We start from the raw sequence: 57,671 nt of genomic DNA on the forward strand, positions 1-57,671 counted from the left end.
GTTTAATAAAACACCATCTAGGCGCTTATATTGATCTTCTATTGTTGAAGCAAGTCCTTCGTAATCTGATGCTTTTGCACCCAGTAAATCTAAAGGAACAATGCTTGGTGCAGGATACCCTTTGGCTACAATATCGTCATAAACGGCTTCTAACTTAGCCACAGTGCGCCCCAACAAAATAACGGTAGCACCCGCCTTCGCAAATGTAAGAGCGGCTACTTTACCTATGCCGTCGCCGGCTCCCGTAACTAATATTACTTTATCAATTAAACTACGTTCAGTGATTTGGAAATCTAAGTGAGGATATTGTTCAATCATTGATCATATTCCATATGGTAAAAAACGCGGTGATAGTATCGTACTATCTTGTTTTGACAAAGCAATGAGCTAGGGAAACATAAAAAATACACTTTTTATTACATTACGTTTACAAACACTTTGCAAATTGCACATAAAGTCAATAATATAGTCCCCTAGATAAACTGGTCATATGAGTTATTTAGTAAATAGCTAGGCGGTATGTTTTGAGCAAAGCGTTCTCATATTGTTATTCGCACTAGTTTCTAACAGGTATGCAAAACAAATAACTTATTATATATCTACAATAGAAGTAGGGAGATAGAATGAAGAAACTCTTAGTGAGCACATGTATCTTAGCAGCATTAGGTTTAGCAGGATGCGGTGGTGACACAATTAAAGATATACAAGCAGATACAACCGTTGATACACCATTCACTCGAGTGGTCTTTGACCCTGCAGCTGGTGTATTAAGTATTCCAAATGACTTGTTAATGATACCTGGTGAAGGTCAAGTTTTTGATTACACCTTGAATATTCCTGTTGCTGATACTAGCGACTTCTCTGACCCTCAAAACGCGCTGAATTCGCAAGATGGCTGGTCTACCAATTATCCCTTTCAGGTAGCAATTGATACGCCTACTAACGTGACTTTAGACGAAAGCACACTTGCTGCAGGCGTAAGAATTTTTGAAGCCACCCTTGGACTCGACATTGCAGACGCTGAATGTCAGGCAATTGCCATTCCCAGTGCCGGCTGCAAAATGGGTACTGAATTACAGTTAGGGGTAGATTTTGCCTTAACAGTAAGTGACGGAAACACGATTAACGTGATTCCGCTTAAACCTTTTACCGCAGCAAAAGGGCACATGCTAGTAATTACAAATGCTTTGAAGGATTCTTCGGGTAAAGGTGTTCAAGGTTCCACTACGTGGGATTTAGTGAAACAAGATATTGCTACTGCTCCTTTAGCAACAGAATCACAGTTGTCACTACAAACTCTAGTTAATACCTATGTTGATGCACTTGATTCTGTGTCAATTTCGCGCGACGAAATTAGCTATGTACAAGTTTTTACAACACAATCGGTTGATACCGCGTTATCTACCGTTAAGCAATTGCAAGTGGCTGAGTTTGCAGTGACATCAGCAGCCCAGCAGCCGTCTATTGTGGTTACTAATCCTAATGTTAACGGTTCTGCGCATGAGAATGTAGTGGCAACCTTTGATATTAACGGTAATTCATTAGCTGCTTCTATTGGCCTTCCAGCGGCGCTTGAGTATTCAAGTATAGAATCATGTGCGGGCGTTTTACCCGCTGCTGCCGGACAGTTTTTAGCCGCAACGGGGCAAACAACAGGAGATGCTGCTACCGACACGTTAATCAATGACACGCTACAACTTGTTGCATCTGCATTCGCTGTAAATTGTGCCGCAACCGTATATGATGCGAATATTTCATTAAGCTACTATTCAGGTGTGCCAACGGCAACTAACCCAATGGCTCCTGTTAACGAGTTTTGGGATGCAGCCTGCGATTCTGGTATTGCATTACGTAGTGCGCTAGGTACAGGCATTTTAGACGCTGCTACACCAGGCCCTAATGCGGCTCTTTGTCAGCAAGTGGGCTTAAACGACGTCCGCCTTGGTGACGCTATGTTTGACAGTTCACGTTTCATTACTAAATTCTCACCGGTTCCGCAAGCGAAGGGCAGTGAAAATGGTAAAGAAACTTTAGATGTACAAATTACTGTTCCAAATGTAGCGGTAGCTGCTGCACTAGGGCAAACCATTGAAATGCCTGATGGCGGCTGGCCAGTAGTTATGCTGGTACACGGTATTACGTCTCAAAAAGAGGCCATGTTGAATATATCAGGTGCATTGTCGTTAGCAGGTTTTGCGACCGTTTCAATTGACCAACCTATTCACGGTTCACGTGGGTTTGATTTAACTGGCAATGGTGTTGATGATATAAACGCAACAACAGTTAGTGCTACGCATTATCTTAATTTAGCCAGTTTGCCAACAGCGCGTGACAATTCAAAGCAAGCGGTTGCTGATTTGCTAGGTGTACGTTTAGGTTTAAATGCACTCTTTGATGCAACAGGTGGAAATGTTCAAGTTAATCCTAGCAATGTGTCTGTAATGGGGGTCTCATTAGGTGCTATTACAGGTGGTATGTTTGCCTCAATTGCTAATAATCCATTGCCAGGTGAAGCGGCGCCTTTTTCTAGCCTTTATGCGGTAAAAGCGGCATCGCTAGAATCTCCAGGTGGCGGTATCGCTAACTTCCTATTGGAATCGAATGCGTTTGGTCCGTTAGTTAAAGGTTCATTATTGCAACAAGGTTCACCAGATTTCCAAGCCGCTTTAGTGGCTCAGTTTGGAACAGTTGAAGTTACTCAAGAGCAGCTTGTTGCGGCAACTCTTGGCTTCTTGGCTGCCCTTAATACTGAACAGTTAGCTGCGGTGAATAGCCTGTTTACGCAATTTGCATTTGCCGCTCAAACTCTAACCGATTCATCTGACCCGATTAATTATTTTGCTAATTTAGCAAGTAACACACCGGTGCATATGATGACAGTAGTGGGTGATGGTAGTGAAGAAAACCTTCCTGATCAGGTAATTCCTGTTACCACCAGTTTGCCACTTTCTGGTCAGTTACCATTAGCGCAAATTATGGAGCTTGATACCATTGCATCTACTCAAATGGGTGATCCAATTAGTGGTTTAGTCCTATTTAACTCAGGGGCACACGCTAGCAGCTTGTCATTTGAGCGCAGTGCGGCGGTATATGCTGAGATGCAAAGTCAAGTTGCCGCTTACATGGCATCAGAAGCTACCGTGATTCAGGTAACAAATGAATCTGTTGTTCAACAAAACTAGTTAAGTTTTAAAACAAATAAAACCCGCCTTACTAGGCGGGTTTTTTATTGGTATTATGTCCCCATATAGTAAGTGGTTTAACTAGCATTGGAGTAAGGTGTTTGGAATTTTTATTTGAATATGGATTGTTTTTAGCTAAGGCGGTAACAATAGTGGTAACGATTATTGCAATCGTTTTAAGTATTTTGGTTCTTGCGAATAAGCAAAAGTCACATGAAGGTACAGGCAATTTAGAATTAGATTCGCTGTCTGACACCTTTGATGACCTAGCTAAAATGGGTAAACAAGCTTTACTGTCAAAAGAAGAGCTGAAACAACAAGCGAAAGCTAAGAAAAAATCGAAGAAAAAAGAAAGCGATAGTGCGTCTGAAAAATCAAAACATTTATTTATTGTTGATTTTAATGGTTCGTCGATGGCGAAAGAAGTTGAAACCTTGAGAAAAGAAATCACGGCTATTTTGTGTATTGCTAACCCTGATGACGAAGTACTTGTTAAAGTAGAAAGTGGGGGCGGTGTAGTACATGGATATGGTTTAGCGGCTTCTCAACTGAAAAGAATTAAAGACAAAGGCCTAAAGCTAACCGTTAGCATTGATAAGGTTGCTGCGAGTGGCGGCTATATGATGGCTTGTGTTGCTGATAAAGTGATATCGGCACCATTTGCTATAGTGGGTTCTATTGGTGTGGTAGCTCAATTGCCTAACTTCAATAAGCTATTAAAGAAAAATGATATAGACCTAGAATTACATACTGCTGGTGAATTTAAACGCACCTTGACGGTGTTTGGTGAAAATACGCAAGAAGGTCGTGATAAGTTTCAAGCAGAGCTTGAGGAAGTACATGGCATGTTTAAGACGTTTGTGTCGGATAATAGGCCGCAACTTGATATTGAAAAAGTGGCTACTGGTGAATATTGGTACGGCACAAAAGCTAAAGAACTAGCCTTGGTTGATGAAGTACAAACATCTGATGACTTCTTAATGAAACAAAATGAACACTATAAATTGTTTAAACTTAAATATGCAGCAAAGAAGACCCTCGCACAAAAATTAGGTTTGGCAGTTTCACAAGGCATTGAGAGCGGCTTAAGCAATGTGTTAACGAAAGTAAACACGTGGCGCGTTTAAATTAAAATAGCTGATTTGATGTCACTTATTTTAATAAACTAAAAAAAGACCTAAGCGGTCTTTTTTTAGTTTACGCCTTGCGAATTATCTAGGAGCCTTGGCGCCAGGGTTGGCATCTTGAATTTGCTGAGTATAAAAATCTTTTACCGAAAAACTAGGGGTTTTAGATTTTTTAGGACTAGCTTTCTTCTTAGTCTCTTTTTTGGCTGCTGTTTTTTTACTCGGCTTTTCATCACTTACTTTAGTTTGACCACTTAACTCTTCAGTAAGCTCCTCTAATTGGGCTAAGCGAATATTCTTGCCACCATCTACACTATACCAGCCACCCTTTGCTTCAACAGAAGGCGCTTTGCCATTTGCTTTCGTATAGGCTTGGGTAAAATTTTCTAAAACGGTTTCTTTATCTAATTTGCTCATTGGTTAAAATACACCTTTACATGGTTAAATAATGTTATTATTGAACAGTTTATACACATTTAACTGAAAATGTCTAATTTCTTAATAAAAGGATAATAAAATGTTAAGAAATGAATTATTAAGTGCTTTAAATAATTTGTTGTCTGCCAGCAGCATTTCTGACTTTTGCCCCAATGGACTTCAAATTGAGGGCCGAAATAATATTAGCAAATTGGTCACTGGTGTAACGGCCAGTGAAGCGCTAATTGATCAAGCTATATTAGAAAATGCGGATGCAATTTTAGTGCATCATGGTTATTTTTGGAAAGGTGAAAGCGCCCAAATAACAGGTATGAAGAAACGCCGAATTGGTAAATTGCTTGCTCATGATATTAATTTATTGGCTTACCATTTACCCATAGATGTTCACGCAAGTTTAGGCAACAACGCCCAACTAGGTAAAATGTTACAGTGTTCTGAAATCACTTCCATTGAATCAATACAACCATTAGGGATTGTAATGCGTGGTAATTTGCCTAAGCCTATGAGCCATATTGAGCTGAAAACATTTTTAGATAAATCGCTAGCGCCAAATAGCACTGTAAGTGTAGGCCAAAAACAAAGTATTCGTAATATCGCATGGTGTACGGGGGGAGGCCAATCATACATTGACCAAGTATTCTTAGCATCGCAAAATACAAATTCACCTATTGATGCATTTATATCGGGCGAAATTTCAGAGCAAACTACGCACAGCGCAAACGAACAAGGCATTGATTTTTTTGCTGCAGGTCATCATGCTACAGAGCGTTATGGTGTTAAAGCGGTAGGTGAATGGGTTCAAAATCAATACGCAATAGATGTAAAATTTATTGATATTCCTAATCCAGCTTAATTCATTTAGGACAATATGAGTAAAACAAAAAAGGCGCGTGTGCCTAGAGTGGAAACGACTTCCTTTAACGGCATAGCTAATAAATTTGACGAAAATATTTATGGAACCAGCAAAGGTCAACTGCGTCACCAATTGTTGGTTCACTATTTGCAACCTTACCTTTTAGGTGAGCCACTTAAAGTGCTAGATGCAGGTGGTGGTACAGGAATGATGGCTTGCGAATTTGCTAAGAATGGACATAAAGTTACCTTAAATGATGTGTCTCAAGATACACTAGACATAGCATATGGAAGGTTAGCTAGTTTCCACGATACAAAGGTGATTTTAGGCGAAATAAATGAACTAGATGGTGCTTACGATCTTGTTATATGCCACGCAGTTTTAGAGTGGTTGACCAAGCCCCTTGAATGTATTGAAAAACTCGTGCAATTATTAAAACCAGGTGGAGTGCTTTCGTTATCATTTTTTAATTATGATGCTAAAGTATTTAATAATTTACTGTACGGCAATTTTAAGTACGTTGAAGAGGGGATGCCCTCAAAGAATACGGTTCGATTAAATCCGCACAATGCCCAAAAACCCCAACAAGTTATAGATAAACTTGAGGCGATGACTGGCGTCAAAATTTTGGCGACAGCCGGTATTCGATGCATACATGATTATATGTTTGATAAACAACACATTGATGATAATTACCAAAAATTATTTGAAATGGAATGTGAATATGGCGCGAAAGCGCCGTATAAGTGGATGGGAAAGTATTTTTATGTACAAATACAGAAGCGTCAAGAATTAGGCGCTTTGTAGTGCTTTTTCAATATCTGCGCTTAATGCGGCTGGTTTAGTTGCAGTAGCGAAGCGTTTTATGACGCGCCCATCTTTTCCTACCAGAAATTTAGTGAAGTTCCATTTAATTCGCTTTGTTCCCAATATGCCGGGTGCGTCATTTTTTAAAATTTCAAAAATAGGGTGGGTATTATTACCATTCACATCCACTTTTGTTGAAAGTGGAAAGCTGACGCCGAAATTAAGTTGGCAGAATTCTTCTATCTCAACGTCACTTCCTGGTTCTTGACCAGCAAACTGGTCACAAGGAAATCCAATTATTTCAAAACCTTGGCTGTTATATTTTTGATATAAGCTTTCTAAGCCTTCATATTGAGGGGTATAGCCACATTTACTGGCGGTGTTAACAAACAATACCACTTTACCAGTGAAGTCTGACAAAGCGACTTCTACACCTTTGTTACTTGTGAACGCCAACGAATGTAAGTTTGAAGACATATTGTTAGTTTCCTTTAAAACATTGGTGCATAGAATAGCACTTTTCATTTAGCGCAGAATAAAAATATATAATATTAAAATATAGGCATGATGTATGCATCTGTTTAAAAAGTGTACACTAGACAATGGTCGTATTTGAACAAGTCAATTTGAAATTATATTCACGCTAACACACAATAACTACATTGATTAATCGAATGTTTTTAAAATAAGTTCAATAACTGTCATCAACTGAGCGATGACAAGGGGTACTATTATATGGAAGGACCATTGGGTGAATTTTTTAGCTCAGATTACATGCCACACGGTCATTGCTATTTGTGGCAGCCGGGTATTTTATGGACACATGTAATTTCAGATTTATTAATCGCGTTTTCTTATTTTTCTATACCATTCATACTTTTATATCTACTTAAAAAACGCGAAGACCAACCTTTCAGTGGAATCTTTGTTTTATTTGCTCTGTTTATTTTATCTTGCGGTGTCACCCACCTATTTTCTGTGTACACCATATGGAATGGATCTTATGGCTTGCATGGATTATTGAAGGCTATTACTGCTCTATTTTCGATTACTACAGCCTTCGTTCTATATTTTTATATAGACAAATTTATTGCTTTGCCTAGCTCATCTGAACTTACCTCAGCCTTAGAAAAAGCCTCAGAAGAGCGGCTAAAGCGCGTGAAGCTTGAAATTGAAACTAAAGCGAATTCAATATTTCAGTTCTCTGTAGAGCTATTCCCTACAGGCGTGTTAGTAATAGACAAGCAGCAAAACATACAAATTGCGAACAAAAAACTTGAGGAAACTTTCGGTTATAGTCCCGGCGAACTAAAAGACAAAAATATCAGTTTATTGCTTGAACCTGAGCATGCTCAAAACCATAGCGTATTGGTAAATGATTTCATGAAAGTTAATACGGCTAGTAAGCATATGGCCAATAATAGAATTGTTTGGGGGCGAACAAAATTAGGCGAACAGGTACCTATAGAAGTGACCTTATCAGTGCATGAATTTGAAAATGATAAATACACTTTCGCTTCGGTGATGAACGTTACTGATGTAGGGGTACACAAAAAACGCTTTATGGAAACGTCTCGTCGTCTACAGCGAGCCGTAGACGTAGCTGATGTGGGTATTTGGGAATGGAACTTATTAACTAACAAGGTCTGGTTTAGCTCAAAACTACTCTCTTTTATAGGTTTAGAGAACATAGCTGGAGATGTTACTTTTGAAGATTGGTTTAATCATATTCATCCTGACGAACGCGAGTCAGTGAAATTGCGATTAGATAGGCATTTAAAAGGTGAAGATACCTACGATATTGTGTACCGAGGTACCAATTACAGTGGTGTATATAGGTGGTTTAGAACCACCGGTGACACTATATTTGATGCTTCAGGTAAACCACTTTTGATGTCAGGTACATTAATGAGTGTTGATGAGCTTAAAAACCTACAAACCGAAGTTGAAAATAAAAATCAATTTTTGGATGCGGTTTTAGCGCAATCAAATGCGGCTATCTTTATTGTTGATATTGTAACGAACAAGGTCATTTTTACCAATTCTCAAGTTTTTACTATGTGGGGTTACTCACTTGACGAATTACAAAACATTATCCAAAACGATGGCTTGTTCAGCGTTATTCACCCAGATGATAGTGAAATCCTTAAAAAGCACTTACTAGATTTAAGACATGCGAAGGTTCACGAGCGATTTACTATTGAGTATAGAATGCTGCATAAAGAGGGGCACTGGGTATGGACCTTATCTAAAAATTCACTTTACTCTACTGATAACAGCGGTGAGCATATCGAAGTCATGGGCTCATCTATTGATGTGAGCGATATGAAAGCTCGCGAAGAGAGTATAAAACACCTGGCGAAAGAATTTCTAGACACATTTGAACAAGCGGCAGTTGGAATTGCACACGTTAACTTTGAAGGCCGCTGGCAACGAGTAAATGGCAAGATTTGCGAGATACTTGGCTACGATCGCGAAGAGTTAATGTCAAAAATCTTTATGGAAATTACTCACCCTGATGATTTAAACGAAGATGTGGAATTAGTTAAAAAAGTATATAACCGCGAAATAGACCACTACATTATTGAAAAACGATATATTAATAAAAAGGGCGAGATCATTTGGGCGCGATTAACAGTGTCTATGGTACTAGATGAACACGACTGTCCCAGCCATTATATTTCAGTTATTGAAGATATTGGTCAACAAAAAAAGCTTGAATATGAGCTATTACAGTCAAATGAAGAATTGGAACAATTTGCCTATGTAGCATCGCATGATTTAAAAGAGCCATTGAGAACGCTGCAAACCTATACTTCATATTTAATTTCTGACTTAGCTTCTGGAAAAGCCGAAAGAGTAGAACAAGATAAAGAATTTATTGATAGTGCATCAAAACGTATGACATCGCTAATTGATGACCTTCTAAAATTCTCACGAGTGGGGCATTCAGAAGTCTATTTGACGCAATGCGATCTAAATGAATTGGTTAGTAACGTAATTCAAGATCTCAATGTGAAAATTAATGAAACACAGGCTGTTATGAATGTAGCTAATGACTTACCTACCATAGAGACTGATCCTGACCAACTGCGTTTAGCGCTGCAAAATTTAATACAAAATGCCTTAAAATTTACAAAGGACGATACCCCTCCCGTTATTACTATAGAGGTTGACTTTACCCCTGATGGCAAGCATCTATTGCATATTAAAGATAATGGAATAGGTATAGAAAAAGCCCATCAACAACAAATTTTCGGACTTTTCAAAAAATTACATAATGCCAGCCGATACAATGGAACAGGCTTAGGCTTAGCTATTGTCAAAAAGATTGTAGTGAGATTGGGCGGCGAAATTTATTTGCAATCAACTGTAAACGAAGGCTCTACATTTACTATTGAGCTTCCAAAAGATAATAGTAAGGAACAATGATGAAAAAGACAGTGCATTTGATGTTAGTAGATGACAATAAATCAGATCAGGTGGCTATTGAAAGGGCCTTGGAAGATGGCAAAATTGCTTGTAGATTGTCAGTGCACAGTGATGGCCGTTCAGCGTTAAACAAACTTAGAATATTTGCAGAAAATAAAGATTTACCCGATTTAGTGTTAATGGATATAAATATGCCAATACTGGATGGTAAGCAAACCTTAGAAGCCATCAGAAATGACAGCGCTTTAAAACACTTACCCGTGGTCATGCTAACTACATCCAATAGAGATAAAGACGTCATAGAAAGTTACCGCTTGGGCGTAAATGCTTACTTAACCAAACCAGTAGCTGATATTGATTTCATGAACACCATAAGGCAATTAGAAAACTTTTGGTTCGAGCTAGTTGTTTTACCCAAATGACAAATGATTGTATGAAAATCAAACAAATACGTTGCGTCTAAATTTTAAAATAAGTAAAGTGCGAGCTAAATGTGATTGAGAATACCACGTTGAAAAATAAATCGATTATTAGCGCATATAATGAATAGCCAAATATGTTAAGGGCAAAATATGAGTGAAGAGATGACGTCGTTGCTAATTGTAGAGGATAACCCTGCGGATATGACTCTGTATCTAAGGTTACTCGAGGATGTGGAGCACGGCTTTGAACACGTTGAGTGTTTATCTACCATTAAAAGCGCTAAAAAGAGTTTAATTGGCAAGCCGCCACCGACGTGCTGTTTACTTGACTACAATCTACCCGATGGCAGCGCCTTATCACTACTAGAATCATTACAGTCTGACAAGGGATTTTCAGCTTGCCCGATTATTATTATTACCGGGCAGGAAGATACAAAAAGCGCGGTGCGCTTATTAAAACTTGGCGCCCAAGACTATATAGTGAAAGACGAGCTTACCCCAACCACTTTGCTGCGAACCATTAGAAATGCAGTTAATCAATGGAAGCTAAATAAGCAATTAGAGCAAATGGCCTTATATGATTCGCTAACGGGGCTAACAAATAGAGGCTTGTTTTTAGAAAAGCTTGATCAAACATTTAATGAATCCGCACGCTATAAACATCACTTCGGATTAATGGTAGTTGACTTAGATAAGTTTAAATCAATAAATGACATTTATGGTCATCAAGCGGGTGATTATGTGCTGCAAATGGTAGCTAAAAAGCTACTTGGAGCACTGCGAAGTTCAGACGTAGCTGGGCGCTTAGGAGGTGATGAGTTTGCTATTTTGCTACCAGAAACGTGCGAAAAGTCTGCTCATATAGTGGCTAAGAAGCTAGTTGCAACATTAAGCTTTGATATTACGTGGAAAAACTCAATTATTCCTGTGAGCCCATCAATCGGCGTGGCAATGTACCCCAGTAAAGCGCAAAGTTATAAGAAGCTAATGCGTGAGGCCGATATGGCTTTATACCGAGCAAAACATAAAGGTCGCTGCCAGTATGTAGCGTATAACGAATGTGGGCTTGACGAAGAAGATGAAAGTGAACGTCTTAAAGACCTAATTCCCAAGGCATTGCAAAACGGCAAACTACAAATTGCATTTCAAGCGATTGTTGATGTGGATAATACCGATTTCTATGCGGTTGAAGCCTTAACTCGATGGCAGCATGAAGGCCGATGGGTGAATCCCATTGAAGTAATAAATATTGTAATGGAACTAGGCTTAGATATGGAGTTTCATTCTTGGCTGCTCACGCAAAGTTTATTAAAATTAAAAACGTTTCAGAAAGACAAACCAGGTTTAAAGCTATGTTTAAATTTACCGGCAAATGTATGTCATAACTTTAATTTTACTAACCTGATTGAAAAAGCATGTGAACAATACAATGTGGATTCACATGACGTTATTCTTGAGGTAACTGAGACCCACTTAATGCCGCAACCTGAAAAAGCAAGAGAGTGTTTAGAGTTACTAGTGAATGCAGGTTTTAATGTAGCAATTGATGACTTTGGAACCGGATTTAGTTCAATGGAGTACATAGCAGATTTGCCATGCAATATATTAAAAATTGATAAAAAGTTCTTTTTGGAGTTAGAACAAAATCCCCGTAATTATAAAATTATTGACGCGATTTCATCACTTGCTCATAGCTTAGGAATGAAGGTAATAGCAGAGGGTATTGAGACTAAAAGCTTGAGTTTAGCTGCGCGTGATTTGAAGTGTGATTATTTACAAGGTTATCATTTAGGTTTTCCTGTAATAGATTGTGAAGATTGGCAGGATTTTATATCACGTTCAAACACTAACCCAAATACTGACGCTTAGTAAATGCGGTTATGCATTTACTAAGTTGATCAAGCTGAATAGATACTGTTAAATGAAGGTCTTAATTGATACCAAGGTTTACTTTAATATGGGCAAGTCTGATTTCGTTTTTGTCTGACAAACTAATGGTAGCCAAGTCTTTGTATAAGCTTTCAGCTTCAATTCCTTGGTATTCAAACTGCTGCATATCAGCCATACATTGTAATAAGTTAAGTGCAAAAGCAGGGACACCAGGCAGAGTTTTATAAGCCTTATGAAAACACACTAGCGCATCAGCATACTGCTTGTTTATATAGAGCTTAGTGCCTCTGTCATTACTTTGTAGGGCTCTTTCTTTTTGTAAGTCATTGTCTTGCTCAATATCATTGACCAATTCTGTGCATATTAACCTTTCAATATGGCTATCTTGTGAGAGTAATGCATCATCACATTCCATTAATATTTCAGTGGCTTTTTCTGAATTACCCACGCCAAACCATATTTTTACAGCATCCAAAAGGGTAGTTGTCTTTATATTTGAAACAGTTTGAAATGGACTCGCTTGTTCAATCATTTTTTCTGCTTTCTCAATATTACCTTCAAGCATATAAGCAAGTGCAAGCATATAATTTTTTTGTAATTCAGCCTGCCTGTCACTACTTCCTCTATTAGCCTTTCCAATCAATCGTCGTGCGGCTGATAAATTTGCATCTTTTTCAGCTTGTGCTTTCCCATGATCATTCGGCTCAGCTTTTTCATTTGCTGACTCAGCAAGATGTATATGAAACCTCGCTAACTCCATGGCGTAATCAATCATTCTGTCTTTTACGGTTAAGTTACTTTGGATTTTTTTCTCTAGTAAGCTTTGAGCTTGGTCATTTTTGTCTAACATTTTGTAGCAAAGGACCTTCAAGCGCGTAGCTTGAATTGATAATTCACTATCTTTGATATTACTCAGTAAAGCTTCGGCCTCTTTGTACTCTTCTTTACCTAGCGCAACACTCGCTAACCATTCATATGCTTTATCTTTTGTTAGGCTTTCAGACACCAAGTGATTGAGTAACTTTTGGCAGTGATGCCATTTGCCAGTAAAGAACTCGCTTTTAATTAGTCCCCAATGTGCCCACAATACGTTTGAAGACTTTTTCAAAATGCCTGAGTAGAGTTCAACGGCCTCATTGTATTGCTTTTCGCGCATAAGCAAACGACCTTTAAGCTTTAGAAAATCATTTTTAAAGCGCTTGTTCGTTAATGTCTGAATTTTTTTATTAATTAAGCTTAAGGCCAAGTCATCATTTTGCTGAGCCATGTAGTCTAATACCGGCATAGTTTCAGCACGTAAGCGAAGATAATGACTCAAATTCAAACGCAAACTTTTTATTGTGTAAGGTTTAATTAAAATAAAATCAGGATACAAATCAAGGATTTGACCAATAGTTTGCGGCATACCATCAGATGTAATGAACACCAATCCCATATTGGCTTTAAATAACTTACTTTCTTGAAGCTGTTGAATCCATTCGACCCCATTTTTGCTTTGGCCTAAATGAAAATCCATTAGTATTAAGTCAACGTTATTGAGTCGCAAACCATTGCGCAGCTCTTTGCCGTTGCTGTAACTGGCAATATCATAGTTGTCGATAGCCATTAAATGGCTTCGCAAGTTTGTACGAGCGGTGGCGTTATCTTCAACAATAGCAATACGTAAGGGGCGAACGTATTGCTCTTGCAAATTTGCGTTTGGAAACATGAGATCCCTGTGATGTTATGGATTAAAAATCACACTAAATAGCTATTCTTTAGTCTAAAAATACTCAATATTAAACCTATCGTAATTTATATCGACAAGGTGGGAGTTGTCATTAGTAATCAATAATAACAAATGCGTTTTTACACATTCAACCATTGGTGATAACAATTTGTTTACAAGGTAAAGGCATTTCATTTATAGTTGACGTTAACGTAAAGGTAAACCCTTGGCTAAACCAACCAAAAACGGTGACATATATTCATGAACAAAGTGCCTCAACTTATAAATGGACAATTCTTGGTTTCCAGCAATAATCAAGTTATTAGCGTGTCAAACCCCGCTAATAATGAAGAAATAGTGCAACTGCCGGTATCAAGTAATAGCGAACTTCAGCAAGCAATTAACAGCGCAACGAATGCATTTCATACTTGGAAAAAAGTCCCCGTATCAGAGCGCGCAAGGTTAATGCTACGTTACCAACATTTGCTTAAAGAAAATCATGATGACATAGCTAAAATTCTTTCCCAAGAAACGGGGAAAACTTTTGACGACGCTAAAGGCGATGTTTGGCGAGGAATTGAAGTAGTAGAGCAAGCCGCGAATGTTGCTTCAATGATGATGGGGGAAACCGTTGAGAATGTGGCCAGTGATATTGATACCTACAGCATGATTCAGCCTTTAGGCGTATGTTTAGGCATTACGCCGTTTAATTTCCCGGCAATGATCCCTTTATGGATGTTCCCTCTGGCTATTGCTTGCGGAAACACCTTTGTACTCAAACCGTCAGAACAAGACCCTCAAACCCCCATGAAACTTGCCGAATTATTCATGCAAGCAGGCGCGCCTGCTGGGGTGCTTAACGTAGTGCACGGCGGTAAAGATGAAGTAAATTACTTGCTTGAACATAGTGATATAAGAGCGGTGTCATTTGTGGGGAGTGTGCCAGTAGGCCAACACATTTATAAAACGGCCACCAATAACATGAAACGTGCACAGTGCTTTGCAGGGGCAAAAAACCACTGCGTAATAATGCCTGACGCTAACAAACAACAAGTATTGAACAACTTGGTAGGAGCAAGTGTAGGCGCGGCTGGGCAGCGTTGTATGGCTATTTCTGTAGCCGTTTTTGTGGGCAATAGCCAAGAATGGATAGAGGAACTGGCAAACAAGATCGGAGAAGTGAAACCTGGACTATGGGATGACAAACAAGCAGGCTTTGGCCCGCTTATTTCCCCGCAAGCCAAAGCGCGCGTTTTATCACTCATTCAACAGGGTAAAGATGAAGGTGCAACTTGTTTAGTTGATGGCTCGCAAATTACCGTGGATGGTTATGAAAATGGGAACTGGATAGGCCCTACGGTTTTCAAAGATGTGACGCCTAGTATGGCTATATATCAGCAAGAAATATTTGGCCCAGTGCTGTGCTGTATATGCGTAGATACCCTTGATGAAGCAATACAATTAGTCAATGCTAATCCATATGGTAACGGCACCTCAATTTTTACAGCCAGTGGTGGTGTAGCTCGAAAATACCAAAGCAATGTAGAGGTGGGGCAAGTCGGTATTAATGTGCCTATTCCAGTACCGCTTCCGTTTTTCTCATTTACTGGGTGGAAAAACTCTTTTTACGGTGACTTACACGCCTACGGTAAACAAGCTGTTCGCTTTTATACCGAAACAAAAACCATCACCGCAAGATGGTTTGAAGATGATGCGGTGTCAGATGTCAATATGACGATTCATTTAAAATAGCGGGGCAGTATTATGAATTTTGAATTAAGTGAAGAACAAATTGCTTACGCAGCTACAGCTAAACAATTCTCTGATAAGGAACTCGCGCCGAATGCGGCTAAATGGGATAAAGACCACTATTTTCCGGTAGAGGCAATTCGCAAAGCAGGTGAACTTGGCTTTTGTGCGTTATATACGCCAGAGGATGCGGGTGGGCTTGGTTTATCAAGGCTCGATTCATCTATTATATTTGAGCAGCTTTCTATGGGGTGTACTACCACTACCGCCATGCTGACCATTCACAACATGGCAACGTGGATGATAGCCAATTGGGGAAGCAGTGAAGTTAAAGATGCGTGGATGGATAAGTTGGTAACAGGGAATGCTATTGCGAGCTATTGTTTGACTGAGCCCGGAAATGGTTCAGACGCCGCTAATTTAACGACCAGCGCTAAACGCGAGGGGGACCAATACATATTAAATGGTGCCAAAGTGTTTATTTCTGGCGCGGGGGCAACTCAAGTGTTGGTGGTGATGGCTAGAACGTCAAACGAAGGTGCAGGTGGTGTATCAGCCTTTGTTGTGCCTGCTAATGCAAAGGGCGTTACCTACGGTAAAGCAGAAGAAAAAATGGGTTGGAATGCACAGCCCACGCGAATGATTAATTTTGATGACGTAAGCATACCGGCTTCCAACTTGTTAGGCGATGTAGGCCAAGGTTTTAAGTTTGCTATGCAAGGCCTTGATGGAGGGCGCATCAATATTGCGAGTTGTTCATTGGGCACAGCACAACAAGCACTAAATACTGCACGCGAATACTTACTTGACCGCCAACAGTTTTCCAAACCTCTTGCGAGCTTTCAGGCTCTGCAGTTTAAACTGGCTGACATGGCAACAGAATTAGTGGCCGCTAGGCAACTGGTGCGTTTAGCTGCAAGTAAAATAGATAACCAGCACAATGATAAAAGCACATATTGTGCAATGGCTAAGCGCTTTGCCACCGATGTGGGTTTTCAAGTATGCAATGAAGCCTTACAAATTCATGGGGGCTATGGCTATATTAAAGAGTATCCCCTAGAGCGCCATGTAAGAGACGTACGAGTGCATCAAATACTTGAAGGTACTAACGAGATAATGCGCGTAATTATTGCAAGGCGTTTATTGTCAGAAGCAACTGAGGTGTTATAGCAAGATGGATAATAAAGTTATCGTGAAAGTTATAGCAAACGAACATGGCAATATAGGTCATTTGCAGCTAAACAAACCTGAGGCACTTAATGCTTTAGATCTTGATATGATAAAAACAATGTTTACGCAATTAATGGCGTGGCGCAATGACAGCCGCATTGGTGCTGTATTTATAGATAGCAGCATTGATAAAGCCTTTAGTGCCGGCGGAGATATTGTTTCATTGTATAAGGCTATGGATACCAACGATGAAGGAAAATTACCTGACTTCCTTGCCGATTTTTTTACCCAAGAATATCGCTTTGATTATTGTTTGCATGCTTACCCTAAACCCGTAATTTGTTGGGGAAATGGCATAATTATGGGGGGCGGGCTGGGCGTATTTTTGGGCGCAAGTATAAAAGTGATGACAGAAACCGCGCGTGTAGCAATGCCTGAGGTATCTATTGGTTTGTTTCCAGATGTAGGGGCTAGCTACTTCTTTAATAAAATGCCTAAGGGCGTTGGCACATTTTTAGGATTATGTGCGGCTAATGTTAACGCGCTCGACTGCGTAGAAATAGGCCTTGCTGATTATGCAATTATGAATAGCAAGAAAGAGCAAGTGTTACAGGCTTTGGCATCAAGTAAATCGTTCGAACAAGAATATCTGCAAAACCTATTTGCTCAATTGCATGCCACGAGTAAGACTGACATGCCACAAGGTAAGTTACATGGTTTATACAATGAACTTGCTAGATTTGACGAATGCGACAACCTAGGGCAAGTCGAAACCTTGCTGCTTGCATTAAACGAGCAGTTGCCAAACAATAAAGTATTTAAAAGTGCCCTATCTAGTTTTTTAGCTGCCAGTCCAATTTCTTTACATTTGGTGGTGCAGCAATTAGCACGCGCTAAACACTTAAATTTGGCTCAATGTTTTGAAATGGAATTGAGTATGGCAAGGCGTTGTTGTTTAGGAGGTGAGTTTAAAGAGGGGATTCGCGCCCTAGTTATTGATAAAGACAAACAAGCCGCTTGGCAGTTTTCGCATTATTTAGATGTGACATCACGCGTGGTTGAATCTCATTTTACGCAATTTAATTTAAGTCCCCATCCGCTAGCGACCTTAATTCAAGAATTTGGAGATTATCATGGCTAACATCACTTTTTATGGTTTAGGTAATATGGGGCAAGGTATGGCCTTAAACCTATTAAAGAACAAACATTGCTTAAGCGTGTTTGATTTGGTGCCAAATAACATGGCGCCGCTAATAGAGGCCGGCGCTAAGGGGGCGAACTCAGCAAAAGAGGCCGCCCAACAGGCAGATGTGATTATTAGTATGTTACCTGCAGGGCACCATGTAGCTGCGCTTTATGATGAAATAATAGGCTCGGTAAATAGCAATACTTTATTCATTGACTGCAGCACCATAGAAGCCAGCACGGCAAGAGCACTTAAAGATAAAGTATGCAGCCAAGGCCACAGATTTGTAGATGCGCCTGTGTCAGGAGGGGTAGCTGGTGCAAAAGCAGGTACATTAACATTTATAATGGGCGGCGATGATACCGACGTACAAAAGGCAAAGCACATTTTAGAAGGCATGGGGAAGCATTGCTTTCATGCAGGTAAAGCGGGTGCCGGGCAAGTAGCTAAAATTTGTAATAATATGTTGTTGGCCGTACTCATGACAGGTACCTGCGAAGCATTGCAAATGGGCATAGACAACGGATTAGATCCTAAAGTGATGTCAGACATTATGCAGCAAAGCTCAGGTAATAACTGGGTACTACAAGTATACAATCCTGTGCCCAATATTATGCCCAATGCGCCATCATCAAATAATTATAAAGGAGGCTTTATGGTTGATTTAATGAACAAAGACTTGCGTTTGGCTATGCAAACTGCGCTTGAGCATCAATCCACCACGCCTATGGGGGCTTTAGCTAAATCGTTATTTGAATTACACGCAAAAGGCGGAAATGGGGGGAAAGACTTTTCGTCAATATTTGAGAGCTTTAAATAAGCTCTCAAATATAGTTATTGACTATCGGTCACTAAAATCTTTTAAATGCTTGATTGAACGGCTTAATAAGTTAGTGTCAATTTCCAGTAACTTTTTAGTATTGTCATTTAAGTCTAATACTTCAAAACTACCGTCTTTCCCTACTGAGGTAAGTAAAGGATATTTCACTATAATTAAGTTATTTTTTTCGGTGCTAACTAACCAGTTTTTACTAGGCGAAAGCAAAGATTGACCTGTTGAGTACCGGTTCACGTCAGCCAAGCAACCAAACTTACTAAGTATAGTAGGCGTTATGTCTTCATTACTTGAAATTTGATTAAAGTCTACAAAACGAGAGTAAAGCTTATAGAAGTTTTCGCTTTCATTTTGCTGAATTATCATCAATTCAGTATTCTCATCAAGTAAGGTTTGGTCAAGTGCGGCTAATGTATCTGCGCTTAATATACCTATAAACAATCCATTTTCACTGCTTTGAATCGCGTTTAAAAACTCGGCGGTGTCTTCACTGGTATTGGTTTCAATAAACGTGGTGGTAGTTACGTCAAAGGCTTCTAGAAGCTCAACTACTACCGGTGGTGACTTAGTTAAGCTAAGCAGATTATTAGGAATGCCATATAAGAGCTGGTCTAATAATTTACTGGGTTTTTGCTGTAAGTTTAAATGAAACTGATTGGCCTTTAAGCCATTATACGATGTGCGTGCTACAGGCTCTAAACTGCTTAGTACCACTACCTTTACTTTGTTATCAACACTGCAATATACCGGGCGAGGCGGATAGTTAAAGCGGTTGTTTTCGCTGTTGTATTGCAGTTCTTCACGCTGTTGCCTAACTTCTAAATCTAGTAAGCCGTAACGAGCCATTAAGGTTTTTGCCGTAGCAGGGTATGACAGCGGGAACATGTTATCTTGCTTTAACACGGGTGTGTAAAGCTTTGCGTCGGCCCATACATGAATTGCGTGGCTTACCACGAAGCATAATACTAATGACACCATAATATATGGGCTAACTTTAAACTTTTGTAAGCGAGCAATGCGTTTGAAAATAGCATTTGCGACGACTAGTTGAAACATCAACCATATTACAAATAGCAGAACAAGGTAAAACCATTGCAGCCAACCAAAAGCGTTTACTTGCCCGCGGGTTTCACTTTTTAATAATTCAGCTGAACTAAACGACAGGTGAAAACCTGTTTTATTGTACAATAGCGCGTCAAAGGCGAGCAGAGCCAAACATAGAGCGGCAATAACCGAGGCGGTTGCTTTTAGTGTATTTAAATGGGTAATTTTGTAGCACAAAGGCAATATTAATATAATGAAACCTAAGAACGTTAAAAAGCTGGTATGACCCAACCAAGTTGTTACCATGTAAATAACGCTAATGGGGGTTTCGGCGCTTGGGCCGGAAAACAAATAAACAGACGATATTACAACAGCCATTAAAATATTGGCTAATGCAAACCAGTGTCCCCAACTCACTTGTTTTGTTATTTGTTGGCGATGGGGTGATTCAGTATATATCATCAGTAATTTACGCCGATGTACTTTTTTTCAGCGCATTGCAAAATTGTTCTACCATATCTTGGCGTTTGTCTTTGTTTACTTGATTATTAAATATGTTGGCAAGCACATTGCCAAGCACCATTATAGATAAATCTCGGTTAGATTGATTTTGCTCTAGGGCAACAAAAACGTCTTGCATAACAGCTTCAAACTCTTCATTACTGTACCGTGATTGTATGGGCATTCATTTGTCCTATGATTTTTTGAGAAAAACTCGTTACAATTGCATTATTGGGTTTTGTATCAGTATACGGCCTGTGGTTTTTTTTCACCAACTTTTGTTCGTTAGTTTGTTTAAGTGAACAACGAATAACCAATATTCTATTTTAAAGGTAATCATAACTTTATGAGTGCAAACGTAAACCAGTTTGTTGTCCACCAAATTAATTTAAACGAAGAGGGTAAACTTGTATTTATCCCTCGTCCTAGTTGTTTTGAGATTTCCGAACCTATTAGTGACTTAGCCGCACAGCTACACAGTAATTTTAGTGGCAAACCAAGCAAAGGCGTTGGCGGCTTTGGCGAACTGCTAGATCCAACGGTTAAAAACTTGCTTGATTCATATTTCGCTGAAAGCTTATCGTTTTATGATTTTAGCGTTCAAGCCAGTGAAAAGCTGTTGAGTGCCATTACTGAAGAGGCCATGATTGAAACTGGCTATGTGATTTTTAGTCAGTATGAATACTTAGCAACCGATTACTTAATGATAGCCATGCTAGATACTAAAGAGCTTGTGACGGTAAGCCAAGATTTGGATTTATCGCAAAATCGCTTCCTTGAACTGAGCAAAATGCAAATTGCCGTAAGGATAGATTTGACCGCCCTTGAAACGTCACCACAGGATTTTCGCTACATAAGTTTTATAAAAGGCAGAATGGGTAGAAAAGTATCTGATTTCTTTATGAACTTTATAGGCTGCGAAGAAAAAGTAGACACCAAAGTGCAAAATAAGCAATTTGTACAGCAACTTGATACTTATTTAGCCTCGCAGCCGTTAGATGCCAATGAAAAACACCAGCATCGAGACTCAGTGGCGCAGTACTACAAAGAAAGAGCAGGCATGGGCGAAGATGTTAATGTAAGCGATATTGATGAAATATTGCCCAAAATGACGGAAAGTAACCATAGCTTTTCCGATTACAACGCTGGATTGGAAAATCCATTGGAGCCAAAGTTTCAGGCCGACAAAAGCATGTTAAATTCCATGAACAAATACTCGGGCGCCGGTGGCGGATTAAGTATAAGTTTTGACCGTAAGCATTTAGGCCAAAAAGTGCATTACAACCCGCATACTGATACTTTAACAATAGTGGGTTTACCGCCTAATTTAAAAGATCAGTTAAGTAAAAGCAGTTCGCAAGATAATAGTTATGCTAGCGAACAAGAGGGCGATACTGAGTAATGAAATTATTTGTAAATGATTTAACCGTAATGGATTTCTCTTACCTTTGCCCAGTGCGTGGAATGGTGGGTGAAAGCTGGATTGTTGATGTAGTGCTAGATGGTGGCTTGAACGATGAAAGCATGGTGCAAGATTTCGGTATAGTGAAAAAGCAGTTAAAACGCATCATTGATGACTACGTTGATCACAAGTTGGTGATACCTGCAGAACATCGTAGCACTAATATTCATCCCCGTGCTGACGATGGGCGAGTGCAAGTGGATTTCGTATTTGCTGAGCAAAAATCAATTGCGTTAAATTGCCCGCCAGAAGCTTATGCTTTTGTTTATGACAGCGAAATAAACAAGCAAAGTGTAACGGTTTATTTAAAAGATGTAATTACCACACACCTGCCTGAAAACGTGCATGACATTGAAATTTCCTTACGTGAGGAAGTAATTAATACACCATTTTACCATTACACCCACGGCTTAAAAAAGCATGAAGGAAATTGTCAGCGTATTGCGCATGGTCACAGGTCAAAAATTATTATTAAAGAAGAGGGCGTTGATTCACTTCAGTGGCAATCATATTGGGCCCAGCGCTGGAGTGATATTTACATAGGTAGTGATTTTGATTTGGTTGAGGTAAGTGATTTAAGTTTTGCCATTGAGCCAAATGCTGAGGTGTATTGCTTTAAATACGAAGCATCACAAGGTGAATTTGAAATGGCGATTGATAAGTCAGTGTGCGAAATAATTGCTTATGATTCTACCGTAGAGTGTTTAGCGCAGTACGTGCTTGAACAAACACAAATGAAAACAAGCAAGCAACTTGAGGTACGCGCATTTGAAGGCGTTGGTAAGGGCGCAATTGTGACTAGTGGGCATAATTGTGACTAGTGGGCATAATTAATATGCGATTTATTCACCTTGTTTTTGTGAGTGTATGTTTGTTTAGTGCCAGTGTAATGGCCAGCCAGCCAATGTTATTGGGCGAATTAACACAAGGTTCGTTGATTCGTGGCAAAACCAGCCCTGGTACTGAATTATTCTTAAATGGTAAAAATGTATTAGTGTCGAAAAATGGTGAGTTTGCATTTGGGTTTGGCCGTGATGCGGCCTTAAGACAAACGCTTTCTTGGCGCGGTGAAAATGATACTGATTTACAAAACATGACGCTTTCGCTAGCTAAACGCCAATACAACATTGATAAAATAGAAGGTGTTGAACAAAAATACGTAAGCCCACCCGAAGCGGTGCTAGCCCGTATAAGGCAAGACAACAAAGCCGTTGCCAATGCCCGTGCCTATAATACTGATGCGCTAGATTTTTTAGCTGATTTCATTTTACCTGCACAGGGCCGAATAAGCGGGGTATATGGCTCGCAGCGCATATTTAACGGGCAAGCAAAACGGCCGCATTATGGCTTAGATGTAGCGAATAAAACCGGTACGCCTATAATTGCGCCAGCCGGTGGCACTATTCGCATGGCACATAAGGATTTGTATTATTCTGGCGGCACAATAATTCTTGATCATGGCTTTGGCGTGAGCTCTACCTTTATTCACATGAGTAAATTGCATGTAGAAGAAGGGCAGCGAGTGGAGCAAGGTGAACTAATAGGTGAAATAGGGGCAACAGGGCGCGTAACTGGCCCCCATTTAGATTGGCGAATAAATTGGTTTAAAGAACGCTTAGACCCAGCTTTACTAGTCGATTTACCTAAGGCTAAATAAAGCTGCTTTATTGCAGCCCTAGCCAGGTATGAAACAGCGTTTCATCTTCAACGGTAATTGCGCAGGTATCTGCTGGGGCTTCACTCACTGTAAATTCTAATTCAATTAATTTAGCATCACGTAATACATGTATAGGCAGTGTTTCGCCAACATGTTTTTGATTAAGTATTGTTATAAGCTTTGCTTCGTCACACTGCCAACTATCAACAGCAACAATTGTATCTCCGTGCATTAAACCCGCTTTACTGGCACCGCGCCCATCATAAACAGCGTTTACTCGTAACATTTTATCAACTGAAGATACAACCGCGCCCCAGTCAGTTTTGTTATTTAAGGGTTTCTCTCCGCCTTTATCAAGGGCATTTTGTGAAGGTCTGAGTTTTAGTTGTAAACCTATTTGCTGCAAAATACTGTGTAAAGGTAGGTCGACCGTAGTGCTGGTGACCATGTTCAGAAAGTGGCTAATATCTAAATTTAACTCCTTTTCACATAATTGGGTAATCACATCATCAGGGGTGCCAATACACGGCTTTCCGTATTGTTTCCAAAGCAATTGCATAATTGTATCTAGGCTATGCTTTCCTTGTGAATGCTGCCTAATAGTTATATCTAAGCATAAAGCCACTACGGCTCCTTTATTGTAATAACTTACAATATGATTCACCGAGCCTGCGTCTTGTTTATAAAATTTTGACCATGCTTCAAAGCTAGATTGGCTCACGCTTTGTTTATGACGCCCTTGGTTTTTCAATAAACGGGTAAGCGTTTCGTTTAATACCTGCACATAATCTTTTGGTGAAATAAGGCCGGTGCGCGCCAAGCTTAAATCATCATATAGTGAAGTGAAACCTTCATAAATCCATAGCTGCGGGGTATACACTTCTTTAGATAAGTCTACCTGATGCATTACTTGCGGTTTAATTTGTTTAACGTGCCAAGTATGAAATAGTTCGTGGCTACATAAACTTAAAAACTGTTGGTAGCCCGGTGTGATGTTTTTGTTATCACCAACAAAAGGGATATCAAAACGGTTGTATTGCAGCACGGTGCTAGCAATGTGTTCGAGCCCACCAAAACCACCATCACAAATTAAGGTCATAAACCAATATTCTTCGCACGGAATTTCACCAAACAGAGCCATATGGTGCTTAATGATGGGTGTAAGATCATCAGCAATTCGATGAAGATCGTAAGGGTGCTGACCAGTAAATGCTAAGTGAAACACCGTGTTGTTTACGCTAAAACTGTGGTAATTCAAACACCCAATCAGAAAAGGGTGGTCAATTAAGTCATAATAATTATTACATGTGTAAGCCGCTTTGCCAGGTGTATGCACATTGCTCTTAGGCATAGCCGTGGCAATTCGCGACAATGCATTTGGGGTAAGTGAAGCAAAGCTAGCTTCATCTATTGTTACGCTATGTTTAATATTATGAACGTTGTTTATATATAAAAATACACTGGTGCCATTAAAAAATGCGTAGTCTTGATTAATAAAAGCGCTTCTTACTGATAGGTCATAAGCATATATTTGGTAAGTGACTAACAGTTCATCCAGCGCTTCGCCTTTTGTACAGCTTATTTTCCACGATTGCTTATTAAGCTGAGTAACTTCCAATTTGGCGCTTTCGTTGTTTGGGCATGCAGCCTGCAATGCGTGTAAGTTTCTAGCGAAATCACGCACCATATAACTCCCCGGTATCCATGCCGGTAAACTAAGCTCAATTTCATTGCTAGATAAGTGATTGATATACATGTTTACTTGTAGCAGATGTTCAGTGCTACTAAGTAAGCTAAGGTCATAACGAATGGTGCTTGTGGTCATATTGTATAAATTCATATAGTTGCGTGCTTAATTTTGTACATAGCATAAGCTAAGCGCACTGTATTTTATAGTGCATTTGGTGCCCGCTCTTGTATTTATGCAGATCAAATGTAAACTAAACGTTAACAATAAAAATATGCAAGCAGTTAAGTACACAATACACAGGGGTGTAGAAATGCGCGAAATTGATAGATTATTAAATCGATACAGTGAAAGCCATACAAACAGAACCAATATTTTAATTCATGCTATAGCGGTACCCAGTATCTTCTTCGTTACCATTGGCCTTATTTGGTCTATTCCCGTACCGGCATTTATTGCGCAATATAATATTAATTGGGCACATATATTTGCGGTTCCCACGTTGTATTATTACTTTAAGCTTTCCGGGCCCATTGGCGCAGCAATGACACTACTTATGATTGCAACCTTTTATGGTATCAAGTTTTTAGAGGCCGCCAATATAAACGTGCTTCACTTTAGTTTGGCACTGTTTGTAATAATGTGGATACTGCAGTTTGTAGGGCACAAAATTGAAGGTAAAAAGCCATCTTTCTTTGAAGATTTACGCTATTTGCTTGTAGGCCCTGCATGGTGGTGGGGGCATTGGCTAAAGCGCTTTAATATTCAGTATTAATTTAGCAAGCAGCTTTATGCGTACTACATCACATTACTTAGCCAAGTAATGTGATGCTTTCTAACATTTTCATACTATATGGGTTGAGTGTTTTCTTTGCGTTCTCAATTTCGCTAAATTTAACCGCCACTGGGATAGCACTTCTTACTCCAGCCATAACCCCCTTACTTCCTCTCATTAATTCTTCAACTGCAAAGTCACCTAATTTACTGGCTAGTAGGCGGTCTTGCCATACTGGCGAACCACCGCGCTGCACATGGCCTAAAGTGAGTATTCGAACAGCTACGCCGGTTTCGGCATGCAAGGAGTCTTTTAAAATTTCCAAACCGCCTGGCCATATGTTCTCTGTTACCACTATAATGTGCGAAGAGTTCGCCCTATGATGACGGCGTTTATCCAGTTTATCTAAAATCTTAACCAGCTCTTCGGCTGCCGAAGTAAACGTTTCAGGCAGTAACACGTGGTCAGCACCGCTAGATATAGCAGAATTTAAGGCAATAAAACCGGCTTCTCTGCCCATTACATCGACTAAAAATATTCTTTCGAATGCCTCTGCTGTGTCACGAACTTTATCGAGTGACTCAACCGCAGTTTGAATAGCCGTGTGGTATCCAATTGTGTAGTCAGTTCCAGCTATGTCGTTGTCAATTGTACCGGGTACACCAATAACGGGTTTATCCCACATGCTTTGAAGTTTTTCAGCGCCTTTGAATGAGCCATTACCACCAATTATAATTAGGCCATCAATATCAGCATCATTTAGGTTTTTGGCCGCTTGCTTAATGTATTCATCTTGCTTAAATTTTTCGCATCGAGCACTATGTAAAAGTGTACCGCCACGCTGAATTAAATTGTGTACCATGCTTGGGTGTAAAATCATGTTGTCTTGATTAATCAAACCTATGTAGCCCGATTTATAGCCAAGCACTTCAACATTGTGGTGTTCACAGCGTAAACATATTGCCCGAATACAAGCGTTCATGCCAGGTGCATCGCCACCAGAAGTAAGTACTGCAACTTTTTTTATGGTCATTTGAATCCTTTTTAAAAGGTAGAGTCGTAATTAGGATATACAAAATAAAAATAAAGGAGAACCAGCGTATGAAAAAAATCGTTATATTATTATGCGTGTTGATGATTAGCGCTTGCTCTACTCGGTTTGCATACAATAACATTGATTGGCTTGTGTATTGGTATTTAGATGATTATGTAGAACTTAGCAGTAAGCAAGAAGATCAATTTGATGAAATGCTGGCAAAATGGATGCAGTGGCACAAGGCGCAAGAACTGCCTAAATATAAGCAACAGTTACAAGATATTATTAAAGAAGTAGAGCAAGACCAGCTTGACCCGTCAAAATTTGTAGCACACCGTGAAAGAGCAAGGTCACACTGGGAGCGGGCGCGAAGCTACGTAGCCCCAGATATAGTAACCCTAGCTAAAACCTTAGATGAAGAACAAATTGAATACTTCTTTAATGCTTTAGAAAAGCAAAATAAGGAAGATGAAGAAGAGATATTTGAAAATAAGGAGCGCTCTGATGAGAAGCGCAAAGAACGCTGGATTAAGCGCAATCAAAAAAATGTGAAAGGATGGATAGGTAAGTTACAGCCTGAGCAAAAAGAATTCATTGAAACGTATACAGAGCGGTTTGAATCTACCAGCGTATTGTGGCTTGAATACCGCCGTGAGTATCAAAGAGCATTAAAAGCCGTATTTGATAACCCTGAACGTGGCGCTAAGTTTGAAGCCGCATTGCTTGAACTAATTATCAATCCAGAACAGTATAGAAGCGAAGCGTTTAATCAAATTACCCAAAGCAACATTGAAGCAAGCAGCGAATATTTTTTAGGCTTGCTCGCATTAAGCTCTAACAAGCAAAAAGAAAAACTAGTGGATGAAATTAATGACCTTATTGAAGATGTTGAATACTTAGCCAAATAAAAAGTGAGTAGGGCATAATTCTAAGACAGCAGAAAGCCCATTTATTTTAATCATTGTCAAAAGGGCTGACAGCACCTGATGCATGTTGACCCAATACGTGTGTATAAATTTGTGTGGTGCTCGCGCCCTTATTACATCTGGCAATAAGGTGAGTTCCCTCTCAAAAATATGCTTATACATAAACACAATAGCGCATAAAACTAAGTTCTGAGTAGATGACGTTACTTGCCGGTTTACCGCAAGATGCGTTAAAAACGCTGTTACCTATTGCTCACCAAGTTCTTTAGGGTGCCGCTTTCCACTAAATAAAATGAACCGTTTTATCCACAATAAATACGTTTTTTCAGTTTGTATTGAATAATGTTTGGTTCTCATAACATGTTGAATACTTTCTAAATATGGTGAATTGGCCGATACTGACTCCTTTATTAATAAGCTTGGAAACTGAGCATGCTCAGTAAACAACATTTAAAAAAAGAGATAATTGACCTACAGGCCAGTTATTTGAAAGAAATAAGCAAATTATGTTCTTACTATGAATTCATAGTAAGAACATAAAAATAACAGTAGAAAAAGCTACAAATAACAGTGTAAAGTATTGATAAAAATAAAATATGTAGAGCTTATTTGATGAAAAATTTTCGCAATTATTATGGAGTATTCATAATAAGTTGTTAGGCACTTATTAGTTAGATATCAAAATAAAGGATTTATCCATGTATAAAGGTTCTTGTTTGTGTGGTGCAATTAACGTGGAAATCACTGGCCCTATAAGCGATATTATTCACTGCCATTGCTCTTTATGTAGGAAAAATAGTGGAACTGCTTTCGCTACTAATGGCTTTATTGATACGAATAAATGTAAAGTCATAGACTATGGCAGTAAGCTTGGCTTTTATGAGTTCAAACTAGGTAAAAAGAGGCATTTTTGCACTGTTTGTGCGTCACCAATATTCAGTTCTAACTCGGATAACCCAAGTAAACTTAGGATTCGTTTGGGCTTATTAGATTCACCCATTGCTGAGCGTCCCATATCCCATAACTTTATATCGTCAAAAGCTAGCTGGGAAGATTTGGATGCAGAGTTACCAAGATATGATAGATTCGAACCATCAAGAACGAGGTCTTAGCATGCACGTGCCTAACAAATGCATCAAGCGGATTTTGACAAGACCAATCAAAACCGCTTATGCAAAGTGTTATGTGAACTCACTAAGGAAGGTTTTATGAACTACAAAAATTTACTTTTCGTCACCTATTTTCTGTCTACTGGTGTACTTGCTGCTGGTAATTATGCCTCTGTAGAATTAACTCATTTGAATCCAACAAATGCCGAAAGTACTTGGCTTAGAGAGAAGCAATTCATGCCACGCTATCCCGTAGAGTTGGCAATGAAGGGAATTGCTGGCTGTGGAATATTTAAGGTAATAGTCGACGAAAGTGGTTCAACCGAAAGCATCGATCTTATTAGCTCAGTTCCTAAAAAGGTTATTTCTGAGCCAGGAACAAAAGTTATTAAAGATTGGGATTGGACGCTGGCTGACGCCAATACCCCAATCCGCGAAGAAAAGCTATTGAGGCTAGATTTCTGTATGGGGGGTAGTACAGCGGAAGAATCTATTTCAAAGTGTAAGCAACAGGCAAATATGGCGTGCGAATAGCGTTCACATAACAAAAAAATTATGTCACTCGCTATCGCTCGTTGGGACGCAAACACGTGCGCGGCTTCGCCATTATCGCACACATGTTTGCGCCCCATATTTGGAAGTTAAGTTTCCTAGAGGAATATATGGGCTACAAGATTAAGCACTACGCGCAACCAGTGTCGACAAATACAGGTCCATTATGGGAATCTGCTTTAATTGAGCTATCAGTAGGTTTAATTTGCGCAGGTATGGCTTTTTGGGCGAGAGATATCGTTATTCAATTATTTTTCGGATGCCTTATAATTGCTGGGATTTGCTTCTTCTTGACACTACAAAATATTATTGAAATTTTTCGTATTCGAGCAAAAAATAAGAAGTTATCTCAGAATCAAAGTGAAGATTACAAATAACCCTTTTACATTAGAAACTTAACAGAACTATTGAAGTCGGACAATTTACAAGAGCAGTAAATCGCCTCTTAATGAGGTGTTAGCCGTCAGGAGAGTCATGGACTGTAGCGAATTCAAAAAATGTTGGATTGAAGGTGATATTAACTCCCTCGATGGTAATCTCCAAGAAATGGTGATGGATCATTTTCGTTCTTGTTCGGAATGCAAATATGCAGTACTTGTAGACACCCTTGAGAAAAGAGGAGTGGCCGTAGCTGATTATCCTTGTGCTCATATGGCCCAATATGCAGAGTTCTATTGTGAACAGCATCCGAACCCAAAAGATTGCAATGATGCCACTATACATTATGATGAAGTGTTCGATGAATATTCCATTCAGCATGGAGACGGTAACAGCCAGCTTACTATAAATAATTGCCCATGGTGCGGCGCAAAGTTGCCAGAAAGTAAGCGGGATTTATGGTTTGATACTCTGGAATCAATTGGCTACGATGATCCTTGGGATCAAGAAATACCTGAAAAATATAAATCGAAGTCATGGAGGCAACACTGCTAACAAACGCTTCCAGTGTGACGCCAAAACCTCCGCGTTTTTGTGTAAAATGGAGCTACGCGACATGTACAAAAACGAGTGTATCAATATTTGTCAGGTGAGCTTGGCGGTATGTATGCGAGCGTACCTAAAGTGAGCTAACTAGGGAGGGAGAGTCTAAATGTTTAGTCTAAAAATTCATGACGAATTATGTCTAGAGTTAATTAACTATCATCGAGCACCAGAAGTATTCAGCATAATTGAAGAACAGAATGCATATTTATCGGAGTGGATGGCGTGGCCACCACATACGAAAGAAATTGAACATTACAAGAATTTCATAAAAGACTCATTGCATAAGTATGCTGATGGAAAATCTCTAGTTTGTTTCATACTCTACAAATCGAATGTTGTAGGCTGCATAGGTTTTAACTATATCGATTTGAGCCTAAAAAAAGTAGAAATCGGTTATTGGCTATCGCAACATGCTCAAGGAAAAGGAATTATGACATCAAGTTGTAAGTTCTTAATTGATTGGGCATTTGAATATTTTGATATTGATAAGGTAGAAATACCAGTAAGTGAGGGTAATATGCCTAGCCGTGGTGTTTGTGAGCGCTTGGGCTTTGTTCAAGAGGGTGTAATCACAAACGCAGAAAACTTAAACGGACGCATAGCAAATCATATTTATTACGCTATGTTACGCGAAAATTGGAAGCAAATATGACAAAGCCTTCAAGTCTAACTCGTGAACGCGTGCCGAAGTCGCTATCGCTCAAACATGGCACACGTGCACTCACATTAAGGCGGCGTTAGATTTACTCATGCAAAGCCCGTTCAGACGCTTAAGTAAAGCACTTCGCAATAACCACAGAGTAAAGTCAGGGCATGGTGGATATGCGGATTATTACGAACTGCTAGCCTTTATATTAGTAATTCCGAGTATGCTGGTGCTGCAAGTCGGCTTTGTTCTGGTAGCAAGTAATATTTGGATAGCCACACAAATTCATCAGAATAGATTTGTAGTTTCCTTTTTAAGTATTATTTTGTGTAATATAGTTTTGATGCCATGGGTTTTTTTCGGTCTTTTGGACTCACCACTTGAAGCAAATGTTTCGTTGTTTTCAGCATTATTTATAATGATAAGTCTAACGTTTGTTGGTTTAAAGTCACTTGTTCGTCATAAAAGGGATGTGTAGTTGACCCGTTTTAGGAAGAGCGTCCAAAAACGGCTTAGGTAAAGCATTATGTACTTAAAGGAATAAAATGAAAAATTGGGAAGATTTAACTCTACTTCAAAAAGCCCTTTGTGGCCTAGCCATTGTTTGTGTTGCAGCATTTGCGCCAGAGATTGCTATTCTTGCCCAGTTTGGCGGTATAGAAGTTGCTTTCGCATTTTTCGCTATGTACCTCATGCCTTTAGTTAGGCATGTTCAAAATATCTACAACAAGTTAAACCAGAAAATTCAGCTTGCTATTGTAGCAATACAAACAAGCGCATCAGCAAAGCCAAAGGTATTTTTCGTGCAAGCTACTTTCTGCTGTTTTGCCTTTGGCTTAAGTGGTTCAGTGGCATTTGCTGGCTTTTTCTTTATGCCAAGCCTAGTAATGAATGGCACTTTAGTTTGAACGCTTATAACTAAAACATGGAAAGAAATGTATAAATGAGTGATTACCTAACGAAAATAGAGAATAATTACGAAGTGATAGCGTTAGTGATTTCATTCATCAATGAGCGTTTCAACTTCTAGCTTCATTGTTTCAAATTTGGCTCGGTGAGTGTTCTTCAGAGGCAAACTGGTAATAAATCTATATAACTCCCTGGCTTCTACTATGTATTTACCTTCAACTTTTGTTGCGGTGTTTATTAGTTTGCATAAGCATTGTAGTAAGTTTAATGATACACCAATATTAAGTGGGGCAATTTTTCTAGCAGAGGTGAATAAGTCATAAGCGTCTTTAAATTTCGCTTCGCTGTAAGCCTTAATGCCTACTTTATTAAGTTGAATATACTCTTTTCTTTTGGCTTGTGTTTTTACTCCAGCATTCTCTGCTAAGTATATAATTGAATTATCAACTTTATCAGGGTTGGAAAGTATAATTTTACTCAATTTATGGGCTTCTTCGAAATCACATAAATCAATCATGACTTTTAAACTGTCGGCTGCTAAGGCAACCGGATATTCAGTAAATGTTTTTTCAATTTCAACTTGGCTCTCTTCCAAAATTTGTTTTGCTTCACTGGGCTTATCTTCTATAAAAAGCATTCGCGAGTGTACAAGCTTTTCGAATATATCATAATCAAAATCATCTAACTGCGATCGTAAATTCTCTTCACTTTTAGCCTTATGCAAGGCCATCAATGAATCTTGCATGTACTTATTTTGGGCGCTGCTATCTTCTGTGTGTTCAGCTAAATCAAGTATGCTTCGTACGTATCCGCACATATGCGTTATATTTTTATGCACAGAGCGCTTTGACAAATCAAAAATTGATTTAGCGCTTTGCATCGCTAATTCATAGTCACCGTTTTCACGAGCTATTTCACACACCCTAAAATGACGGTTTATTGAAAGAGGGGATAAGCTTAAAGCTTCTTGGATAAATTTTAAGGCTTCAGGCTTTTTGTTATATTGAAGATAGGCATCAGCCAATATGTCGTAAGCTTCTACATTGTTTTTAGATGTGTCTATGGCACGCTTGGCCGTGTTAATTGCATCTTCATATAGACCTTTAAGTAAAAGCGTTTTGGCCATACTACACAAAGCCCATTGTACTTCACGTTGTTTCAAAATACTGGCAAGAATCTGCTGTGCATCGTCATATTGCTCAGTTTTCCAAAATAATTGAACTATAATTTGCAATAAGTGGTTTTTGTAACGGGGCTCGGTTGCTAAAAAATGCTTACAGGTTTCTATGCTCAAAGCATATTTTTGATGGTCTATTTGGCTATATAAAGCCGAAAGCGCTATACGTCTGCTTATAGCGCGCGACACCCTAGCGTTTAATTGTGCTTGTGAAAAAGGTTTGATTAGATAATCATCAGGTTGTTTTTCTAGCGAGCCAAGTACCATTGAACGCGTACTATCACCACTTACCATTATAAAAACTGTAGACGGGCGAATTAGGTGCAATTTTCGGATTTCTTCTAAAAACTCAAAGCCATTCTTACGGTTATTCCCTAAATGTAAGTCGCAAATTATAATATCAAACTTTACGCTCTTACATATTTTAATGGCAGATTCAGCTGACAATTCCGTTGTAACTTTAGTTGCCCCTAAACTATTAACTAACCCACGCATTAGCATAAGAAAGGGTCTACGATCTTCAACAATCAAACATCGTTTATTCGAATAGTCTAAGGTGGTCATAATACCCTATTAAGTTAAATCCAAACTAGAGAATGGATGGCTGATAAGTATATTTAATATATATTGTACACTTTATATACTGTAGCAGATTTGGATGTTTTTATTATTTCTAATTATCGGCTAATAACGCTAAGCCTTGAGTTTGTTTGCCTAGTTGCCGATAAGCTTATACGCGTTGTAATTTAGGTTAAGGCTCGCTGAGTTTTATAATGTTAGGTAGATTTTAAAAAGCAATGAATTCGCTGAATTGGCTAGTACATGAAGCAAGGCTTAATAATAGCCTGCATAAAATTAAAAATGACGCTGCCAATGGCAGTGTGCATGGTAACACGCCCGGGTCATTATTTAGTTTGTACTTGGCAATGCAGCTTCCTAATACTGCTAATGATATACCCTATGAATTTGATGCTAATGTCCAAAATCCATCACTTGAACATGTCTTGGAATTACCTAGCGCTCCTAAATCTCCACTTTATGCTAGTGAAAGCGATTATTCGCGTCACTTGCTCTATATTGAACGTTTGCAGTCAGCTATAAATAGTTCAAATAATCATAGTATTTCTTCAGATATACACTGGCAGAACAGTTTTTTCCCACAAGCCTTGCACCATGCAGCCGAGCAAATACTAATAGATGACGAAGTTAAGCATAACATGCCTTATCAAACGCAATTGCTTCATCAAACGGCTCCTCAAGAGGAGGCCGCAAACACCAGTAAAACACAAGAGCCATTAAACGAAACCGATTTATTTTCAGTTATTCAAGACGCAGAAAACTTTTTTTCTTAAATCCCTTGCCCTAAAGCATAAAAGCTAAGGTTAGAAATTTCCGTACTAGTGTGGTAATCTTCGCGCCGCAATTTTGCCTTGGTTTTACGTTCCAACTCGCAAAGGAAACAATATGAACAACTACCTAGTATGTGCTTTATACAAATTCGTCACGCTTGAAAATTACTTAGACATGCGTGAACCGCTTAGAGATTTTATGGAATCTCACCGTATTAAAGGTACCATTTTACTTGCGCTAGAGGGCCTAAACGGCACCGTTTCTGGTTCGCAAGAAGATATAAATTCCCTTTTAGAATACCTCAACAATGATGATCGTATTTCGCCCATTTCACATAAATTTTCATGGCACAAAGAGCAGCCGTTTTACCGCACTAAAGTGAAATTAAAAAAAGAAATTGTGACTATGGGTGTAGAAGGTATAGATCCCCTTAAAACCGTAGGCACTTATGTAGCACCTAAAGATTGGAATGAACTGATTTCAGACCCTGATGTAACAGTGGTAGATACTCGCAATGATTACGAAATTGAAATAGGCACATTTAAAAATGCTATTAATCCTCAAACCGCTTCATTTCGCGAGTTCCCTGAATATGTTGCTAAAGAGCTAGACCCAGCAAAACACAAGAAAGTCGCTATGTTTTGTACCGGTGGTATACGCTGTGAAAAATCTACAGCTTACTTAAAAGAGCAAGGCTTTGACGAGGTATATCACTTAGAGGGCGGTATTCTGCAGTATTTAGAAGACGTACCTAAAGAAGATTCTTTATGGGAAGGAGACTGCTTTGTATTTGATAACCGTGTAGCGGTTAATCATGATTTAGAACAAAGTGAGTATGACCAATGCTACGGTTGCCGTTTGCCCATAACTGAACAAGATAAACAAAGTGACAAGTATGAAGCTGGGGTAAGTTGCCCAGCGTGCTTTGGCACCCATACAGACGAACAACTTGCGCGATTTAGAGAGCGTGAAAAACAAGTAAACCTTGCTAAACAAAGAGCCCAAGAACATGTGGGAACCGAAGCTCGGGATATTATGTTGCAAAAGCGCCAAGAAAAAGCTGAGGCGCAACGCCAACGAGCCTTAGCGAAAAACCAAGCGAAGTAGTATTCAACTAGGTAAACCGAGTGTTATTTAGCTAGACACCCCTTATGATAAAAGAGTAAACTTCTGATAACACTTGAAAGATGGATGTAACAGATATGACAGACGCAAAATCGCCAGAAGCAAATTTGAGCGCTGATAAGATTGCAGAGATTCGCAAAGAATTTGAATATTTTGACCGTGATAATAACGGCCAAATAGATTTACCAGAATTTATCGAAATGTTGACAATACTTTCGCCAAAAACTAAAGCCAATCATGTACAAGAAGGTTTCAACATGATTGACGACAACAGCGATGGTTACATCGACTTTGAAGAGTTTTTGGAGTGGTGGCAAGAAGCTTGGTGGGAATACTAATCTTCGTCAATAGAATCATCAAGATTGCTAGTACGCGCTTTGCGCTTAATAGGAATATTGCCTAATTCTACTGAATCTGCATTATTAAAGCGCTTTTTAGGCGCTTTTTTATTACCTGAATTTTGCGCCGCGGCCGGTTTGGCCTTATTAACTTTCGCTTTTTTAGCCACTACTTTCTTAATGCCTTTAAATTGAGTTTCTATTCCTTCAATACTTAAAAACTCGGCATCATTAATATAGTTGGCTTTAATACTCTCAAAGCTTTTCCAATCTTTCTTTCCTACTATAGAAAGCGCTAATCCGGTATTGCCTGCGCGCCCAGTTCGCCCAATTCTATGAATGTATTCTTCTGGGAACTTAGGTAAATCATAGTTAATTACCAAAGCAACGTTTCGAATATCTAAGCCTCTGGCGGCTAAATCAGTGGTTACTAGTACCGAGAATTTACCTTGGCTAAAATCAGAAAGTATTTGGTTGCGCTGTTGTTGTAGCAAATCACCACTTAATGCGACCGCGTTAAAACCTGCTTCACTGAGCATGCCGCATAATCGTTGCGTGTCTTCACGGGTGGCGGTAAATACAATGGCTTGCTCTTGTTCTTTAATACTAATTAGCTTTGTTAACTGGGTATCTTTTTGGCTAACACCATCTGACAAATAAAAACGTTGCTCAATATCCTTATGGGGCTGATGTGAGCTATCTACCACTATTTTTTGAGGCGCATTAAGCAGCTCTTGAGTCATTTGTTTTACTTGGGCTTGTTCAATAGTTGCTGAAAACATCATAGTTTGGCGTTTGCGATGATCAGCCTGCCTATGTATTTGGGCTAATTGTTCGCTAAATCCAAGCTCTAACATTCTATCGGCTTCATCTAATATTAATAATTCAAGGCCATTTAAAAAAACTTGTTTATCTTTTAAGTGGTCAGCAATACGCCCAGCCGTACCAACTACTATATGCGGATTACGGCGCAGCAGTTTAGCTTGGTCATTATAATTTTCGCCACCTACTATTAAGTTGGCTTGAAGCTGCGTATTTGCAATTACCTGGCGAACAACACCAAATACTTGTTTTGCTAATTCACGAGTAGGAGCCAGTATTAAAGCTCGGGGATCGGCTTTAGACAGCGAACGCTGGGTTAATAAGCGATGCACCATGGGTACAACGAACGCTAAGGTTTTTCCTGAGCCAGTTTTTGAAGCTGCAATAATATCTTTATTTAATAAAGCATGAGGAATTGCCTGTTGCTGGATGTCAGTCAAGTTGGCAAGTTGCATAATAGTGAGGTTTTTCACTATACGATGGTCAATAGGCAGTTCAGAAAATAACAAAAAAATAGCGCTCAATTAAATAATAAAGCGCTATTATACTCACTTAAACGGTTTTACTGTAGCTAAATATTAAGCCTTCAAAAATAGCATTAATTTGCTCATTTAAAATGTCATTTCTGGAATGTCACCCTCAACAATGAGTTTACCGGCCGTTTTTTCTTTAATTTCATCAGTACTTACACCCGGAGCGCGTTCTTTTAAATGAAATGCGCCATTGGCGACTTCTAGAACAGCTAAGTCAGTAATGATGCGAGTAATGCAATTTACGCCGGTAAGGGGAAGGGTGCATGATTGCAATAACTTCGAGTTACCGTATTTGTCAGCGTGGGTCATAGTCACAATAATATTTTTTGCTCCTGCCACCAAATCCATGGCTCCCCCCATGCCTTTTATTAATTTTCCAGGTATCATCCACGAAGCAATATTACCGTTTACGTCAACCTCAAACGCTCCTAGCACGGTAAAATCAACGTGGCCGCCGCGGATCATGGCAAAGCTTTCAGCTGAGGAAAATATAGAAGCCCCGGTAATGGCTGTAACGGTTTCTTTGCCTGCATTTATCATATCAGCGTCTACTTGTTCTTCAGTTGGATAGGCGCCCATGCCAAGCAGGCCATTTTCAGATTGCAGCATGACTTCAATATTGTTTGGTACATAGTTAGCGGCTAGAGTGGGAATACCAATACCAAGGTTTACATAGTTGCCATCTTGAAATTCTTGAGCAACGCGCATTGCAATCTGATCACGTGTTAATGCCATGATTAATTCTCCTCTTTTGCTAAAACTCTACGCTCTATGCGTTTCTCAAAACTGCCTTTTACCACGCGGTTTACGTAAATGCCCGGCGTATGTATTTCACTTGGAGCAAGTTCACCAGGCTCAACAATTTCTTCGGCTTCAACAACCGTAATTTTACCTGCCGTTGCTGCCATTGGGTTGAAGTTCATAGCGGTATGTCGATACACGCAGTTTCCATAACGGTCAGCTTTCCATGCTTTTACTATGGCAAAATCTCCTCCAATACTTTCTTCTAGTATATAAGGGCGGCCATTAAATTCTTTTACCTCTTTGCCTTCTCCAACCGGCGTACCGTAGCCAGTTGCAGTGTAAAATGCGGGAATACCAGCACCAGCAGCACGCATTTTTTCAGCTAATGTGCCTTGCGGAGTGAGTTCTACTTCTAATAAACCACTAAGTAATTGTTTTTCAAATAGGGCATTTTCACCAACATAAGAGGACACCATTTTTTTGACTTGTTGGTCTTCCAATAAAACGCCTAAGCCAAAACCGTCTACACCGCAGTTGTTAGATACTACAGTAAGGCCGCGGGTGCCCATTGTTTTAATTTGTGCAATAAGCCCTTCGGGTATGCCGCATAAACCGAAACCGCCGGCTATTATCGTCATGTTATCTTCAAGGCCTTGCATTGCCTCTTCAAGGCTATTTACCACTTTGTTAAAGCCAGCCATTAAAACCCTCCTGATAGTGATTGTTTTTTGAACACCTTTAGTATTTAACACTTATATGCTTTTGTAAAATTGATTTAATGATATGATTATTAGATAAAATGGAATAATGAGGTGTTTATTTGATTTCTTATAAAAATATGCGAGCGTTTGTAGAAGTCGCTAAATCAAACACGTTTGCAGAAGCGGCGCAAAAACTATTTTTGTCTCAACCGGCCTTATCATCCGCGATTAAAAATATGGAGTCCCAACTAGGCGGGCAGTTATTTATCCGCAGCACGCGGCGTGTGGAATTAAGCCCTGAAGGTAAATTGTTTCTTCCCAAAGCTCAACGGGTTTTAATAGATTACGAAGGCGCAATAGATGATGTAAAAGCTTTATTTACTGCGCAGCAGGGCAGTATAGTGGTTTCAGCAATGCCGTCTTTTGCTAGCGGCCCACTTCCACAAATTCTGCAAACATTTACTCAGCAATTTTCAAATATAAGCATTCGAATTCTTGATGTTGTGATGGAAAAAGTGATTGATAATGTTAAGCAACAACGAGCAGAACTAGGCTTTGTATTTACTCCCCCTGCATTAGAGGGTTTGAGTTTCCAGCCTTTAATGAGCGATTCATTTTGCGTGGTTATGCCGCAATTTCATCCCCTTGCTAAAAAAGAGTCATGTAGGCTGCAAGAAATCGCTGAATTTCCGTTTGTTGCCATGAATAGAGAATCGAGTATTCGAAAGTGGTTAGATACAGCAATGGCGCAGGCCAATATATCGCTTAAAATTATTACGGAGGCTTCGCAACTTAGTACTATTGGGCAATTGGTAGCGAGTAATATAGGTATTTCAATTGTGCCTCAGCTTTGCAAGCATGAAATGCAAAATAAAGGATTGGTTTGTTTAAACGTAAGTGATTTAGCTTTTAATAAACAAATTGGAGTAATTTACCGTAAGCAAGATAGCTTGTCGGTAGCGGCACAACAATTACTGCTTGTATTAGAGCAAAAAGGAAATGCAACCTTATGAATATTAATAGCGATTTTTCAAAAAATATACTAATAGATACACATGCAAGTTCATGGCAGGTGTCGCCAATGAAAGGTGTAGAGCGTAAACCGCTTGACAGAATAGGGGATGAAATTGCACGCGCAACAAGTTTGGTTAAATATGCCCCTAATAGTCATTTTTCAGGCCATATTCACACAGGCGGTGAAGAGTTTTTAGTGTTGGAGGGCGTGTTCCAAGACGAACATGGTGACTATCCGGCCGGTACCTATATACGAAACCCGCCGCAGTCATCACACATCCCTTTTTCTGATGAAGGCTGCGTAATCCTTGTTAAACTATGGCAATTTGAACTAGCTGATCGTTTTCAAATGAATGTTAATATTTATGATAAATTTGATAAAACGAGCGGGCAAACCGAACTTTGTTGTTTATATGAAAACAATCATGAAAAAGTGACGGTGCTTCGTATTAAAGCCGGTGAAAGTTATTCATTTAGCAAACACGACGGGCTTGAGCTTTTTGTTCTAGAAGGTGAGGGAACTATAACGCCAACAAACGAATTAACTTCGATGCAAATTCGTCAGGCTTTTTGGTTTAGGCAAGGGGTAGATGCTTCAATTGTTATTGAAGCAAATACTGAAATGACAATTTGGCTTAAGCATGACCATTTGCTGAACGTGCCACAGCAAATTAAAAACTTACGTAGCCACACTACTTAAGATGCGTTCGGATTGTTTGAGCGCTTATGGAACACATAAAGTATGGCAATTACTAATACAAAGAACGCAATATGCAACACTAACTTTGCATCGATGCTTGTATTAACCGGAGGGAGTGAACTTAAGGCCGGCACTGATAGTGTTCCAAGTAACTTCATCACAAACACATTTGCGGGCGTTGCCAGTAAAGTTGTAACCCAACCTAAAGCAACTGTTTGAGCAATGCTTACCCAAATAGAGGGGTTAATCGCAAATATTATCGTACTCACACCAGCATAGGCGATTGATACTAGTAAATGAACAAGCCATGCCATAACACTTGCTTGCAATATTGAGTATGCACCTAGTTCCATGTAAGTTTGTGCATGCCGGCCGGTAATGGTTCCCATGGCAAACAGTGATTGAAAAGCAATAAACAGCACTCCCGCAACGATGCCCGAAATGAGAGAGTATTTGATAATTTGACTAGTTGAAAAATGGCCTTGCATGGTGCTCCTAAAATAGAAATAATTCATTTAGCATTTGATACTAAACTAGACCTTGTTTCATCAAAGTTACTTTCAATATTGAGATAAAATTATAAACTGCCGGTTTATTAAACGTGTTGTAGGATACATGACTCTCAGTTTCCATAATTTAAAAAAGATTAGGCTGATGGACCCTATGAGGATGTGTAAGCTATTAATTTTTATTGATAATATGTTTTTTGCCGATACATAAATGTATACTGCAGTCACTTAGTAGTATCTATATTTACGACCATGGCTAATATCGCTCTAAAAGGATAAACATTGCTTATGCAGCAGGTGCAGTCTCCGAATTTTCCACACTCATATAATTTCGCGGACTTTAGCGTATTCCCAGACCTTCAGCGTGTTGAAGTCAATGGTGTTAAGTTAGAATTTGAACCGCTAATTTTTGATTTGTTAATATATTTTTTAAAAAATGATGAGCGCATTGTTAGCCGTCAAGAGTTAGTAGATGAAGTTTGGAAGCAAGGTTTTGTTGATGACAACGCAATAAATCGTGCTATTTCGACTTTAAGAAAAAGTTTAAGCAGTACTGAGTTAACTAAACCCGTTATAAAAACGCATTATAAAAAAGGGTATAGCTTTGAACCAACAGTAATTCCTGTATGGAAAACGAGCACGGACACTGTAACAGCGCAAACGGAACATTCAGCAGACCCAAATAATAGCGCAGAGGAAAGCGCAACAACTATCTCTCCAAATGATGAAAATTTAGCCAGAAAGATACCACTTAAGCAATTTAAGTTAATAAGTGCACTGTTGCTCTTAACTGTGCTTATTTATTTGTTGTATGTTTTTTTACCTCTTACTTCACACGATTCAAGTGAAGTAGTTTTTGATTCGTCACAAAAAACGACCACAAGGCTTGCCAATGCCAAAACAAGCGATATGTTGTTTACCAAAGGTTTAGCCTTATTTCCAATAGTTAGCCCTAATCAACGTTTCGTAGCATATTCATATCGCCCTGAAGGTAAAAGTGATTTAAACATTTTTATAAAAGATATGAACAGCGGAACCAACCGCGTAGTGGTTGAGCATGATTACGAAAGTTTCCCAGTAGCAATCGATAACAAGGGTAATTTGGTTTATCGCTTACTAAAAATGATAGATGGCAGTATAAATTGTGAGCTGTGGTTAAAACCTTTTTCAGCAACGAGTGAGACTTCAAATCACAATAAGCTATTTAACTGTGAAGGCAATCAAACAATTAGAGGGCAACTACTAAATAATGCCAATACACTCATTTATAGTAAAACTAATTACCGTGGGAAAATAACTCGAACCGCTATTTTTTCTAGAGACCTAGTTACTCAAGACGAATATCAAATTAGCTCACCCAGTATAACGGGAAACGGTGATCAATATCCGGCTGTTTCACCTAACAAGTCTCAAGTAGCTTTTTATAGGGATTCAGGGACAAGTTCGGCTTTATATTTAAGCGATATTGAGGGGAGCAATCAAGCTTCATTACTTGAGCTAGACTATGTAGTTTCATCTATTGTGTGGAACAAGGATGGTACACAAATAAGCTGGTTGAATATTAAAAATTGGGAAGTAAATACATTAGATTTAACCACTAAAAATTTAGATGTAGTTAAACTAGACCTAGACAATAAGGTGAATCCGTACATCAGCATTACGATGCTCAGCAAATCACGTTTTGTATTTGCTTCTAAGTATTTAGATCACGATATAGTATCTGTTAACTTCAGTGATACTGATGCCACATTAACACCATTATTAAATTCTTTTAGCGATGAAATGCTTTACATTCCTTTAAATGATGAGGGGCGGGGTGTTTATCTTGAATCTAATAACAAGTATCAAATATGGCTTAAAGATGGCAGCAAAAGAAAGAAAGTAAGAGATATTTCTGCAGAGAATAAAGTATCGCTTGCGTTGTCACCCTCAAAAGATGCATTTTTAGTTACGACTTCAAACACTATTACAATTTATAACAGCAATAGTTTAGATATAGCCGGCGAATTTACATTTGAAAATAAAATTAAAAGCGTGGATTGGTTAAATAACGATACGCTTATTTTTTTAAACGATGATGACGGGGTATTTAAACCAAGCTTATATTCAATTAAAGACCGCACCACAAGTTTGTTTAAAGATATGAAAGCTAAACGTTTAAGCCTTGCTGGTAATAAATACATTGCAATAGAAGACTTAAACAGTAAATTACTTATTTTAGATTTTGCGGGTAACTTACAATTTTCAATTCCGTTAGAGAATTCTGAGGGCACAACTTGGGTTGCAAATAGCGAGAGTTTATTTTTTAAGAAGAATATTACCCAGTTGTGGCAACAGTCTTTTACTAGCAGTGAATCAAAGTTGGTGTTCGACTTTGGCGCGGTAGGGGTGTTAGTGCTTCAAATGCACCCAAACAACGAAAGCGTAATTGTGACTACCTCGAAATTCTCAGGTAATACACTTTTTAACGTTAATATAGAATAATTAGTGGCCATAAGGTTTCCATAAGGTTTGCCAAAAAACCTTTAAAATCAGAATGTTGAATTTTTTCAGCAAGCTAAATTCTTATAATTGAAAACCTAATACTTTCATAAGCGACTTAAGTCACTCCCCAGGCTAATCTTGTTTCCGAGTTCAGGCAGTCACCTGACTTTTAAAATTATTTATTTATATTTATTAAGGAAACATCAAAATGAAAAAGTTAACTATCGCTATTTGTGTTGCAGCTCTTACTCTTCCTCTATCTATTAATGCACAAGAGAAAAGTTCTAATAATATTATAAGGGACGTAGCAAATGCAGAGCGTAATTTCTATAAAGCTTATAACAAGCTAAATTCTGAAGGTCGTTTTCATATAATTTGTAAGAAAGAAGCAGCAACGGGTTCTAGAATTGCTCCACAAGTTTGCCGTTCTAAGGCCGTTAGAAAATTAGTTAGCAAAATAAACAAGAGTAAAATGCGCACTGGATTGGCCTTCGTGCATGCTGATGCCAAAAATAAGCTTCAACAAGCGCAAGTAGATACGCTAGCACATATTGAAAAGGTAGTAGGAGAGAACCCTAGTTTAGTAGACATGTTAGTTGACCTTAGTAACGCAAAAGCGCAACAACTAGCCAAAAAAAGTTAAATATGTAAGTAAAGTAGGTGTCGTAACTCTTGCACGCGATTAACGTTCTAACTAAGCATAATCGCGCTGTACTTTACAAATGTTGTATAAATGTTGTTTTAAAATAGGCATGTACGAATCTCACAGTGAGCAAGCAAATTTTTCACACTTAATTTATATGGGATTATTTCAATAAGCGTTGTAATTACATATAAATTTAATATAAACAATGGCTTACACTTTATTTTGCATGTATTAAGAGCTTGGCTTTGCTTTTGCTTTATCTCCTAATAAGTTTTTCTGAATTGCAGAATTAAATTCCCAAAAGGAGAGTATAACAGTGGATAACACCGCAAAAACAATTAACCCATTTACTGAAGAAACCCTAAACACTTATAACTTATTAAGTGAACAAGAGGCCCAGAATGCCGTTGAAAATGCGCATACTTGTTTTGAGTCGTGGAAGCTTAAAACAGTAAAAGAGCGCGGCAAACTGGCGTTTAAATTTGCCGATATACTTGAAGAGAATAAAGAGGAACTTGCTCAGCTAATGACCGATGAAATGGGCAAGGTTAAAACGCAAGGTTTCCAAGAAGTTGAACTTTGCGCCGCTATTTGTAGATACACAGCAGAACAAGCTGAGTCAATGCTTGCTGATGAAGAGCGTGAATTTGACGGCGGTAAGGCAATAGTGAGCTATCAACCTATTGGCGTAATATTAGGTATTCAACCTTGGAATTTCCCGCTTTATCAGGTTATTCGATACAGTATTACTAATCTAATGGCCGGTAATACCACTATTTTAAAACATGCGGCAAACGTGTTTGGAATGGCTCAAAAAATTGAAGAAATGTATTTAGAGGCAGGATTTCCTAAATACAGTTACCAGTCATTAATCATTGACGGGGAAACCGCTAGTAGCTTAATTGAGCACGATAAAGTACGCGGCGTAACATTCACCGGAAGCGATGGTGTGGGTAAAAAGGTTGCTGAAAACGCAGCGAAGCTTTCGAAAAAAACGGTTCTAGAATTAGGCAGTAACGATGCTTACCTAGTACTTGATGATGCCGACATCCCATTAGCTGTAGAAGCTTGCGTACAAGGCCGTGTTATAAACAATGGTGAAACCTGTGTTTCAGCTAAACGTTTCATTGTGACTGAAAAAAATTACGATAAGTTTAAATCACAGTTCACCCATGCCATGTGCAAACTTACTATGGGTGATCCAAATGATGAAAACACTGACTTGGGGCCTATGGCGCGTGAAGACTTGCGTGATAAAATTCACGAGCAGGTATCTGATTCTATTGTTGCTGGCGCAACAGCGGTACTTGGCTGTGAAATCCCTAGCAGGGAGGGTTTTTTCTACCCACCGTCAATATTGGAAAACGTTACGCCAAACATGCCCGCTTATGATGACGAGTTGTTTGGCCCTGTTGCTAGCTTGATCAAGGTTAAAGACGACGAAGAGGCGATGCAGGTTGCGAACGATTCAAGATACGGACTTGGTGGCGGTATATTTTCAAAGGACGTTGAGAAAGCAACTGAACTCGCGCTTAAACATTTTGACACAGGAATGGTAAATATTAATGGATATGGCTTAGCTCAGCCGAACTTGCCATTCGGTGGTGTTAAAGATAGTGGATATGGCCGAGAGCACGGTGGTTTCGGCATTCGTGAATTTGTGAATGTGAAATCAGTGATGATAACTGAAAAAAGTTAACAGTTACGTTTGCTAGTAAAATGATAAAAAGCGTCACTTCCTTTGGATGTGCCGCTTTTTTTATGGGTGTTTATAAACTACCATTTCTTTTTAGGTGCAAATAAGTCATCTAAATCTTCATTCTCTTTTTGTTTTTCTTCCATGAGCTTTTGCAAGTTTTGATCTTTTACATTGCTTTCCAAACCCGCTCTAAAAGTTTCTAGTTCAGCTTTTTTCTGGGTAGTGAACTCATTTTGGGGCCTATGTTTCTCAAGGGCAATAATCGCTTTTTCTACATACTGGCGGGCAGAGCCTGCCATGTTAGTACTAAGAGCGTCATTCGCACGTTTGTGAAGAGTTTCAACATTGACTCTAAGTTGTAGACTTTCAAGTGCTTTATCTTGTTGTGTAAAAAGTTTAGATGAAACATTACCTTTTGAATTTTCAGAACGCAGTATTTGGCGCAGTTTTTTGACTGCCTGGATGTACTTAATAATTACTTTATCTGAACTAGGTAAGGTGAAATTATTTTGATCAGGCACGGCTTGGTCTAGGTCTATTTTTTTTATAGCCTGTTTTACGGTTTCAATTTTGCTGACTAAATCTTGAGAGGGGTTATGTTCATTAATAGCGATTAAACAATTTAATGAACGTTTTCTTAATATAGCAATAAGAACCTGTGAAACAGGCATCTGAGAAGCGGCAACAACAGCTTCTTCTGTTTCTTCGAAAACAGTTCGATGTTTACTAATTTCCTCGCGTTTTTCGGATGCTTTTTTTTCATTGTGTTGCTGAATTGCGGTGGCTGTAATGCCACACACTATTAAAACAGCAATTAAGATAATGATAATCGTATAGGTCATTTTTTGTCTCGGTGCTCTTTATTCCATTAAGTTATTCCATAAAGCGGCTAATATACTACATGTTAGGGTAAAACTAGTTCAAAAATACTGCCCCCGGTGCTATCGTCGTTAGCCAATTTTATGAAACCTCTTTTGTCAGCGTTTCTATGTGTTTGGGCAATCAAGCGTGCAAAATATAATCCTAATCCTGTTCTGCCTTCTGAAATGCAAAAGTTGTCTAAGTTTACTTTAGACATATCTAGCATTTCTTTTGGATAGCCATTGCCGTCATCTTTCACAATTATGTGCAATTGTTCATCTTCTACGTATGCCGACAACGATATGTAGTTACCGCCGTAGCGTATAGCGTTAATTAATACATCATGAATTAACAAGTAAGAGAGCTCTTTATCCAAATACCAATTCAGATCTTCATCGACTTGCACGTTAATCGTAAGGTCTTTTTGCTTTGTATAAATTAAATTTGATGCCACCACTTCTTCTAACAAATCATTTATAAAGCATTCGTCTATATTAATTGGTAGAGCATCTATTTCTGAACGATATAATGACAGAATCTGCACTAAGGTAGTATTCATTCTGCTGGCTTCGTAATGAACGCTATTGACCTTGTTGCGTGCGTCTTCACTATTTTGTGGAATAGTGTCTGACAACTGCTCAATAGATTGCATCAATAGGCTTAAGGAGTTTTTCATATCATGAATGGCCACAGCAATGACCGAAGAAAAATCAAACTTATCTTTAATTAATGGCTTATTTTCAGCGTTTTCACTCATGAAATTGTATGCCTTTACCTTATGGCTTTATGCGCTAAGTTAGCGATGCGCAAATTTAATATGCAAAAATAAACGTTTTTCGGTATCATTTGAACACAATTTGATATTTACTTATCGGCCATTCTTCCAATCTATTTAACACATTATGAATACGTGAACGTATTTCTAAGGGCTCTGCTCAACATTTAAGGGAATCAATGAAACTACAGCAATTAAGATATATAGTGGAAGTGCTCAATAATAATCTCAACGTGTCTGCCACTGCTGAGAATTTATATACTTCTCAACCAGGTATTAGTAAGCAAGTAAGGATGCTTGAAGACGAACTTGGTATTCAAATATTTGGACGAAGCGGTAAGCATCTGACCCACGTAACAGAAGCTGGGAAAGAGGTGATTAATATATCTCGCGAAATTCTAGCGAAGGTTGAGAGCATTAAAGCGGTTGCGCGTGAGCATACATTGCCTGACCAAGGTAAGTTAAATATTGCTACTACACATACTCAAGCACGTTATGCCCTTCCTGACGTTATTCAGGGTTTTATGAGTAAATACCCTAAAGTATCCCTACATATGCATCAAGGAACGCCTTCGCAGATTAGCGATCTTGCTGCAAAAGGAGAGGCTGATTTCGCTATAGCAACGGAGTCGCTACATTTATACAATGATTTAGTCATGCTGCCCTGTTATCACTGGAATCGCTCTGTGATTGTGAATAAATCGCATCCTTTAGCGAAAAAATTAAACCTTACTATTCAAGACATAGCTAAATATTCATTAGTTACTTACGTATTTGGATTTACTGGCCGCTCTGAATTAGACCGAGCATTTAACGAAGCAGGTCTTGAACCTAAAATTGTGTTTACCGCAACCGACGCTGATGTAATTAAAACGTATGTAAGGCTTGGTGTAGGAGTAGGTGTTATTGCATCAATGGCAGTAGATGAAGAGCTTGATTCTGATCTTGTGAAAATTGACGCGAGCCATTTGTTTGATTATAGCACCACTAAAATAGGCTTTAGAAAAGGCTCATTTTTACGTAACTACATGTATGAATTTATTGAGCGTTTTGCCCCTCATTTAACGAAAGAGGTTGTTGAGCGAGCAATGATGCAAAAGAATAACGATGATGTAGAAAAGATGTTTAAAGATTTAACCTTACCGGTTAAGTAAGCTATTAGTTATTAGCACTCTATTATATTAACAGCTAGGCCGCCACGTGCGGTCTCTTTGTATTTAGTTTTCATATCGTTACCTGTATCGCGCATAGTTTTAATGACTTTATCTAAGGATACTTTGTGATTACCAGTGCCGCGCAGTGCTAACCTAGATGCATTAATGGCCTTTATAGCGCCCATTGCATTGCGCTCTATGCAAGGTACTTGTACCAAACCACCAACCGGATCACAGGTCAAACCTAAGTTATGCTCCATTCCAATTTCAGCAGCATTTTCAACTGACTGAACCGAGCCACCAATTATTTCAGTGAGCGCACCTGCAGCCATACTACAAGCTACGCCTACCTCGCCTTGGCAACCCACTTCAGCTCCTGAAATAGACGCATTTTTCTTATACAAGATACCAATAGCGGCAGCGGTGAGTAAAAATCGACAGGCGCTGTCATCGCTCATGGGTTTTATAAATTTATGATAATACGCCATTACGGCAGGAATAATACCTGCTGCGCCATTTGTAGGAGCCGTTACCACCCGCCCTCCGGCAGCATTTTCTTCATTAACTGCTAGGGCGTACATATTTATCCAATCCATCACTAGCATAGGGTCGTTACTTTTTTCGTTTTCAAGCCGGGCTAATAGAGCCGGGGCACGGCGATGGACTTTTAAACCGCCAGGCAAAATGCCTTCGGTATTGCAGCCTTTATCTATACACTGAAGCATAACTTGCCAAATATGTAATAATTTAGCGCGTATGTCAGATTCCGGCATAAATACCGATTCATTCTTCAGCATTAAGCTACTAATGCGAAAGTTGTTTTCTTTGCAAATATCTAAAAGTTGATTAGCAGAAGAGAAAGGAAAGGGGATATGGGTATCTGCTGCGTTAATTTGTTCTGCTTTGTGCGCATCAAATTCACTCTCTTCAACAATAAAACCGCCGCCAATAGAATAGTAGGTGCTACTGCAAATTTCTTGGCCATTATTAAATGCACTTAAGCGCATTCCGTTGGCATGTTTGGCGAGTGTTTTTCTGCGATGGAATACAATGGCACCTTGCTTCGGGAATTGAATAGTATGTGACTGCAACACCGCTAAACTAGCGCTGTTTTCAACTTGCGCCAGCATTGTATCAATTTGCTGTACATCAATGGTTTCGGGCGAATAACCCAGTAAACCCAGAATAACCGCTTTCCCTGTTCCGTGGCCTTTGCCCGTTTGCCCTAATGAACCAAATAATTCGGTGGTGATATGTGTAACATTTGATAATAGGCCGTTATCAGACAGCTGCTTTGCAAATATGCTAGCTGCGCGCATAGGGCCAACGGTATGCGAACTAGAAGGGCCTATACCCACTTTAAACATATCAAAAACACTGATCATAATTATTCCTATTGTTATATGTGTGGAGTGTTGCACAATTCAAAGGTAAAACAAGTGATAAATGCTAATTAGTAGTATTAGAAATGTTAATCTAATGTAATTTAAAGTTCGTAGCTTGAGTTTGCAAACTATGCGTTTTTTTATATTAAATACGGCTAAGAATTAGCGCGTATATGATCGCGTAAAAGCGCCAACATTCCTGCAGTAGCGCCCCATATCATGCGGTTTTGATAAGGAATAAAGTGTACAGGAAATCGACCTTTAGCGTTTTCTACCATTTCGGTATAGTAATGCTTTTTATCCATGAGATAATTTAAGGGAACATGAAACACACTAGCAACCTCATTAGCATCTAATTGCAGATCACTATGCAGATTAAGTGCTTGGTCGTATACGCTTAAAATGGGAGTGACGGCAAAGCCACTTATGGTTCTATAGGTACCTAACTGACCAAGTAATCGCAAATGTTCGGTATTAAGCCCAATTTCTTCCTCAGCCTCACGATATGCTGTATGCACCAAACTTTCATCTTCAAGTTCTGCCTTACCACCAGGGAAACTAATTTGGCCTGCATGATGTTTTAAATGGCTGGCGCGCTCAGTAAATAAAACATGCAATTTATTTTGGTGTAAATACAAACAAATTAACACCGCTGCTGGCCGGTTCGCCTCAATAAATGCTTCATTGGCCCCAATAGGGGTTTTCCAAGTTTGGCTAAATGCGCGTATAAAATCAGCTTCGGTCATGTGGTCACTTTATTAACTATTTAAAATGGGCAAAATCTTTGCGAGTTTATGTAAACTTTCCTGATACTCGTCTGCTGCTTGTGAATCTATTACTATACCCCCTCCGCCCCAGCAGTAAAGGGTGTTTTTTTCAGCCAATAAAGTTCGAATGCAAATATTGGTGTCCATATCGTAACGAATACCAATATAGCCTACGCTGCCACAGTATATGGCGCGTTTATCAGGCTCTAGTTCTTGAATGATTTGCATGGCTCTTACTTTAGGTGCGCCTGTAATAGACCCGCCAGGAAACGCTCCTTCTAGTAAATCATAAGGGCTAGAACTTGGCTTAAGTGTTCCTATTACGGTACTCACCATATGATGTACAGCGGGATAACTTTCTAAAGCAAAGAGTTTAGGAACTTTGACCGAGTGGGGCATGCAGTGTTTGCTAATGTCGTTTCGTAGCAAATCTACAATCATTAAGTTTTCAGCTTTATCTTTTTCTGAGCTAAGCAGTTCGTTTGCCAGGCGTTTATCCTCAATAGGATCTATAGACCGCTTACGCGTGCCTTTAATAGGTTTGGTTTCTACATGTTGATCTTTAAGCTGAAGTAGTCGTTCTGGCGAAAGGCTTAAAATACACGAATTAGGTAGCCTGAAAAATGCTGAAAACGGCGCTTTATTAACCTCACGCAAGGTTTCATAGGCGGAAAACTCACTGCCTTGATAATTGGCATTAAAACGCTGTGCATAGTTGACTTGGTAGCAATCACCAGCGTGCAAGTAGTCATGAATCTTACTTAAGTTTTGACTATATTCTTGCTCAGTGACATTTGATTGCCATTTGCTAGTTAAACTAAATGCTGTAGCTGAAATTGAAGCAATATCTATGCATTTAAGCGTATTTTGGATACTGGTAATTACATCAGGATATATGCTGCAAATATATGTTAATCCGCTTTGGTTATCATATATGACAGAGCTTGTGTAAAAGCCTACGTTGATATCATCCATTTCATACTGATTCGGCTTGCCATCAAGAATGTTATCACTACTTATGTTGGTGTCATATGAGAATGCGGCCAAAGCGCCCACTAAAAATGGGATGTCAGATGGTATATGAGTGATATCTGTTATATCAATTAGTTGAGCAAACTGTGCATGTAAATTTGATAATACCTCAAAGGGGTTTTTGGTAGTTTCACAAATGTTGGTCGAAAAAGAGGCTACACAAGGACCACTGAGTTTATGTGTACCTTGGGTAAATTGATAAGTAAGGCTTGGCGCATACGCCATAATATCAAATCGCCCGCCCATGGATGTTTGCTGGCAGCTATCAAGCAAACATGCCCATTGTTCATTTTCATGCTGTTTAAAAAATGCAATAAGATGGTCATGAGATAGATCTTGAATGACCGCTATGTTTAGTTTTCCGAGCAAACCAACCTCTAATTTATGGCTAATATGGTGTTTTCAATCAGGCTTATACACAGTAATATGAATGAAAGCTACCATTAGACCAAATTCCTAATGCTCATCACTTGGTAGATTATTCATTTGCGAGTAGTATACTCACCTATGTATGGTTTCACCATTTTTCATTCTACGAGGACTTTATGACTGTAATTCGTCAGCAAGACTTAATTGACAGTATCCAAGATGCACTTCAATTTATCTCTTTTTATCATCCACTTGACTACGTAAAAGCAGTTGAGGAAGCATACAATCGTGAGCAAAGTAAAGCTGCGAAAGATGCAATGGCCCAAATTTTAATTAATTCTAGAATGTCGGCAGAAGGCAAGCGCCCTTTATGTCAAGACACCGGAATTGTAACGTGTTTCGTTAAAATAGGCATGCAAGTTAGCTTTGATAAATTTGACATGACAGTACAGGAAATGGTTGATGAAGGTACCCGCAGAGCATACCTTGACCCAGACAATCCATTACGTGCTTCAATAGTCGCCGATCCCGCTGGCACACGTGTTAATACCAAAGATAATACGCCAGCGGTTGTTCATATTGATATGGTACCTGGCGACAAAATAGAAGTCATGATTGCAGCAAAAGGCGGCGGTTCAGAAAACAAATCGAAAATGGTAATGCTAAACCCAAGTGATGACATTGCTGATTGGGTAGTGAAAACCCTGCCTACAATGGGCGCGGGTTGGTGCCCGCCTGGTATGCTTGGAATAGGCATTGGTGGTACCGCTGAAAAAGCGGCAGTACTTGCAAAAGAAAGCTTGATGGATCCTGTAGATATTCAAGGTTTAATCGACCGAGGTCCGCAAACCACTGAAGAAAAACTGCGTGTAGATATTTACAACAAAGTAAATGCTTTAGGTATAGGAGCGCAGGGTTTAGGGGGCTTAACCACAGTAGTTGATATTAAAATTAAATCGGTACCTACACACGCTGCTTCAAAACCCGTTGCAATGATTCCCAATTGTGCAGCTACGCGCCATGCTCACTTCTTTTTAGATGGCAGCGGACCAGCTGAGCTGAAAGCGCCTAAATTAGAAGATTGGCCTAAAATTACTTGGGAAGTGGGTTCTGACGTTCGCCGCGTTGATTTAAACACAGTAACCAAAGAAGACATTAAAGACTGGAAAGTAGGCGAAACAGTATTGCTAAGTGGCAAAATGTTAACCGGTCGTGATGCCGCTCATAAACGCATTCAAACCATGATGCAAAATGGCGAGGGCTTGCCAGAAGGTGTAGATTTAACCAATCGATTTATTTATTACGTGGGCCCGGTTGATGCCGTAGGTGACGAAGCCGTTGGCCCTGCTGGTCCAACAACGGCAACGCGTATGGATAAGTTTACTGACATGATGTTAGAAGAAACGGGTTTAATTGGCATGATTGGTAAGGCTGAACGCGGCCCTGCTACCGTGAAAAGCATTGCTAAACATAAGGCCGTATACTTAATGGCAGTAGGCGGCGCTGCTTATTTAGTGTCTAAAGCAATTAAAAAGTCACGTGTTGTTGCTTTTGAAGACTTGGGTATGGAAGCTATTTACGAGTTTGATGTAGAAGATATGCCAGTAACGGTAGCTGTTGATAGCACCGGTGCAAATGCTCATGAAACCGGCCCTGCTATATGGAAAGCGAATATTGCTGATTTACATAAAGAGTTATCTAAATAAATCCAGAATATTATAAATTTTACTAATACTGTATAGGCTTACAGCTAAAAAGGTGTGACAATAGTTAACTATTGCACGCCTTTTTTTACATGCATAAAAACTCAAGGCTAAGCCCAATTATAATAACGAGAACTCAATGAGCAGTGAAAAACTTCCCTTGTGGTTAACACAACTAGCTGAAAATACGCCTTTTATAATATCGTCTATAATATTCGCAGTATTATTGTTCGGGATGGTAGCGGCTCTTACATATCGTAATCAGCAAAGCAAAAATCAAGATACGCTGAAATGGCAGAACGAGATTTCACAATACGAACAACAAATTGCTCTGTTAGAGCAATCTATGTTGCAAGAAAAGCAAACTCAGCAATCATTATTAGATGACAAACAGCAGCAAATTATTTTGGCACATGAGCGCATAAGCAAGCAACAAGAACGAATGTCATCGCAAGATAAATTAACGGGCGAGCTATGGCAAAAAGCTGATCAGTTAAACGAACTTAAAGAAAAACTAGAAGATAAAAACCAAGAGAATAAACAACTGCAGTCTGAGTTATCAAAGTTGCGCGCTGAGCACGATGCATTTGTAGCTAGCTTTAAACAAGAAAAGCTAGGGTATGAAGAGAAGTTAATGCTTTTGAAAGACGCTGAAAAACAACTTAATACCCAATTTGAAAACGTAGCAAATAAAATATTTGAGCAAAAAGCAGTTAAATTCACGCAAACCAGTGAACTAGGTATTAACCAATTGTTGTCACCGCTCAAAACGCAAATAGACGATTTTAAACGCCAAATTCAAGAGCAATACATTAAAGAAGGCCAAGAAAGAGCATCCTTAAAAACTGAAATATTGGGGCTTAAAGAGTTAAATCAACAAATAACGCAAGAGGCCTCGGCACTGACTAACGCTTTAAAAGGTGATAATAAACAACAAGGAAACTGGGGGGAAGTGGTGTTATCACGCATACTGAGCGAATCGGGTTTGCGAGAGGGTCATGAGTACGAAACTGAGAAACAGTTAAACAACATAGAGGGCAAATTGTATCGCCCAGATGTTATTGTTCATCTGCCAAATAGCAAAGATATTGTAATCGATTCAAAAGTATCGCTTATTGCGCATGAAAAAGCAGTGAATGCGACAGATGAAAACCTTCGCAAGCAAGCGCTTAAAGAGCATGTGAACTCTATAAAGGGGCACATAAAAGGCTTAAGCAAGAAAGACTATCAAGATTTAGCGGGTGTGAAATCTTTAGATTATATTTTGATGTTCATTCCAATTGAATCTGCATTTATTAATGCAGTTGAAGAGCAGCCGGAATTAATAAAACTTGCTTTAGATAACCAAATTATGTTGGTAAGCCCAACCAATTTGTTAGTTGCCCTTCGCACCATTAACAACATATGGCAGTACGAATACCAAAATCAACACGCCAAAACCATCGCGGATAAAGCAAAACGAATGTACGACAAATTTGCAGGCTTTGTGCAAGACATGGAGAAAATTGGTAAGAGCATGGATACTACAGGCAAGCATTTTGAAGCGGCTATGAATAAGTTATCAACGGGGAAGGGTAATCTTATTGCGCAAGCTGAAAGTTTTAAGACCTTAGGTGTGTCACCCAATAAGAGCATAAGCGAAGATTATTTTTTAAATGACGTCACAAAAGATGATGAATCTGAGGTTTAAGCGACCTAAAGCAGCCACTTTTGGTCAATGTCGATAAATTCGTCAGCGGCAGAAATAAGAGCATTGGCGCTTAGGTTTAACACGCCATAAACAGAAGTGTTGCAGTTAAATTTTTGTTTGACTTTTTTCAGTAAAATAGCAAAGTCGCCATCACCTGAAAGTAAAATAATATGCTCAACACGCTCAGCCATTTCAAGCACGTCAATAGTAATGCCTACGTCCCAATCGCCTTTTGCTGAACCGTCACTGCGCTGTATGAAGGGTTTTAATTTCACTTCAAAACCAATGTGTCGAAGGGCGCTTTGAAATTTTAACTGTTGATCATCACCTTTATCAATAGCGTAGGCATAAGCCCCCTCAATATCAAAGCGTTTTGCAATATCTTGATAAAACTGGCGATAATTAAAAGGCCGTTTAAAGGTGTCGCGAGTGGTGTAATAAATGTTTTGTACATCTACAAATATAGCGACTTTTTCCAAAAGAAACTCCCTTTTTAGGTGTTTAAATAAATGCAGTTTTTCTCTATTCTTATTTTTTTAGCTTTATAAAGCCCACCAATTGCTTTTTTATAAGCGGCCTTACTCACTTTAAAATACGAGAAAATTTCATCGGGCGTGCTTTTATCGGTAATAGTAGACATACCATCATGCGCTTTTAAATCTTCAATTATTGAATCTTCTAAGCTTAAGCGCGTTTGCTTGTTTACAAGTTGCAGCGATAAATCTATTTTACCGTCATCACGAATAAACTTAATAAAACCATCAATTTGTTGGCCAATTTTAAGTGGGGCAATTAAATCGCTTTTGAACAATAAGCCCTGATACTTGTTATCAACTATGGCTTTAAAGCCTAGAGGTGTTTTAGAATAAATGCGCAAACTAACCGCCTGCTTAGCTTGTAAACTACTACCATTGCTTTCTAAAAAACGCTCAATTTTGGTGGTGCCAATAAGCTTGCCGAGTTTGTCGGTAGTAAGGCGCACAACATAGCTGCTGCCAATATCTAGATCTGTATGCACCTGGGTTTCAGGCGCGTATAAATCAGAACCTAAGCCCCAATCAAAAAAATATCCATGGGCACTTGCTCCCATCACGGTTAGGGTGGCAAATTCATCCATTAAGATTTTGGGCATTTCAAGTGAAGCAAGAAGTTCACCATCAGCCTGCGTATAAACGAACACTTCAATTTCGTCTTCTAATTCAAAAACGCGGTCTGATTCTTTTAGCATTACAGGCGCTTCGAGGGACTGCTCTGGCGTGTTCAATGCATAAGCAAGGGGAAAAATTTCTGTAACAACTAGTGTATTGCGTTGGCCAATTTTGAGCATCTTAGTGTACTATCTTGTATGATAAAACCAGAGTATAACAAAGTCTTACAAACTAGGTGAGAGATTACATGCAATTAAACGCAGATTTGGGTGAAAGTTTTGGTTCGTGGAAAATGGGAGACGATGAAGCCATAATGCCGTACATCGCTTTAGCGAACATAGCTTGCGGTTATCATGCAGGTGATCCACTTGTTATGCAAAATGCAATTCGCTTAGCTAAGGAACATAATATTCAAATTGGTGCCCATGTTTCATACCCTGACCTAACAGGCTTTGGGCGCAGAAGCATGCAAATTAGTAAGGCAGAACTGATTTCTATGATTCATGCTCAGATTGCCGTTTTAGAAGGGCTGGCATTGTGCCAAGGCTTGCGCGTAAACCATGTAAAACCCCACGGTGCCATGTATAACGATATGATGCGTGATGCGCTTGTATTCGAACATATTGTTGAGGCAATCAATACCTACCACACACCTTATCCGCTTATGATTCAAGCGACGCAAAGTGCCGCGAAATATCAAGCAACGGCTAGTAAGCATAATGTTGAGCTTATTTTAGAAGCCTTTGCTGATAGAGCCTATACCGATGATGGTTCTCTTGAAAGTCGAAGTAAGCCTAATGCTGTATTAAATAACGAACAGGCTTTATCGCAAGCACATAACATTATATATAAGGGCTC

Annotated in this window: 55 protein-coding genes and 1 pseudogene (2 of these 56 cut by a window edge); 35 read left to right on the top strand and 21 right to left on the bottom strand. The window is 39.1% G+C overall.

The window, feature by feature from the left end:
• Nucleotides 1-318, bottom strand: partial view of a YciK family oxidoreductase gene (locus ACOI22_RS01545; RefSeq protein ID WP_420669501.1) — the 5' portion only. 447 nt of this gene lie to the left of the window's left edge; 318 of the gene's 765 nt are visible here — the first part of the coding sequence; its start codon is at nucleotides 316-318; its stop codon lies off the left edge, out of view.
• Between the two features lie 305 nt (nucleotides 319-623).
• Between ACOI22_RS01545 and ACOI22_RS01550 the strand changes: the two genes are divergently transcribed.
• Together ACOI22_RS01550 and sohB are read left to right on the top strand one after the other, a co-directional pair.
• Nucleotides 624-3,182, top strand: coding sequence for a VolA/Pla-1 family phospholipase (locus tag ACOI22_RS01550; RefSeq protein ID WP_420669503.1), 2,559 nt, complete (start codon nucleotides 624-626; stop codon nucleotides 3,180-3,182).
• A 101-nt stretch (nucleotides 3,183-3,283) separates the two neighbouring features.
• Nucleotides 3,284-4,309: a protease SohB gene (sohB, locus tag ACOI22_RS01555; RefSeq protein ID WP_420669505.1), complete on the top strand. Its 1,026-nt coding sequence runs from the start codon at nucleotides 3,284-3,286 to the stop codon at nucleotides 4,307-4,309.
• Between the two features lie 84 nt (nucleotides 4,310-4,393).
• Here the strand turns inward: sohB and ACOI22_RS01560 are convergent, their stop codons facing one another.
• Entirely contained in the window at nucleotides 4,394-4,726 is a 333-nt protein-coding gene (locus ACOI22_RS01560; protein WP_420669507.1) for a hypothetical protein, read from the bottom strand.
• 100 nt (nucleotides 4,727-4,826) lie between these two features.
• Here ACOI22_RS01560 and ACOI22_RS01565 point away from each other — a divergent pair, with 100 nt between their 5' ends.
• Together ACOI22_RS01565 and ACOI22_RS01570 are read left to right on the top strand one after the other, a co-directional pair.
• A complete protein-coding gene (locus ACOI22_RS01565) occupies nucleotides 4,827-5,600 on the top strand; it encodes a Nif3-like dinuclear metal center hexameric protein (protein WP_420669509.1) in 774 nt (257 codons plus the stop codon).
• Nucleotides 5,601-5,615: 15 nt separating this feature from the next.
• The gene (locus ACOI22_RS01570) at nucleotides 5,616-6,407 is read left to right on the top strand and encodes a methyltransferase (RefSeq protein WP_420669511.1); all 792 of its coding nucleotides are present in this window, start codon (nucleotides 5,616-5,618) and stop codon (nucleotides 6,405-6,407) included.
• On the opposite strand, the gene ACOI22_RS01575 is transcribed toward ACOI22_RS01570, so the two are convergent.
• Nucleotides 6,393-6,884, bottom strand: a complete 492-nt coding sequence (locus ACOI22_RS01575; RefSeq protein ID WP_420669513.1) for a glutathione peroxidase — start codon at nucleotides 6,882-6,884, stop codon at nucleotides 6,393-6,395. The genes ACOI22_RS01570 and ACOI22_RS01575 overlap by 15 nt on opposite strands.
• 258 nt (nucleotides 6,885-7,142) lie before the next feature.
• Between ACOI22_RS01575 and ACOI22_RS01580 the strand changes: the two genes are divergently transcribed.
• The 3 genes from ACOI22_RS01580 (at nucleotide 7,143) to ACOI22_RS01590 (ending at nucleotide 12,130) form a co-directional block, all read left to right on the top strand.
• Nucleotides 7,143-9,839, top strand: a complete 2,697-nt coding sequence (locus ACOI22_RS01580) for a PAS domain S-box protein (protein WP_420669515.1) — start codon at nucleotides 7,143-7,145, stop codon at nucleotides 9,837-9,839.
• Entirely contained in the window at nucleotides 9,839-10,261 is a 423-nt protein-coding gene (locus ACOI22_RS01585; RefSeq protein WP_420669517.1) for a response regulator, read from the top strand. The genes ACOI22_RS01580 and ACOI22_RS01585 overlap by 1 nt, the downstream gene beginning before the upstream one ends.
• 150 nt (nucleotides 10,262-10,411) lie before the next feature.
• Complete coding sequence (locus ACOI22_RS01590) at nucleotides 10,412-12,130, top strand: EAL domain-containing protein (RefSeq protein WP_420669519.1); 1,719 nt, start codon at nucleotides 10,412-10,414, stop codon at nucleotides 12,128-12,130.
• Between the two features lie 61 nt (nucleotides 12,131-12,191).
• On the opposite strand, the gene ACOI22_RS01595 is transcribed toward ACOI22_RS01590, so the two are convergent.
• Complete coding sequence (locus ACOI22_RS01595; protein ID WP_420669521.1) at nucleotides 12,192-13,859, bottom strand: response regulator; 1,668 nt, start codon at nucleotides 13,857-13,859, stop codon at nucleotides 12,192-12,194.
• A 261-nt stretch (nucleotides 13,860-14,120) separates the two neighbouring features.
• Between ACOI22_RS01595 and ACOI22_RS01600 the strand changes: the two genes are divergently transcribed.
• The 4 genes from ACOI22_RS01600 to mmsB are packed head-to-tail and all read left to right on the top strand — an operon-like array spanning nucleotide 14,121 to nucleotide 18,784.
• Nucleotides 14,121-15,611 (top strand): CoA-acylating methylmalonate-semialdehyde dehydrogenase, encoded by a 1,491-nt coding sequence (locus ACOI22_RS01600; RefSeq protein ID WP_420669523.1) that lies wholly within the window; start codon nucleotides 14,121-14,123, stop codon nucleotides 15,609-15,611.
• Nucleotides 15,612-15,623: 12 nt separating this feature from the next.
• On the top strand, nucleotides 15,624-16,778 hold the full coding sequence (locus ACOI22_RS01605; protein ID WP_420669525.1) for an acyl-CoA dehydrogenase family protein: 1,155 nt from the start codon (nucleotides 15,624-15,626) through the stop codon (nucleotides 16,776-16,778).
• Between the two features lie 4 nt (nucleotides 16,779-16,782).
• The gene (locus ACOI22_RS01610) at nucleotides 16,783-17,919 is read left to right on the top strand and encodes an enoyl-CoA hydratase/isomerase family protein (RefSeq protein WP_420669527.1); all 1,137 of its coding nucleotides are present in this window, start codon (nucleotides 16,783-16,785) and stop codon (nucleotides 17,917-17,919) included.
• A complete protein-coding gene (gene mmsB, locus ACOI22_RS01615) occupies nucleotides 17,912-18,784 on the top strand; it encodes a 3-hydroxyisobutyrate dehydrogenase (RefSeq protein ID WP_420669529.1) in 873 nt (290 codons plus the stop codon). Before ACOI22_RS01610 ends, mmsB begins: the two co-directional genes overlap by 8 nt.
• A 21-nt stretch (nucleotides 18,785-18,805) precedes the next feature.
• Here the strand turns inward: mmsB and ACOI22_RS01620 are convergent, their stop codons facing one another.
• Nucleotides 18,806-20,305, bottom strand: coding sequence for a DUF3413 domain-containing protein (locus tag ACOI22_RS01620; protein WP_420669531.1), 1,500 nt, complete (start codon nucleotides 20,303-20,305; stop codon nucleotides 18,806-18,808).
• A gap of 7 nt (nucleotides 20,306-20,312) precedes the next feature.
• Complete coding sequence (locus ACOI22_RS01625) at nucleotides 20,313-20,528, bottom strand: DUF1414 domain-containing protein (protein WP_420669533.1); 216 nt, start codon at nucleotides 20,526-20,528, stop codon at nucleotides 20,313-20,315.
• A 162-nt stretch (nucleotides 20,529-20,690) separates the two neighbouring features.
• On the opposite strand from ACOI22_RS01625, the gene yejK reads away from it, so the two are divergent.
• Genes yejK through ACOI22_RS01640 form a run of 3 tightly spaced genes read left to right on the top strand, consistent with a single transcriptional unit; the run spans nucleotide 20,691 to nucleotide 23,463 of the window.
• Nucleotides 20,691-21,746: a nucleoid-associated protein YejK gene (gene yejK, locus ACOI22_RS01630; RefSeq protein WP_420669535.1), complete on the top strand. Its 1,056-nt coding sequence runs from the start codon at nucleotides 20,691-20,693 to the stop codon at nucleotides 21,744-21,746.
• On the top strand, nucleotides 21,746-22,627 hold the full coding sequence (locus tag ACOI22_RS01635; protein WP_420669537.1) for a 6-carboxytetrahydropterin synthase: 882 nt from the start codon (nucleotides 21,746-21,748) through the stop codon (nucleotides 22,625-22,627). Before yejK ends, ACOI22_RS01635 begins: the two co-directional genes overlap by 1 nt.
• Nucleotides 22,628-22,641: 14 nt before the next feature.
• Entirely contained in the window at nucleotides 22,642-23,463 is an 822-nt protein-coding gene (locus tag ACOI22_RS01640) for a M23 family metallopeptidase (protein ID WP_420669539.1), read from the top strand.
• 7 nt (nucleotides 23,464-23,470) lie between these two features.
• Here the strand turns inward: ACOI22_RS01640 and ACOI22_RS01645 are convergent, their stop codons facing one another.
• On the bottom strand, nucleotides 23,471-25,303 hold the full coding sequence (locus tag ACOI22_RS01645) for a M61 family metallopeptidase (RefSeq protein WP_420669541.1): 1,833 nt from the start codon (nucleotides 25,301-25,303) through the stop codon (nucleotides 23,471-23,473).
• Nucleotides 25,304-25,463: 160 nt separating this feature from the next.
• Between ACOI22_RS01645 and ACOI22_RS01650 the strand changes: the two genes are divergently transcribed.
• Entirely contained in the window at nucleotides 25,464-25,925 is a 462-nt protein-coding gene (locus ACOI22_RS01650) for a DUF962 domain-containing protein (RefSeq protein WP_420669543.1), read from the top strand.
• 37 nt (nucleotides 25,926-25,962) lie between these two features.
• Here the strand turns inward: ACOI22_RS01650 and ACOI22_RS01655 are convergent, their stop codons facing one another.
• Entirely contained in the window at nucleotides 25,963-26,958 is a 996-nt protein-coding gene (locus ACOI22_RS01655; RefSeq protein WP_420669545.1) for an ATP-dependent 6-phosphofructokinase, read from the bottom strand.
• Nucleotides 26,959-27,026: 68 nt separating this feature from the next.
• On the opposite strand from ACOI22_RS01655, the gene ACOI22_RS01660 reads away from it, so the two are divergent.
• Nucleotides 27,027-27,869 (top strand): DUF6279 family lipoprotein, encoded by an 843-nt coding sequence (locus ACOI22_RS01660; RefSeq protein ID WP_420669547.1) that lies wholly within the window; start codon nucleotides 27,027-27,029, stop codon nucleotides 27,867-27,869.
• On the opposite strand, the pseudogene ACOI22_RS01665 reads toward ACOI22_RS01660, so the two are convergent.
• Nucleotides 27,858-28,337 (bottom strand): annotated as a pseudogene (locus ACOI22_RS01665) (phage integrase N-terminal SAM-like domain-containing protein). The gene ACOI22_RS01660 and the pseudogene ACOI22_RS01665 sit on opposite strands and share 12 nt — an antisense overlap.
• 248 nt (nucleotides 28,338-28,585) lie before the next feature.
• Between ACOI22_RS01665 and ACOI22_RS01670 the strand changes: the two are divergent.
• From ACOI22_RS01670 to ACOI22_RS01700, 7 genes are all read left to right on the top strand, one after another.
• On the top strand, nucleotides 28,586-28,999 hold the full coding sequence (locus tag ACOI22_RS01670) for a GFA family protein (RefSeq protein ID WP_420669549.1): 414 nt from the start codon (nucleotides 28,586-28,588) through the stop codon (nucleotides 28,997-28,999).
• Between the two features lie 96 nt (nucleotides 29,000-29,095).
• Nucleotides 29,096-29,530: an energy transducer TonB gene (locus ACOI22_RS01675; RefSeq protein WP_420669551.1), complete on the top strand. Its 435-nt coding sequence runs from the start codon at nucleotides 29,096-29,098 to the stop codon at nucleotides 29,528-29,530.
• Nucleotides 29,531-29,691: 161 nt separating this feature from the next.
• Nucleotides 29,692-29,925: a hypothetical protein gene (locus ACOI22_RS01680; RefSeq protein WP_420669553.1), complete on the top strand. Its 234-nt coding sequence runs from the start codon at nucleotides 29,692-29,694 to the stop codon at nucleotides 29,923-29,925.
• 175 nt (nucleotides 29,926-30,100) lie between these two features.
• On the top strand, nucleotides 30,101-30,481 hold the full coding sequence (locus tag ACOI22_RS01685) for a DUF6980 family protein (protein ID WP_420669555.1): 381 nt from the start codon (nucleotides 30,101-30,103) through the stop codon (nucleotides 30,479-30,481).
• A gap of 157 nt (nucleotides 30,482-30,638) precedes the next feature.
• Nucleotides 30,639-31,184, top strand: a complete 546-nt coding sequence (locus tag ACOI22_RS01690) for a GNAT family N-acetyltransferase (protein WP_420669557.1) — start codon at nucleotides 30,639-30,641, stop codon at nucleotides 31,182-31,184.
• Nucleotides 31,185-31,281: 97 nt separating this feature from the next.
• Complete coding sequence (locus ACOI22_RS01695) at nucleotides 31,282-31,656, top strand: hypothetical protein (protein WP_420669559.1); 375 nt, start codon at nucleotides 31,282-31,284, stop codon at nucleotides 31,654-31,656.
• A 67-nt stretch (nucleotides 31,657-31,723) separates the two neighbouring features.
• Nucleotides 31,724-32,086, top strand: a complete 363-nt coding sequence (locus ACOI22_RS01700; RefSeq protein ID WP_420669561.1) for a hypothetical protein — start codon at nucleotides 31,724-31,726, stop codon at nucleotides 32,084-32,086.
• Between the two features lie 92 nt (nucleotides 32,087-32,178).
• Here ACOI22_RS01700 and ACOI22_RS01705 read toward each other — a convergent pair whose 3' ends face one another.
• The gene (locus ACOI22_RS01705) at nucleotides 32,179-33,828 is read right to left on the bottom strand and encodes a response regulator (protein WP_420669563.1); all 1,650 of its coding nucleotides are present in this window, start codon (nucleotides 33,826-33,828) and stop codon (nucleotides 32,179-32,181) included.
• A gap of 233 nt (nucleotides 33,829-34,061) precedes the next feature.
• Here ACOI22_RS01705 and ACOI22_RS01710 point away from each other — a divergent pair, with 233 nt between their 5' ends.
• The 3 genes from ACOI22_RS01710 (at nucleotide 34,062) to ACOI22_RS01720 (ending at nucleotide 36,077) form a co-directional block, all read left to right on the top strand.
• Entirely contained in the window at nucleotides 34,062-34,616 is a 555-nt protein-coding gene (locus ACOI22_RS01710; RefSeq protein WP_420669565.1) for a hypothetical protein, read from the top strand.
• Between the two features lie 112 nt (nucleotides 34,617-34,728).
• Entirely contained in the window at nucleotides 34,729-35,721 is a 993-nt protein-coding gene (locus tag ACOI22_RS01715; protein WP_420669567.1) for a rhodanese-related sulfurtransferase, read from the top strand.
• Nucleotides 35,722-35,816: 95 nt separating this feature from the next.
• Nucleotides 35,817-36,077 carry an EF-hand domain-containing protein gene (locus ACOI22_RS01720; protein ID WP_420669569.1) on the top strand — a complete coding sequence of 87 codons (261 nt, stop codon included), beginning with the start codon at nucleotides 35,817-35,819 and terminating at the stop codon, nucleotides 36,075-36,077.
• On the opposite strand, the gene ACOI22_RS01725 is transcribed toward ACOI22_RS01720, so the two are convergent.
• From ACOI22_RS01725 to ACOI22_RS01735, 3 genes are all read right to left on the bottom strand, one after another.
• Nucleotides 36,074-37,408, bottom strand: coding sequence for a DEAD/DEAH box helicase (locus ACOI22_RS01725; protein WP_420669571.1), 1,335 nt, complete (start codon nucleotides 37,406-37,408; stop codon nucleotides 36,074-36,076). The genes ACOI22_RS01720 and ACOI22_RS01725 overlap by 4 nt on opposite strands.
• 102 nt (nucleotides 37,409-37,510) lie before the next feature.
• The gene (locus ACOI22_RS01730; RefSeq protein WP_420669573.1) at nucleotides 37,511-38,167 is read right to left on the bottom strand and encodes a CoA transferase subunit B; all 657 of its coding nucleotides are present in this window, start codon (nucleotides 38,165-38,167) and stop codon (nucleotides 37,511-37,513) included.
• A gap of 2 nt (nucleotides 38,168-38,169) precedes the next feature.
• The gene (locus ACOI22_RS01735; protein ID WP_420669575.1) at nucleotides 38,170-38,877 is read right to left on the bottom strand and encodes a CoA transferase subunit A; all 708 of its coding nucleotides are present in this window, start codon (nucleotides 38,875-38,877) and stop codon (nucleotides 38,170-38,172) included.
• A 119-nt stretch (nucleotides 38,878-38,996) separates the two neighbouring features.
• Here ACOI22_RS01735 and ACOI22_RS01740 point away from each other — a divergent pair, with 119 nt between their 5' ends.
• Entirely contained in the window at nucleotides 38,997-39,890 is an 894-nt protein-coding gene (locus tag ACOI22_RS01740) for a LysR family transcriptional regulator (protein ID WP_420669577.1), read from the top strand.
• Complete coding sequence (locus tag ACOI22_RS01745) at nucleotides 39,887-40,591, top strand: cupin domain-containing protein (RefSeq protein ID WP_420669579.1); 705 nt, start codon at nucleotides 39,887-39,889, stop codon at nucleotides 40,589-40,591. Before ACOI22_RS01740 ends, ACOI22_RS01745 begins: the two co-directional genes overlap by 4 nt.
• Here the strand turns inward: ACOI22_RS01745 and ACOI22_RS01750 are convergent.
• Nucleotides 40,588-41,079 carry a hypothetical protein gene (locus ACOI22_RS01750; protein ID WP_420669581.1) on the bottom strand — a complete coding sequence of 164 codons (492 nt, stop codon included), beginning with the start codon at nucleotides 41,077-41,079 and terminating at the stop codon, nucleotides 40,588-40,590. The genes ACOI22_RS01745 and ACOI22_RS01750 overlap by 4 nt on opposite strands.
• A 309-nt stretch (nucleotides 41,080-41,388) precedes the next feature.
• Between ACOI22_RS01750 and ACOI22_RS01755 the strand changes: the two genes are divergently transcribed.
• The 3 genes from ACOI22_RS01755 to ACOI22_RS01765 all read left to right on the top strand — a co-directional run bounded on the left by ACOI22_RS01755 (nucleotide 41,389) and on the right by ACOI22_RS01765 (nucleotide 45,929).
• Nucleotides 41,389-43,584 carry a winged helix-turn-helix domain-containing protein gene (locus ACOI22_RS01755; protein WP_420669583.1) on the top strand — a complete coding sequence of 732 codons (2,196 nt, stop codon included), beginning with the start codon at nucleotides 41,389-41,391 and terminating at the stop codon, nucleotides 43,582-43,584.
• Between the two features lie 208 nt (nucleotides 43,585-43,792).
• Nucleotides 43,793-44,227, top strand: coding sequence for a hypothetical protein (locus tag ACOI22_RS01760; RefSeq protein ID WP_420669585.1), 435 nt, complete (start codon nucleotides 43,793-43,795; stop codon nucleotides 44,225-44,227).
• Nucleotides 44,228-44,546: 319 nt separating this feature from the next.
• Nucleotides 44,547-45,929, top strand: a complete 1,383-nt coding sequence (locus tag ACOI22_RS01765; RefSeq protein ID WP_420669587.1) for an NAD-dependent succinate-semialdehyde dehydrogenase — start codon at nucleotides 44,547-44,549, stop codon at nucleotides 45,927-45,929.
• Nucleotides 45,930-46,006: 77 nt separating this feature from the next.
• Here ACOI22_RS01765 and ACOI22_RS01770 read toward each other — a convergent pair whose 3' ends face one another.
• Together ACOI22_RS01770 and ACOI22_RS01775 are read right to left on the bottom strand one after the other, a co-directional pair.
• Nucleotides 46,007-46,771, bottom strand: coding sequence for a hypothetical protein (locus tag ACOI22_RS01770; RefSeq protein ID WP_420669589.1), 765 nt, complete (start codon nucleotides 46,769-46,771; stop codon nucleotides 46,007-46,009).
• A 62-nt stretch (nucleotides 46,772-46,833) separates the two neighbouring features.
• Nucleotides 46,834-47,547 (bottom strand): sensor histidine kinase, encoded by a 714-nt coding sequence (locus tag ACOI22_RS01775; RefSeq protein ID WP_420669591.1) that lies wholly within the window; start codon nucleotides 47,545-47,547, stop codon nucleotides 46,834-46,836.
• A 197-nt stretch (nucleotides 47,548-47,744) separates the two neighbouring features.
• Between ACOI22_RS01775 and cysB the strand changes: the two genes are divergently transcribed.
• Nucleotides 47,745-48,719, top strand: a complete 975-nt coding sequence (cysB, locus tag ACOI22_RS01780) for an HTH-type transcriptional regulator CysB (RefSeq protein ID WP_420669593.1) — start codon at nucleotides 47,745-47,747, stop codon at nucleotides 48,717-48,719.
• A gap of 11 nt (nucleotides 48,720-48,730) precedes the next feature.
• Here cysB and ACOI22_RS01785 read toward each other — a convergent pair whose 3' ends face one another.
• From ACOI22_RS01785 to pabB, 3 genes are all read right to left on the bottom strand, one after another.
• Entirely contained in the window at nucleotides 48,731-50,104 is a 1,374-nt protein-coding gene (locus tag ACOI22_RS01785) for an L-serine ammonia-lyase (protein ID WP_420669595.1), read from the bottom strand.
• A gap of 155 nt (nucleotides 50,105-50,259) precedes the next feature.
• Nucleotides 50,260-50,850 (bottom strand): CoA pyrophosphatase, encoded by a 591-nt coding sequence (locus ACOI22_RS01790; protein ID WP_420669597.1) that lies wholly within the window; start codon nucleotides 50,848-50,850, stop codon nucleotides 50,260-50,262.
• Between the two features lie 12 nt (nucleotides 50,851-50,862).
• Complete coding sequence (gene pabB, locus ACOI22_RS01795) at nucleotides 50,863-52,272, bottom strand: aminodeoxychorismate synthase component I (protein ID WP_420669599.1); 1,410 nt, start codon at nucleotides 52,270-52,272, stop codon at nucleotides 50,863-50,865.
• 176 nt (nucleotides 52,273-52,448) lie between these two features.
• On the opposite strand from pabB, the gene ACOI22_RS01800 reads away from it, so the two are divergent.
• Entirely contained in the window at nucleotides 52,449-53,978 is a 1,530-nt protein-coding gene (locus ACOI22_RS01800; RefSeq protein WP_420669601.1) for a fumarate hydratase, read from the top strand.
• 136 nt (nucleotides 53,979-54,114) lie between these two features.
• Nucleotides 54,115-55,665, top strand: coding sequence for a DNA recombination protein RmuC (gene rmuC, locus ACOI22_RS01805; RefSeq protein WP_420669603.1), 1,551 nt, complete (start codon nucleotides 54,115-54,117; stop codon nucleotides 55,663-55,665).
• 5 nt (nucleotides 55,666-55,670) lie between these two features.
• Here rmuC and ACOI22_RS01810 read toward each other — a convergent pair whose 3' ends face one another.
• Nucleotides 55,671-56,144 carry an NYN domain-containing protein gene (locus ACOI22_RS01810; protein ID WP_420669605.1) on the bottom strand — a complete coding sequence of 158 codons (474 nt, stop codon included), beginning with the start codon at nucleotides 56,142-56,144 and terminating at the stop codon, nucleotides 55,671-55,673.
• A 14-nt stretch (nucleotides 56,145-56,158) separates the two neighbouring features.
• Nucleotides 56,159-56,992, bottom strand: coding sequence for a S1-like domain-containing RNA-binding protein (locus ACOI22_RS01815; RefSeq protein WP_420669607.1), 834 nt, complete (start codon nucleotides 56,990-56,992; stop codon nucleotides 56,159-56,161).
• Between the two features lie 68 nt (nucleotides 56,993-57,060).
• Between ACOI22_RS01815 and ACOI22_RS01820 the strand changes: the two genes are divergently transcribed.
• Nucleotides 57,061-57,671, top strand: the 5' portion of a protein-coding gene (locus ACOI22_RS01820) for a 5-oxoprolinase subunit PxpA (RefSeq protein ID WP_420669609.1). The gene runs 118 nt beyond the window's last position; the window shows 611 of its 729 coding nt (coding positions 1-611); the start codon lies at nucleotides 57,061-57,063; its stop codon lies beyond the right edge, outside the window.

Origin of the sequence: Glaciecola sp. 2405UD65-10, assembly GCF_048820975.1 — a bacterium.
Lineage (GTDB): Bacteria > Pseudomonadota > Gammaproteobacteria > Enterobacterales > Alteromonadaceae > Glaciecola.

Coding starts and splice junctions, on each gene's coding strand:
- ACOI22_RS01550 (WP_420669503.1), top strand. CDS start 624: ATGAAGAAACTCTTAGTGAGCACATGTATCTTAGCAGCATTAGGTTTA.
- ACOI22_RS01560 (WP_420669507.1), bottom strand. CDS start 4,726: ATGAGCAAATTAGATAAAGAAACCGTTTTAGAAAATTTTACCCAAGCC.
- ACOI22_RS01565 (WP_420669509.1), top strand. CDS start 4,827: ATGTTAAGAAATGAATTATTAAGTGCTTTAAATAATTTGTTGTCTGCC.
- ACOI22_RS01570 (WP_420669511.1), top strand. CDS start 5,616: ATGAGTAAAACAAAAAAGGCGCGTGTGCCTAGAGTGGAAACGACTTCC.
- ACOI22_RS01575 (WP_420669513.1), bottom strand. CDS start 6,884: ATGTCTTCAAACTTACATTCGTTGGCGTTCACAAGTAACAAAGGTGTA.
- ACOI22_RS01580 (WP_420669515.1), top strand. CDS start 7,143: ATGGAAGGACCATTGGGTGAATTTTTTAGCTCAGATTACATGCCACAC.
- ACOI22_RS01585 (WP_420669517.1), top strand. CDS start 9,839: ATGAAAAAGACAGTGCATTTGATGTTAGTAGATGACAATAAATCAGAT.
- ACOI22_RS01590 (WP_420669519.1), top strand. CDS start 10,412: ATGAGTGAAGAGATGACGTCGTTGCTAATTGTAGAGGATAACCCTGCG.
- ACOI22_RS01595 (WP_420669521.1), bottom strand. CDS start 13,859: ATGTTTCCAAACGCAAATTTGCAAGAGCAATACGTTCGCCCCTTACGT.
- ACOI22_RS01600 (WP_420669523.1), top strand. CDS start 14,121: ATGAACAAAGTGCCTCAACTTATAAATGGACAATTCTTGGTTTCCAGC.
- ACOI22_RS01605 (WP_420669525.1), top strand. CDS start 15,624: ATGAATTTTGAATTAAGTGAAGAACAAATTGCTTACGCAGCTACAGCT.
- ACOI22_RS01610 (WP_420669527.1), top strand. CDS start 16,783: ATGGATAATAAAGTTATCGTGAAAGTTATAGCAAACGAACATGGCAAT.
- mmsB (WP_420669529.1), top strand. CDS start 17,912: ATGGCTAACATCACTTTTTATGGTTTAGGTAATATGGGGCAAGGTATG.
- ACOI22_RS01620 (WP_420669531.1), bottom strand. CDS start 20,305: ATGATATATACTGAATCACCCCATCGCCAACAAATAACAAAACAAGTG.
- ACOI22_RS01625 (WP_420669533.1), bottom strand. CDS start 20,528: ATGCCCATACAATCACGGTACAGTAATGAAGAGTTTGAAGCTGTTATG.
- yejK (WP_420669535.1), top strand. CDS start 20,691: ATGAGTGCAAACGTAAACCAGTTTGTTGTCCACCAAATTAATTTAAAC.
- ACOI22_RS01635 (WP_420669537.1), top strand. CDS start 21,746: ATGAAATTATTTGTAAATGATTTAACCGTAATGGATTTCTCTTACCTT.
- ACOI22_RS01640 (WP_420669539.1), top strand. CDS start 22,642: ATGCGATTTATTCACCTTGTTTTTGTGAGTGTATGTTTGTTTAGTGCC.
- ACOI22_RS01645 (WP_420669541.1), bottom strand. CDS start 25,303: ATGAATTTATACAATATGACCACAAGCACCATTCGTTATGACCTTAGC.
- ACOI22_RS01650 (WP_420669543.1), top strand. CDS start 25,464: ATGCGCGAAATTGATAGATTATTAAATCGATACAGTGAAAGCCATACA.
- ACOI22_RS01655 (WP_420669545.1), bottom strand. CDS start 26,958: ATGACCATAAAAAAAGTTGCAGTACTTACTTCTGGTGGCGATGCACCT.
- ACOI22_RS01660 (WP_420669547.1), top strand. CDS start 27,027: ATGAAAAAAATCGTTATATTATTATGCGTGTTGATGATTAGCGCTTGC.
- ACOI22_RS01670 (WP_420669549.1), top strand. CDS start 28,586: ATGTATAAAGGTTCTTGTTTGTGTGGTGCAATTAACGTGGAAATCACT.
- ACOI22_RS01675 (WP_420669551.1), top strand. CDS start 29,096: ATGAACTACAAAAATTTACTTTTCGTCACCTATTTTCTGTCTACTGGT.
- ACOI22_RS01685 (WP_420669555.1), top strand. CDS start 30,101: ATGGATCATTTTCGTTCTTGTTCGGAATGCAAATATGCAGTACTTGTA.
- ACOI22_RS01690 (WP_420669557.1), top strand. CDS start 30,639: ATGTTTAGTCTAAAAATTCATGACGAATTATGTCTAGAGTTAATTAAC.
- ACOI22_RS01695 (WP_420669559.1), top strand. CDS start 31,282: ATGCAAAGCCCGTTCAGACGCTTAAGTAAAGCACTTCGCAATAACCAC.
- ACOI22_RS01700 (WP_420669561.1), top strand. CDS start 31,724: ATGAAAAATTGGGAAGATTTAACTCTACTTCAAAAAGCCCTTTGTGGC.
- ACOI22_RS01705 (WP_420669563.1), bottom strand. CDS start 33,828: ATGACCACCTTAGACTATTCGAATAAACGATGTTTGATTGTTGAAGAT.
- ACOI22_RS01710 (WP_420669565.1), top strand. CDS start 34,062: ATGAATTCGCTGAATTGGCTAGTACATGAAGCAAGGCTTAATAATAGC.
- ACOI22_RS01715 (WP_420669567.1), top strand. CDS start 34,729: ATGAACAACTACCTAGTATGTGCTTTATACAAATTCGTCACGCTTGAA.
- ACOI22_RS01720 (WP_420669569.1), top strand. CDS start 35,817: ATGACAGACGCAAAATCGCCAGAAGCAAATTTGAGCGCTGATAAGATT.
- ACOI22_RS01730 (WP_420669573.1), bottom strand. CDS start 38,167: ATGGCATTAACACGTGATCAGATTGCAATGCGCGTTGCTCAAGAATTT.
- ACOI22_RS01735 (WP_420669575.1), bottom strand. CDS start 38,877: ATGGCTGGCTTTAACAAAGTGGTAAATAGCCTTGAAGAGGCAATGCAA.
- ACOI22_RS01745 (WP_420669579.1), top strand. CDS start 39,887: ATGAATATTAATAGCGATTTTTCAAAAAATATACTAATAGATACACAT.
- ACOI22_RS01750 (WP_420669581.1), bottom strand. CDS start 41,079: ATGCAAGGCCATTTTTCAACTAGTCAAATTATCAAATACTCTCTCATT.
- ACOI22_RS01755 (WP_420669583.1), top strand. CDS start 41,389: ATGCAGCAGGTGCAGTCTCCGAATTTTCCACACTCATATAATTTCGCG.
- ACOI22_RS01760 (WP_420669585.1), top strand. CDS start 43,793: ATGAAAAAGTTAACTATCGCTATTTGTGTTGCAGCTCTTACTCTTCCT.
- ACOI22_RS01770 (WP_420669589.1), bottom strand. CDS start 46,771: ATGACCTATACGATTATCATTATCTTAATTGCTGTTTTAATAGTGTGT.
- ACOI22_RS01775 (WP_420669591.1), bottom strand. CDS start 47,547: ATGAGTGAAAACGCTGAAAATAAGCCATTAATTAAAGATAAGTTTGAT.
- cysB (WP_420669593.1), top strand. CDS start 47,745: ATGAAACTACAGCAATTAAGATATATAGTGGAAGTGCTCAATAATAAT.
- ACOI22_RS01785 (WP_420669595.1), bottom strand. CDS start 50,104: ATGATCAGTGTTTTTGATATGTTTAAAGTGGGTATAGGCCCTTCTAGT.
- ACOI22_RS01790 (WP_420669597.1), bottom strand. CDS start 50,850: ATGACCGAAGCTGATTTTATACGCGCATTTAGCCAAACTTGGAAAACC.
- ACOI22_RS01800 (WP_420669601.1), top strand. CDS start 52,449: ATGACTGTAATTCGTCAGCAAGACTTAATTGACAGTATCCAAGATGCA.
- rmuC (WP_420669603.1), top strand. CDS start 54,115: ATGAGCAGTGAAAAACTTCCCTTGTGGTTAACACAACTAGCTGAAAAT.
- ACOI22_RS01815 (WP_420669607.1), bottom strand. CDS start 56,992: ATGCTCAAAATTGGCCAACGCAATACACTAGTTGTTACAGAAATTTTT.